The sequence below is a fragment of the Beijerinckia indica subsp. indica ATCC 9039 genome (assembly GCF_000019845.1).
GTDB classification, from domain to species: Bacteria; Pseudomonadota; Alphaproteobacteria; order Rhizobiales; family Beijerinckiaceae; genus Beijerinckia; species Beijerinckia indica.
Genome location: NC_010581.1, coordinates 3,817,623 through 3,875,293, shown reverse-complemented (window position 1 = coordinate 3,875,293; position 57,671 = coordinate 3,817,623). Strand labels below are relative to the sequence as shown.

50 protein-coding genes and 1 tRNA gene are annotated in these 57,671 nt (G+C 58.2%); 32 read left to right on the top strand and 19 right to left on the bottom strand.

Annotated elements, in window-relative coordinates; genetic code table 11:
- Nucleotides 1-44 precede the first annotated feature (44 nt).
- Nucleotides 45-1,025, top strand: coding sequence for an N-acetyl-D-Glu racemase DgcA (dgcA, locus tag BIND_RS17330; RefSeq protein ID WP_012386320.1), 981 nt, complete (start codon nucleotides 45-47; stop codon nucleotides 1,023-1,025).
- A 51-nt stretch (nucleotides 1,026-1,076) separates the two neighbouring features.
- The gene (locus BIND_RS17325; RefSeq protein WP_012386319.1) at nucleotides 1,077-2,216 is read left to right on the top strand and encodes an RMD1 family protein; all 1,140 of its coding nucleotides are present in this window, start codon (nucleotides 1,077-1,079) and stop codon (nucleotides 2,214-2,216) included.
- A gap of 100 nt (nucleotides 2,217-2,316) precedes the next feature.
- Here BIND_RS17325 and phoB read toward each other — a convergent pair whose 3' ends face one another.
- The 11 genes from phoB to BIND_RS17265 all read right to left on the bottom strand — a co-directional run bounded on the left by phoB (nucleotide 2,317) and on the right by BIND_RS17265 (nucleotide 12,698).
- Nucleotides 2,317-3,075 carry a phosphate regulon transcriptional regulator PhoB gene (gene phoB, locus BIND_RS17320; RefSeq protein ID WP_012386318.1) on the bottom strand — a complete coding sequence of 253 codons (759 nt, stop codon included), beginning with the start codon at nucleotides 3,073-3,075 and terminating at the stop codon, nucleotides 2,317-2,319.
- Entirely contained in the window at nucleotides 3,072-3,803 is a 732-nt protein-coding gene (gene phoU, locus BIND_RS17315; protein ID WP_012386317.1) for a phosphate signaling complex protein PhoU, read from the bottom strand. The genes phoB and phoU overlap by 4 nt, the downstream gene beginning before the upstream one ends.
- 69 nt (nucleotides 3,804-3,872) lie before the next feature.
- Nucleotides 3,873-4,649, bottom strand: a complete 777-nt coding sequence (gene pstB, locus BIND_RS17310) for a phosphate ABC transporter ATP-binding protein PstB (protein WP_012386316.1) — start codon at nucleotides 4,647-4,649, stop codon at nucleotides 3,873-3,875.
- Entirely contained in the window at nucleotides 4,646-5,485 is an 840-nt protein-coding gene (gene pstA, locus BIND_RS17305) for a phosphate ABC transporter permease PstA (RefSeq protein WP_012386315.1), read from the bottom strand. The genes pstB and pstA overlap by 4 nt, the downstream gene beginning before the upstream one ends.
- Nucleotides 5,486-5,577: 92 nt before the next feature.
- On the bottom strand, nucleotides 5,578-6,564 hold the full coding sequence (gene pstC / locus BIND_RS17300) for a phosphate ABC transporter permease subunit PstC (protein WP_012386314.1): 987 nt from the start codon (nucleotides 6,562-6,564) through the stop codon (nucleotides 5,578-5,580).
- A gap of 174 nt (nucleotides 6,565-6,738) precedes the next feature.
- A complete protein-coding gene (gene pstS, locus BIND_RS17295; protein ID WP_012386313.1) occupies nucleotides 6,739-7,830 on the bottom strand; it encodes a phosphate ABC transporter substrate-binding protein PstS in 1,092 nt (363 codons plus the stop codon).
- A 347-nt stretch (nucleotides 7,831-8,177) separates the two neighbouring features.
- Nucleotides 8,178-9,155 carry a site-specific tyrosine recombinase XerD gene (locus BIND_RS17290; RefSeq protein ID WP_012386312.1) on the bottom strand — a complete coding sequence of 326 codons (978 nt, stop codon included), beginning with the start codon at nucleotides 9,153-9,155 and terminating at the stop codon, nucleotides 8,178-8,180.
- 10 nt (nucleotides 9,156-9,165) lie between these two features.
- Entirely contained in the window at nucleotides 9,166-9,312 is a 147-nt protein-coding gene (locus BIND_RS17285) for a histidine kinase (RefSeq protein ID WP_012386311.1), read from the bottom strand.
- A 51-nt stretch (nucleotides 9,313-9,363) separates the two neighbouring features.
- Nucleotides 9,364-10,671, bottom strand: coding sequence for a tRNA (N(6)-L-threonylcarbamoyladenosine(37)-C(2))-methylthiotransferase MtaB (mtaB, locus tag BIND_RS17280; RefSeq protein WP_012386310.1), 1,308 nt, complete (start codon nucleotides 10,669-10,671; stop codon nucleotides 9,364-9,366).
- A complete protein-coding gene (dapF, locus tag BIND_RS17275) occupies nucleotides 10,668-11,561 on the bottom strand; it encodes a diaminopimelate epimerase (RefSeq protein WP_012386309.1) in 894 nt (297 codons plus the stop codon). The genes mtaB and dapF overlap by 4 nt, the downstream gene beginning before the upstream one ends.
- Before the next feature lie 246 nt (nucleotides 11,562-11,807).
- The gene (locus BIND_RS17265; protein ID WP_012386307.1) at nucleotides 11,808-12,698 is read right to left on the bottom strand and encodes a bestrophin family protein; all 891 of its coding nucleotides are present in this window, start codon (nucleotides 12,696-12,698) and stop codon (nucleotides 11,808-11,810) included.
- Nucleotides 12,699-13,465: 767 nt separating this feature from the next.
- Between BIND_RS17265 and pal the strand changes: the two genes are divergently transcribed.
- Both pal and arsC read left to right on the top strand, forming a co-directional pair.
- Nucleotides 13,466-13,984 carry a peptidoglycan-associated lipoprotein Pal gene (pal, locus tag BIND_RS17255; RefSeq protein WP_012386305.1) on the top strand — a complete coding sequence of 173 codons (519 nt, stop codon included), beginning with the start codon at nucleotides 13,466-13,468 and terminating at the stop codon, nucleotides 13,982-13,984.
- Nucleotides 13,984-14,334, top strand: coding sequence for an arsenate reductase (glutaredoxin) (arsC, locus tag BIND_RS17250; protein ID WP_012386304.1), 351 nt, complete (start codon nucleotides 13,984-13,986; stop codon nucleotides 14,332-14,334). The genes pal and arsC overlap by 1 nt, the downstream gene beginning before the upstream one ends.
- A gap of 33 nt (nucleotides 14,335-14,367) precedes the next feature.
- On the opposite strand, the gene hemW is transcribed toward arsC, so the two are convergent.
- Complete coding sequence (hemW, locus tag BIND_RS17245) at nucleotides 14,368-15,576, bottom strand: radical SAM family heme chaperone HemW (RefSeq protein ID WP_012386303.1); 1,209 nt, start codon at nucleotides 15,574-15,576, stop codon at nucleotides 14,368-14,370.
- Nucleotides 15,577-16,056: 480 nt separating this feature from the next.
- Between hemW and BIND_RS17240 the strand changes: the two genes are divergently transcribed.
- From BIND_RS17240 to BIND_RS17210, 7 genes are all read left to right on the top strand, one after another.
- On the top strand, nucleotides 16,057-17,715 hold the full coding sequence (locus BIND_RS17240) for an aromatic/alkene/methane monooxygenase hydroxylase/oxygenase subunit alpha (protein ID WP_012386302.1): 1,659 nt from the start codon (nucleotides 16,057-16,059) through the stop codon (nucleotides 17,713-17,715).
- A 163-nt stretch (nucleotides 17,716-17,878) separates the two neighbouring features.
- Nucleotides 17,879-18,937, top strand: coding sequence for an NADH:ubiquinone reductase (Na(+)-transporting) subunit F (locus BIND_RS17235; RefSeq protein WP_012386301.1), 1,059 nt, complete (start codon nucleotides 17,879-17,881; stop codon nucleotides 18,935-18,937).
- 63 nt (nucleotides 18,938-19,000) lie between these two features.
- Nucleotides 19,001-20,086 (top strand): aromatic/alkene monooxygenase hydroxylase subunit beta, encoded by a 1,086-nt coding sequence (locus BIND_RS17230; RefSeq protein ID WP_012386300.1) that lies wholly within the window; start codon nucleotides 19,001-19,003, stop codon nucleotides 20,084-20,086.
- 193 nt (nucleotides 20,087-20,279) lie between these two features.
- On the top strand, nucleotides 20,280-20,636 hold the full coding sequence (locus tag BIND_RS17225) for an MmoB/DmpM family protein (protein ID WP_012386299.1): 357 nt from the start codon (nucleotides 20,280-20,282) through the stop codon (nucleotides 20,634-20,636).
- 224 nt (nucleotides 20,637-20,860) lie between these two features.
- Nucleotides 20,861-22,504, top strand: a complete 1,644-nt coding sequence (gene groEL / locus BIND_RS17220; RefSeq protein ID WP_012386298.1) for a molecular chaperone GroEL — start codon at nucleotides 20,861-20,863, stop codon at nucleotides 22,502-22,504.
- Nucleotides 22,505-22,735: 231 nt separating this feature from the next.
- Nucleotides 22,736-24,826, top strand: a complete 2,091-nt coding sequence (locus tag BIND_RS17215; RefSeq protein ID WP_244395914.1) for a sigma-54-dependent Fis family transcriptional regulator — start codon at nucleotides 22,736-22,738, stop codon at nucleotides 24,824-24,826.
- 143 nt (nucleotides 24,827-24,969) lie between these two features.
- On the top strand, nucleotides 24,970-25,341 hold the full coding sequence (locus tag BIND_RS17210) for a ribbon-helix-helix domain-containing protein (protein WP_012386296.1): 372 nt from the start codon (nucleotides 24,970-24,972) through the stop codon (nucleotides 25,339-25,341).
- On the opposite strand, the gene BIND_RS17205 is transcribed toward BIND_RS17210, so the two are convergent.
- The 3 genes from BIND_RS17205 to BIND_RS17195 form a co-directional block, all read right to left on the bottom strand.
- The gene (locus tag BIND_RS17205) at nucleotides 25,313-26,638 is read right to left on the bottom strand and encodes an MFS transporter (protein ID WP_012386295.1); all 1,326 of its coding nucleotides are present in this window, start codon (nucleotides 26,636-26,638) and stop codon (nucleotides 25,313-25,315) included. The two genes, BIND_RS17210 and BIND_RS17205, sit on opposite strands and share 29 nt — an antisense overlap.
- Nucleotides 26,639-26,741: 103 nt before the next feature.
- Nucleotides 26,742-28,430 (bottom strand): alpha-keto acid decarboxylase family protein, encoded by a 1,689-nt coding sequence (locus tag BIND_RS17200; RefSeq protein ID WP_012386294.1) that lies wholly within the window; start codon nucleotides 28,428-28,430, stop codon nucleotides 26,742-26,744.
- Nucleotides 28,431-29,174: 744 nt separating this feature from the next.
- Nucleotides 29,175-30,884 (bottom strand): hypothetical protein, encoded by a 1,710-nt coding sequence (locus BIND_RS17195; RefSeq protein WP_012386293.1) that lies wholly within the window; start codon nucleotides 30,882-30,884, stop codon nucleotides 29,175-29,177.
- Nucleotides 30,885-31,560: 676 nt separating this feature from the next.
- On the opposite strand from BIND_RS17195, the gene BIND_RS17190 reads away from it, so the two are divergent.
- The 3 genes from BIND_RS17190 to BIND_RS17180 all read left to right on the top strand — a co-directional run bounded on the left by BIND_RS17190 (nucleotide 31,561) and on the right by BIND_RS17180 (nucleotide 35,725).
- Nucleotides 31,561-32,238 carry a response regulator transcription factor gene (locus tag BIND_RS17190; protein WP_012386292.1) on the top strand — a complete coding sequence of 226 codons (678 nt, stop codon included), beginning with the start codon at nucleotides 31,561-31,563 and terminating at the stop codon, nucleotides 32,236-32,238.
- A 272-nt stretch (nucleotides 32,239-32,510) separates the two neighbouring features.
- Complete coding sequence (locus BIND_RS22065) at nucleotides 32,511-33,458, top strand: hypothetical protein (protein ID WP_012386291.1); 948 nt, start codon at nucleotides 32,511-32,513, stop codon at nucleotides 33,456-33,458.
- Between the two features lie 422 nt (nucleotides 33,459-33,880).
- Nucleotides 33,881-35,725, top strand: coding sequence for a glycoside hydrolase family 15 protein (locus BIND_RS17180; protein WP_012386290.1), 1,845 nt, complete (start codon nucleotides 33,881-33,883; stop codon nucleotides 35,723-35,725).
- 79 nt (nucleotides 35,726-35,804) lie between these two features.
- Here the strand turns inward: BIND_RS17180 and BIND_RS17175 are convergent, their stop codons facing one another.
- Nucleotides 35,805-36,854, bottom strand: a complete 1,050-nt coding sequence (locus BIND_RS17175) for an endonuclease/exonuclease/phosphatase family protein (protein ID WP_012386289.1) — start codon at nucleotides 36,852-36,854, stop codon at nucleotides 35,805-35,807.
- Between BIND_RS17175 and BIND_RS17170 the strand changes: the two genes are divergently transcribed.
- The gene (locus tag BIND_RS17170; RefSeq protein ID WP_041778205.1) at nucleotides 36,853-37,059 is read left to right on the top strand and encodes a hypothetical protein; all 207 of its coding nucleotides are present in this window, start codon (nucleotides 36,853-36,855) and stop codon (nucleotides 37,057-37,059) included. The two genes, BIND_RS17175 and BIND_RS17170, sit on opposite strands and share 2 nt — an antisense overlap.
- A gap of 220 nt (nucleotides 37,060-37,279) precedes the next feature.
- Here the strand turns inward: BIND_RS17170 and BIND_RS17165 are convergent, their stop codons facing one another.
- A complete protein-coding gene (locus BIND_RS17165; RefSeq protein ID WP_012386288.1) occupies nucleotides 37,280-37,753 on the bottom strand; it encodes an outer membrane protein assembly factor BamE in 474 nt (157 codons plus the stop codon).
- An 822-nt stretch (nucleotides 37,754-38,575) separates the two neighbouring features.
- Between BIND_RS17165 and BIND_RS17160 the strand changes: the two genes are divergently transcribed.
- The 17 genes from BIND_RS17160 to BIND_RS17075 all read left to right on the top strand — a co-directional run bounded on the left by BIND_RS17160 (nucleotide 38,576) and on the right by BIND_RS17075 (nucleotide 54,102).
- Complete coding sequence (locus BIND_RS17160; RefSeq protein ID WP_012386287.1) at nucleotides 38,576-39,181, top strand: ubiquinol-cytochrome C chaperone family protein; 606 nt, start codon at nucleotides 38,576-38,578, stop codon at nucleotides 39,179-39,181.
- Nucleotides 39,182-39,377: 196 nt separating this feature from the next.
- The gene (locus BIND_RS17155) at nucleotides 39,378-39,992 is read left to right on the top strand and encodes a YceD family protein (protein WP_012386286.1); all 615 of its coding nucleotides are present in this window, start codon (nucleotides 39,378-39,380) and stop codon (nucleotides 39,990-39,992) included.
- Between the two features lie 385 nt (nucleotides 39,993-40,377).
- Entirely contained in the window at nucleotides 40,378-41,538 is a 1,161-nt protein-coding gene (gene plsX / locus BIND_RS17150) for a phosphate acyltransferase PlsX (RefSeq protein WP_012386285.1), read from the top strand.
- A 376-nt stretch (nucleotides 41,539-41,914) separates the two neighbouring features.
- On the top strand, nucleotides 41,915-42,895 hold the full coding sequence (locus BIND_RS17145) for a beta-ketoacyl-ACP synthase III (protein ID WP_012386284.1): 981 nt from the start codon (nucleotides 41,915-41,917) through the stop codon (nucleotides 42,893-42,895).
- Between the two features lie 234 nt (nucleotides 42,896-43,129).
- Nucleotides 43,130-43,507, top strand: coding sequence for an integration host factor subunit alpha (locus BIND_RS17140; RefSeq protein WP_012386283.1), 378 nt, complete (start codon nucleotides 43,130-43,132; stop codon nucleotides 43,505-43,507).
- 197 nt (nucleotides 43,508-43,704) lie between these two features.
- The gene (locus BIND_RS20885) at nucleotides 43,705-44,331 is read left to right on the top strand and encodes a MerR family transcriptional regulator (RefSeq protein WP_012386282.1); all 627 of its coding nucleotides are present in this window, start codon (nucleotides 43,705-43,707) and stop codon (nucleotides 44,329-44,331) included.
- A 47-nt stretch (nucleotides 44,332-44,378) separates the two neighbouring features.
- Nucleotides 44,379-44,456, top strand: a tRNA-Pro gene (locus BIND_RS17130).
- Between the two features lie 137 nt (nucleotides 44,457-44,593).
- A complete protein-coding gene (locus BIND_RS17125; protein ID WP_041778204.1) occupies nucleotides 44,594-44,809 on the top strand; it encodes a hypothetical protein in 216 nt (71 codons plus the stop codon).
- A gap of 91 nt (nucleotides 44,810-44,900) precedes the next feature.
- Nucleotides 44,901-45,119, top strand: coding sequence for a hypothetical protein (locus BIND_RS17120; RefSeq protein WP_012386281.1), 219 nt, complete (start codon nucleotides 44,901-44,903; stop codon nucleotides 45,117-45,119).
- 84 nt (nucleotides 45,120-45,203) lie between these two features.
- Complete coding sequence (locus tag BIND_RS17115; RefSeq protein WP_012386280.1) at nucleotides 45,204-45,446, top strand: hypothetical protein; 243 nt, start codon at nucleotides 45,204-45,206, stop codon at nucleotides 45,444-45,446.
- Nucleotides 45,447-45,507: 61 nt separating this feature from the next.
- Nucleotides 45,508-46,281, top strand: a complete 774-nt coding sequence (locus tag BIND_RS20290) for a glycoside hydrolase family 108 protein (protein WP_012386279.1) — start codon at nucleotides 45,508-45,510, stop codon at nucleotides 46,279-46,281.
- Nucleotides 46,274-46,678, top strand: coding sequence for a hypothetical protein (locus tag BIND_RS17105; protein ID WP_012386278.1), 405 nt, complete (start codon nucleotides 46,274-46,276; stop codon nucleotides 46,676-46,678). Before BIND_RS20290 ends, BIND_RS17105 begins: the two co-directional genes overlap by 8 nt.
- Nucleotides 46,678-47,094, top strand: a complete 417-nt coding sequence (locus BIND_RS17100) for a hypothetical protein (RefSeq protein ID WP_012386277.1) — start codon at nucleotides 46,678-46,680, stop codon at nucleotides 47,092-47,094. Before BIND_RS17105 ends, BIND_RS17100 begins: the two co-directional genes overlap by 1 nt.
- 142 nt (nucleotides 47,095-47,236) lie before the next feature.
- The gene (locus BIND_RS17095) at nucleotides 47,237-49,174 is read left to right on the top strand and encodes an SGNH/GDSL hydrolase family protein (RefSeq protein ID WP_012386276.1); all 1,938 of its coding nucleotides are present in this window, start codon (nucleotides 47,237-47,239) and stop codon (nucleotides 49,172-49,174) included.
- A gap of 778 nt (nucleotides 49,175-49,952) precedes the next feature.
- Nucleotides 49,953-51,251, top strand: coding sequence for a c-type cytochrome (locus BIND_RS17085; RefSeq protein WP_012386274.1), 1,299 nt, complete (start codon nucleotides 49,953-49,955; stop codon nucleotides 51,249-51,251).
- Between the two features lie 57 nt (nucleotides 51,252-51,308).
- Entirely contained in the window at nucleotides 51,309-51,782 is a 474-nt protein-coding gene (locus BIND_RS17080; protein ID WP_012386273.1) for a (2Fe-2S)-binding protein, read from the top strand.
- A complete protein-coding gene (locus BIND_RS17075; protein ID WP_012386272.1) occupies nucleotides 51,775-54,102 on the top strand; it encodes a xanthine dehydrogenase family protein molybdopterin-binding subunit in 2,328 nt (775 codons plus the stop codon). The genes BIND_RS17080 and BIND_RS17075 overlap by 8 nt, the downstream gene beginning before the upstream one ends.
- Nucleotides 54,103-54,223: 121 nt before the next feature.
- Here the strand turns inward: BIND_RS17075 and BIND_RS17070 are convergent, their stop codons facing one another.
- Nucleotides 54,224-55,075, bottom strand: coding sequence for a lytic murein transglycosylase (locus BIND_RS17070; RefSeq protein WP_012386271.1), 852 nt, complete (start codon nucleotides 55,073-55,075; stop codon nucleotides 54,224-54,226).
- Between the two features lie 368 nt (nucleotides 55,076-55,443).
- Nucleotides 55,444-57,411, bottom strand: coding sequence for an AsmA family protein (locus tag BIND_RS17065; protein WP_012386270.1), 1,968 nt, complete (start codon nucleotides 57,409-57,411; stop codon nucleotides 55,444-55,446).
- Between the last annotated feature and the right edge of the window lie 260 nt (nucleotides 57,412-57,671).

The window sequence follows — 57,671 nt, the reverse complement described above, 5'->3', positions numbered from 1 at the left end:
TTTTCTCCTTCCTTTCCCACGAGCCTTTCAAGAGACGTCCCACCATGCCGCGCCTAACCCTGGCGATCGAATCTTTCCCCCTGGCCAGTCGTTTCGTCATCTCGCGTGGGGCGAAAAGCGTGGCGGAGGTCGTTGTCGCCACGCTTGACTCTGGACATGCCAGGGGACGGGGAGAATGTGTGCCCTATGCGCGCTACGGCGAAAGCCCAGCGAGCGTCCTCGCTCAAATCGAGATGATCCGCCCCGCGATTGAAGCCGGCGCTGGGCGTGAGGTTTTGCAGGAGCTTCTGCCGCCAGGGGCCGCCCGTAATGCGCTCGATTGCGCTTTGTGGGATCTGGAAGCCAAGGAAACCGGTGTGCCCGTCTATCGTCGCGCGGGCCTTTCGGAGCCCGTGCCCGCCGTCACGGCTTATACGATCTCGGTCGGCACGCCTGAAACCATGGCGGAAGCCGCGGCCAAGGCCAGCCATCGACCCTTGCTGAAACTCAAGCTCGCAGGGGAAGGGGATCTTGCCCGCATTGCCGCCGTGCGCGCGGCGGCGCCCGAGGCGACCCTGATCGTCGATGCCAACGAGGCTTGGACCGAGACAATGCTTGGCCCCTATTTCGAGGCTTGCGCGGCGGCTGGTGTCAAACTGATCGAACAGCCCTTGCCAGCCGGCCAGGATGCGATGCTTGCAAAAATTTCAAGGCCCGTGTCCATTTGTGCGGATGAAAGCGCTCATGATCGCGATGGACTCGAGGACCTTGCGGCCCGCTATGATATGATCAATGTCAAACTGGATAAAACCGGTGGTCTGACGGAGGCCCTGTGTCTCGTCGAGGCGGCGCGCGGGTTGAAACTCGATATCATGCTTGGATGCATGGTGGCGAGTTCGCTGGCCATGGCCCCCGCCATGCTGCTTGCGTCACAAGCCCGGTTCGTCGATCTCGATGGCCCCCTGCTGCTTGCGAAGGATCGTCCCCATGGGCTCACCTATGAGGGCTCCCTTGCTTATCCGCCCGCGCCCGATCTTTGGGGATGAGTGCGATGGGAAAAAGCCATTTGATAGATTATCGATCGACGCGGAGCCATTATGCAGCCTCAAGGTGAAGTCGTCGTCACATCGGGCGATATTATCGTCTATCGCCTGTTCGAACTCGCCGACAGTATCAATCTCGATCTAGCCGAAAAACATTGGCTGGAGCATACAGGCTCCCTCGGCGCTCGGCGCAAATTGCAGGCAACGCCGGCAAAAGCCGTGGCCTATAACGTGCCTCCAGTCGTTCTGACGCTTGATCCCTTGCCCCTGAAACTGCGGACTGAGGATCAGGCGGCACGCAATGTCGAAGCGCAAGTGACGGCGCGCCTTTATGATATCGGCATCGTCACCCTCACCATGCGTTTTTCGGTCAGCCATCTTGGCTGGCACGCCTATTCCGCGCTGCTCAACGCCATTAACGCGACGGTGGGGCCGACATCGGGCAGCCTCCTTTGGCGTGACATGGTGAAGGCTTTGCGCGGCCCACTCGATGGTGCTCTCGACAAGCCGATCGATTCGCCGCTGGAAGAAGATTATATCGTCGGCTTCGTGCGCTCGTTCGACCGGCCCTTGACTGGCCAACAGATCTTGAACGAGATCGATCTGGTGCCGCTGCTGTCCGGCGAAACTCTGCCGCTTTCGGAGCGCGCGCGCCAGGATCTTCTGCGCAATCATTTCTCTTATTATCTCGATGATCTCGCCGTGCTCACCTGGGACCGCGCTTTGGTCGTCGATCCGCGCGGCGATTCGGATGTGCTCGATGTCGTCGAGGTGGCTAATGCCCAATTGCTGGAAATCAGCTATTTCAACAAATTGCTCACCGATGAATTGCCGCGCATGTATGATCTCGTCGAGACCACGCATCGGTCGAGCGGCCTTTGGTCATCCAGAAGATTGGCCGGCCTCGCGCGGCGTTTGTATACATTGTTCGCGGAAGTCACGGAAGTGAAGGAACATGTCGACAATGTTCTGACCGTGACCGAGGATGTCTATCTTGCCCGCATCTATGCCGCCTCGCTCACCCTCTTCCAGGTCAATGCGGTCGGCAATGCGGTCGATCAGAAACTGGCGATCATCCGCGATACTTACATGGCGCTCTACGATGATGCCTCCGGCGGCAGGGCCGATGCGATGGAAATCGCCGTCGTGGCTCTGATCGCGTTGGAGATCATCCTTACGCTCATTCATTGGTAATACCAACGGTCATAATGAATGACCTTTGGTAAAACGAGCTTCGCGTAAAGAGGCGTGTTTTCCCGATTGGGTGAATCGGGAAAACACGCTTTTTTCAAAATTATTTGCCGAAATGCTCGTCGAAGGAATAGCCGGCGCCGCGCACCGTGCGGATGGGGTCCTGTTCCTCGCCGATCGACAAGGCCTTGCGCAGGCGCCCGACATGGACATCGACGGTGCGCTCGTCGATCTCCGCCGCCTCGCCCCAGACGCCGTCCAGCAATTGCGCGCGGGAAAAGACGCGGCCTGGCCGGCCCATCAGATGATCGAGCAGGCGGAATTCGGTCGGTCCGAGATGGACATGCCGCTCGCCGCGATGGACACGCCAATTCTCCCGATCGAGTGAGAGATCACCGGCGGTGAGCAGGCCGGTGATACGGTCTGGTCGCGAGCGGCGCAACAGGGCGCGGACACGCGCCATCAATTCGGGCACCGAGAAAGGCTTGACGATATAATCATCGGCGCCCGTCGCGAGCCCCCGGATCTTTTCGCTTTCCTCGCCGCGCGCCGTCAGCATGATGATCGGCAGCGCCCGTGTCTTCTCGCGCGCACGGATGCGGCGGCAGATTTCAAGGCCGGAGACACCGGGCAGCATCCAGTCGAGAAGGACGAGATCAGGCAGGCTTTCATCGAGACGGGCCTCGGCCTCGTCGCCGCACTCAAGGCTCTCGACCTCGAAGCCCTCGGCCTCGAGATTATAGGTGAGCAGTGTGCTCAAAGCGGCCTCGTCCTCGACGAGGAGAATGCGCGTCGTCGCGGTCGATGTTTTGTTGCGCGCGGAATTGCTGCTCTTGCTGGAAACCTCTGCTGTCTGGTTCATGCGGACACCGTTGTCGAGAAGTCGGAAAGATCGGGCCGACCCTTGGGACGTTCGGTCGGCAATGTTTCTCCGGTAACGAGATAGACCACTGTTTCGGCGATATTGGTGGAATGATCGCCGATCCGCTCGATATTCTTCGAACAGAACAGGAGATGCGTGCAGAAGGAAATATTGCGGGGATCTTCCATCATGAAGGTGAGGAGGTCGCGAAACACCGAATCCTCGAGCGCGTCGAGTTCGGCATCGCGGGTCCAGACCGCGCGCGCCCGTTCGGCATCGCGCAGGGCATAGGCGTCGAGGACGTCCTTCAGAAGGAGGGAGGCGGTCTCATGCATGCTCTTGAGGCCGATGAGGGCGCGCGGAATCCGCATTTCCGTGGACAGTTTGATGGCGCGCTTGGCGATGTTTTTGGCGAGATCACCGACCCGTTCGAGATCGCCGGAGATCCTGATCGTGGCAATGATTTCCCTGAGATCCACCGCCAGCGGTTGCCGTTTGGCGATGGTCAGGATGGCCTGTTCCTCGATATCGCGCTGGAGCAGGTCGAGGCGCGGATCATTTTCGACCGTTCTGATGGCGAGATCCCGATCGAGATCGGTCAAGGCGTCCATGGCGTCCGCCAGCATTTTTTCCGCTATGCCGCCCATTTCGGCGATTTTGCGGCCGAGAATCTCGAGCTCCGTGTCGTAGGCCCGAACGGTATGGCTGGTGATCGTGGATTCGGACATAGGGCTCTTCCTCGAATGGTGTGCCTCGCCGTGAACGGGCTGGCGGCGCCGAAAACGGCGCGGAAAAATTCAGCCAAAACGGCCGGTGATGTAATTCTGTGTCTCCTGCCGGTCCGGCGTGGTGAACAGGCGCGAGGTCACATCGAATTCGATCAGATCGCCGAGATACATGAAGGCCGTATATTCGGAGACGCGGGCGGCCTGCTGCATATTATGGGTGACGATGATGATCGTATAGCTGGACTTCAATTCGTCGATCAGTTCCTCGATCTTGGCGGTCGAGATAGGATCGAGCGCCGAACAAGGTTCGTCGAATAAGATGACTTCTGGATGAATGGCGATGGTGCGCGCGATGCACAGCCGCTGCTGCTGGCCTCCCGACAGAGCGAGACCGCTTGAATGCAGCTTGTCCTTGACCTCATTCCAGAGCGCCCCGCCTTTCAGGGCGGCTTCCACACGGTCATCGAGTTCGCTCTTCGGCAGCTTTTCATAAAGCCTTATGCCGAAGGCAATATTCTCATAGATGGACATGGGAAAGGGCGTCGGCTTTTGAAAGACCATGCCGACGCGCGAGCGCAGGAGATTGAGATCCTGATCGGCGGTCAGGATGTTTTCGCCATCGAGCAGGACCTCGCCCTCGGCCCTTTGCCGGGGATAGAGATCATACATGCGGTTCAAGACACGCAGGAGGGTCGATTTTCCGCAGCCGGAGGGACCGATCAAGGCGGTAACCTTGTTGGCATAGAGCGGCATGCTGATGTTTTTCAGGGCGAGCGTATCGCCGTAGAAAAAATTCAGATTGCGGATCGCCAGTTTCTGCGGCGGTGTGGGGTGCGTCGACATCATTTGGCGGTCTTTCTCGTGCCGAGGACACGGGCGAAAATGGAAAGGGCCAAGACGGAAAAGGTAATCAGCAGGGCGCCCGACCAGGCGAGCCGCTGCCAATCCTTGTAGGGGCTCAGCGCGAATTGGAAAATGATGGCGGGCAGGCTCGCCACGGGGCCATTCAGATTGGTGCTGAAGAATTGATTGTTGAGGGCCGTGAACAGGAGTGGTGCGGTCTCGCCGCTGATGCGCGCGGTGGCCAGCAGTACGCCGGTGAGCAAGCCGGCGCGCGCTGCACGATAGGTGACCTTCGTGATGACATAGGACCGTGGCATGCCGAGCGCGGTCGCGGCTTCCGTGAGCGGGCGCGGCACCAAAAGCAGCATGTCTTCGGTGGTCCGCGTCACGATCGGGATAACCAGAAGGGCGAGCGCCAGGACGCCGGCGAAGCCGGAAAAATGACCCATGGGCGCGACCACGACCTGATAGATGAACAGGCCGATGACGATGGACGGTGCGCTGAGCAGAATATCATTGAGAAACCGCACCACGAGGGTGAATTTCGTGCCGCGTCCATATTCGGCCATATAGGTGCCGGCGAGAACACCGAGCGGGGTGCCGATCAGGACGCCGAGAAAGGTGAGGATCAGGCTGCCGACAATGGCATTGAGAAGTCCGCCGGCGCTGCCGGGGGAGGGTGTCATCTGTGTGAACACCTCCAGACTGAGGCCGGAGGCGCCCTCGAAGAGGAGCGCGAAAAGGATCAGGCACAGGCTGCAGAGACCGAAGGCGGTCGCGGCATAGCAGAGTCCGATCCAGACATTGTTTCGGCGCCGCCGCGCGGCGTAGAGCGTCATGATGTGTCTTTCTTCCGCCAGGCTTTGGCGAACCGCCTGTGGTTCGCCGACAATGAGAATCTGAAACGATTATCGTGCACGACAAAAGGAGCTTACTTGCCCTCGGCTCGCATCAGGAGCAGACGGGCCAGAGCCAGAACAAAGAAGGTAATGACGAACAGGATCAGACCGAGGCTGATCAAGGCCGACGTATAGAGATCGCCGACGGCTTCGGTGAATTCATTGGCGATTGACGCCGAAATCGTGGTCGCTGGCGCGAGCAGCGAGCCGGAGATCCGATGCGCGTTGCCGATGACGAAAGTGACCGCCATGGTTTCGCCGAGCGCGCGGCCGAGCGCCAGCATGGCGCCACCCGCGATGCCAGTGCGCGTATAGGGAATGATGACCTTGGTGATGACTTCCCAATGGGTGCAGCCGATGCCATAGGCCGCTTCCTTCAGGACGGCCGGGACGGTCTCGAAGACGTCGCGCGAGATCGAGGTGATGAACGGAAGGATCATAATCGCCAGGATCAGCGCGGCGGTGAGCAGGCCGATGCCATAGGGAGGGCCGGCGAAGAGGGTCGAGAGGATCGGCACGGGCGCGAACGTCGCGATCAGCGCGGGCTGCACATGCTGCTGCAGGAAGGGCGCGAGAATGAACAGGCCCCACAGGCCATAAATGATCGAGGGAATACCGGCGAGCAATTCGATGGCGATGCCGACCGGGCGCCGCAAAGGCTGCGGGCAGAGTTCCGAAAGAAAAACCGCTATGCCGATGCCGACAGGCAGCGCAAGGAGCATTGCAAAAAAGGACGTGAGCAGCGTCCCATAGATGGGCGCGAGAGCGCCATATTTGTCGGTGACGGGATTCCAGGTCTCGGTGATCAGGAAATCGAGGCCGAACGTTCTGAAGGTCGGTATGGAGCCGATCACCAGGGAGACCAGCACACTGCCGAGCATGACGAGAATCGCCACGGTCGAGGCAAAAGTCAGGGTCCGATAGAAGCGATCGCTGGATTTGAAGAGCTTGTAAACTCTTTCTCGCTGGTCCCTTCGCGCGGGAGCAAATGTCTTACTTTCCGCCAGGATTTCGACCACTCCTCATCTCCCTTGGTAGCGCCTAACATATGTCAACTTTCGTGTCAGTTTCATTGCTCGGAACCGCGAAAGCATTGGACTTTGAAGAGAATCTTCGGTCCGGCGCATTGTTGAGAATTTCAAGCATGATGCGCGCGTTTCGCCGCATCATGCTGTTTATTTCAGTCCGCTGCTTCAGTTGACGAGCGGCTTGCCGTTGGCGCCCTTGATCTCGGCCGCCCAGGTCTTCTGGATCAGGCTGACGACAGAAGCCGGCAGGGGGATATAATCCAGTTGTTCCGCCAGCGGCGCGCCATGGGCGAAGGACCAGTCAAAGAATTTCAGCGCGGCAGCGGTGGCCTGCTCGTCCGTGGGCTGCTTCGGCACCAGGATGAAGGTCGCCGCCGTGATCGGCCAGGAGGCCGCGCCAGGCTGATTGGTCAGGATCTGGTAGAAACCAGGGGAATTGGCCCAATCGGCATTGGCCGCTGCCGCCTGGAAGGAGGCGGATGTCGGCTGAACCTGCTTGCCCTCGCGATTGACGAGGCCGGTAAAGGTCAAGCTGCTCTGCTTCGCATAGGCATATTCGACATAGCCGATCGAGCCTTTGGTCTGCAGCACATTATTGGCCACACCCTCGTTGCCCTTGGCGCCAATGCCGACAGGCCATTCAATGGCGGTCGAGGCGCCAACCTTGGCCTTCCAGTCCGCGGAAACCTTGGACAGATAATCCGTGAAGTTGAAGGTGGTGCCGGAACCGTCCGACCGATGCACAACGGCGATCGCGGTGGAAGGCAGAGACAGGCCGGGATTGAGAGCCTTGATGGCGGGATCATCCCAGGTCTTGATCGTGCCGAGGAAGATCTTGGCCAGCGTTTCGCCGTCAAGAACGAGAGCGCCCGGCTTCACGCCGTCGAGATTGACCACGGGCACGATGCCGCCCATGACCTGCGGCCATTGCACCAGGCCCGCTTCGGCGAGTTCACTGGCTTGCAACGGTGCATCGGTAGCGCCGAAGGTCACCGTGCGGGCCTTGATCTGCTTGATGCCGCCGCCGGAACCGATCGACTGATAATTCATGCCGATGCCGGTTTCCTTCTGATAGGCCTCGGCCCATTTGGCATAGACCGGGAAGGGGAAGGTCGCACCCGCGCCGGTGATGATGGTTCCCGCGGCTTTAGCCGAATCGAGAACAGGGGCAAAAGCCGGAAGAAGCGAGCTGGTGAACCCGAGGACAGCCGCCGTCAGCAGAGTCCTCCTGACGATGCGGAGATGCGAAAGATTCATTTTATGCCTTTGCACCGATTGAGGGCGTAGAAAGTGGACGCAGACATGGTCATCGGGAAGCGGGCCTTGCCTATAAAATCCAACTCACAGGGGTGCCCAACTCCAGGAATCCGGCACGTGACGTCCACCGTTGAGGCATTCTCGATCAGAATCGGACTTGCCAGGATCGAAGAGCCGGAACCGGCTCGTTGGAGGGAAGCTCCCACGGGCCAGAGGCCTTGCGATCGATCCAAGAAGGTCTTTATGAAAGCGATATGACATGGAGATGACAAGATGGGCAAGCGGGAGCTCGTTTTATGACGGCCCCGTCTGATCGAGACGCGACCGATTGCCCTGTTTCCGGCACTTTATACGGCTTTTTCCGCCTTTTCCGTTTGATCCGGTTTTTCCTCCGCCAATGGATGGAGGTCGCGCACCATGGCTTTCATGCGTTCGTCAAGGACGTGCGTATAGATCTGCGTCGTCGCTATATCGGCATGGCCGAGTAATTCCTGCACGATTCTGAGATCGGCGCCATTTTGCAACAAATGGCTGGCAAAGGCATGGCGCAGGACATGCGGGCTGATCCGCGCCGTATCGATCCCGGCAGCGGCGGCGACGACTTTGAGATCGCGGGCAAAGGCTTGCCGACTGAGATAGCCGGTTTCGCTATCGGCGGGAAACAGCCAGCCGCCTTTGCTAAGGCCAAGGTGTTTCTGGTGCAGGAGATCGCGATAGAATGTAATCGCCCGCCGCGCCACGGGCGGCAGCGGCACGAGCCGCTCGCGTCCGCCCTTGCCGCGAATCGTGATCAGCGGGTCGGCGCCACGCATGGCGGAATCCGGCAGTGAAACCAGCTCGGAAACACGCAGGCCGGTGGCATAGAGCAATTCCAGAAGACAGGCGGTGCGCGCCGCCCGGACCCTTTCGCCAAGCGGTCGGGCGGGATCCTCAAGACCTTCCTTCGAGACGGTGAGGAGACGCTCCACCTCGGCCATGGTCAGGGTTTTGGGCAAGCCGCGGCTGCGGCGTGGCCCTTCGAGAATCAAGGCGGGATCGTCGGAGCGATGGGATTCGGAGGCGAGAAAACGATGAAATTGCCGGATCGCCGATAGGCGGCGGGCGCTTGAGCTCGGTTTCAAGCCCTGCGTTTCAAGGTCTCCGAGATAGTGCCGGATATCCTCGCTTGTCGCGTCGAGAAGGCTTCTGCCTCGATCGGCAAGCGCTTGCGCATAATCGGTCAGATCCCGGCCATAGGCCTCGAGCGTATTGCGCGCGGCGCCGCGTTCGGCGCCGATCATGTCGAGAAAGGCTTCGATCAGCGAATGCTGGCGCGCGACGGCCAAGGGATGAGTCCTATTTCGTATTGAGACGGGCGGCGGGAATCGTCTGACTCATTTCGCGTGATTGCGGTTCGATGAAGGTTGCCAGCGCCCAAAGGCCCGCATAGCCGAGACCGCCAAGGATGGCGAGGGTGAGAAGGAATCGAAAGAGGCTCGGCACGCATCAATCTCCAGCGACGGCTCTTTTTAACGGAAATCTCTTGCTCCCTTCTTAAAGAGGGATCGCGTTCATCGACCCACTCCTGTCAGGAACGATGGCTCCCTGGAGGACTTCGCCATCGCTGCCGGTGATCAAGGCCTCGACCAGTCGTCCAGGGGCAATATTGTGCAAGCGCACCGGTGCGAAATCTTCCGTCCGGGCCAGGCCGCCGCGCTCGCTGAGGAGACGGCGCCTGTGTCCGACATGCGTGCCGAGATGGGAGGCCAGTGCGAGGGTCCCCTTTTCCCGCAACCGCCGCGCCCGCTCTTTAACGATGGTCGGGGCGACGGCAGGCATGCGCGCCGCTGGCGTGCCGGGCCGGGCGGAGAAAGGGAAGACGTGCAGGGAAGTCAGGCCACAGGCGTCGACCAGATCGAGCGTATCGGTGAATTGCGCCTCCGTCTCGGTCGGAAATCCGGCGATGAGATCGGCGCTAAAGGCGATGTCCGGGCGCAAACGGCGCAATTCGGCACAAAATCGGATGGCATCGGTGCGTCCATGCCGGCGCTGCATGCGTTTCAGGATGAGATCCGAACCGGCCTGTAAAGAGAGATGCAGCGAAGGCATCAGTCGCTCTTCCTCGGCGAAGCAGCGCACCAGGACGGGATCGGCCTCGATGCAATCAATTGAGGAAAGGCGCAGGCGTGGGAGGCTGGGGACCTCGCGCAGGATTCGTCGAACCAGATCGCCGAGACGCGGAACGTCAGGCAGATCGGAGCCATAGGATGTGAGATCGACGCCGGTGAGAACGATTTCGAGAAAACCCCGCGCTGCGAGGTCACGCGCCATGGCTATGGCGTCGTCCAGGGGGACGGAGCGGGACGAGCCACGCCCCTGCGGAATGATGCAGAAACTGCATCGATGATCGCAGCCATTCTGCACCGCGAGAAAAGCACGGGTGTGATCCTCGGTGCCCGCCTGAGGTGAGAGGCGTGGTCGGTGCAAGGCCTCCGCGTGGGGTGCGTCCAGGGGCAGATCAGAGGCTTGGTGTTTCAACGCCAGCCATGTCGCCGCTTCCGTTTTTCGGGCATTGCCGAGCACAAGGCCGACCTCGGGCATGGCGCGAAAACGCTCCGGCTCGGTCTCGGCGGCACAGCCCGTCACCACGATCTTCGCCTCGGGCTGCTCGCGCTTGACGCGTCGGATCGCCTGACGTGTTTGGCGGGTCGCCTCGGCGGTCACCGCGCAGCTATTGACAATGACGAGATTCTCAAATCCGGCCGCTTTGGCGGCGCGGCGCATCGTCTCCGCTTCGACGAAATTGAGGCGGCAGCCGAAACTCAAGGTTTCGACACAAGCCGCGCTGGCATGGGTCTTCATGCGACGAGCGCCTGGAACAAGCTTGGATCGAGCCGTGTCGTGAATTCGAACGTTACCGGGCCGGTCATGATGACATGGTCATCCGCGGCGCGCCAGGCAATGGTCAGATCCCCGCCGGGCAGGCTGATCCGGGCTTCCCGCGCGGCAAGACCATGACGCACGGCGGCGACCAAAGTCGCGCAAGCGGCCGAGCCGCAGGCCAAGGTCGCGCCGGCTCCCCGTTCCCACACTTTCAGGACAATATGATCCGGGCTCACGACCGTCGCGATCGAAATATTGGCGCGATCGGGGAAAAGCGGGTGATGTTCAAGGACCGGCCCAACGAGCGCGAGATCGCAGGCGTCTTGATCGGCGACGAACAGGACCGCATGCGGATTGCCCATATTGACCATGGACGCTTTGCGCAAGGCGTCGGGATCAACCGGAGGCAGGACGGCAAGATCGCGCGCGAGATCGACGGCATTCGTATCGGGCACGGGATGGGCGAGCGGAATGGCGTCCCAGGCAAAGGCGGGCTTGCCCATATCGACGGAAAACCTGTCCTCAGCAAGCTTGAGGCAGGCAAGCTGGCCCGCTGCCGTTTCCAGCATGAGTTCTGCACCGATGCGATGATCCTCTCGGAGCAATGTCCAGGCGACGCAGCGTGTTCCATTACCGCAGGCGCCGGCGAGCGAACCATCGATATTATAGATCCGCATGAAGGCGGCGCTGCCGGGGCTGAGGGGATCGTGCAGCACCATGAGCTGATCGAAATGCAGGCCTTTGCCCTGGCCGATCGCGCGCGCCTCGGCGGCGCTGATCACGATCCCGGTGCCGCGCAGATCCAGGACGACAATGGCATTGCCAAGTCCGTTCATCTTGGTGACGAATCGATTTGCGAGCGCGCTCAAGGGCAAATTTTCCTGGTCACAGCATGAAATTCATCCAAAAATGGTGTCCCCTTTTTGGTTTGAAATCCCTTTTCAATCAAACTCCGGACCGACCCGGACGTGGAATGCGGCGTCCCCAACGTGACCTCGATCTTATCTAAGGTCGCGGAAAACGAATTTTTCGCCTTTTTAGAAGACTGAGCGAAACTCAAGAGCCGTTCATTGCTCGTGGCCCGGTTCATTGCTCATGGCCTATGACCGATGGTCTTACATCAAGACGCCTCTTTCCGGTACCAGCGCGGGAGGCGCGGATTCACCGAGCGTCTGGAGCAGATCAATCTCCACGGTTTTGCACATGGCGCTCATCGGCACATCATGCACTGTATTGCTGAACGGGTCCTTCAAATCATCGCCGATCTGCAGGGCCGCGATGAACATCAAGCCGACGAGCGTCGAGCCGAGCGGCGTGAGAATGCCGAGATCCGAGACGATCGCGATTGGCAGGAGCACGCAGAAGATGCGGGTAAACAATTGTGGCAGGAATCGATAGTGCATGGGCAGGGGCGTGCGTTTGATCCGCTCCATGCCGCCCTGGGCATTGGCGATATCGACGAAAGTGGATTCGATGCGCACACGCCGGAAACTATCCGTCAGGCCATTGGCATGGGCGAGATGACGGGCGGACGTATTCAGCAAAGCATTGGGAATATTCTTGGTGCCCGTGAGTTCCTCGATTTCGTCAGCTTTCAGGAACGGGGTGATTTCGGGAAGCGGGTCCTGGCCGCGCAAGACGCAGCGCAAGGCGTGGACATAAGCAATCTGCCGCAGAACGATTTCGCGCGACAAAGCCTTGCCCTTGACCGGATCGTCATCGATCAGCGTAATGGCCTGGCGGGCGAGACTGCGCGAGGCATTGATCATCAAGCCCCAGAGCGACCGCGCCTCCCACCAGCGCGCATAGGCGCTATTATCGCGAAATCCGAGCACCAAAGCGAGGGCTGTCCCGAACAGGGTCATCGGCAGCTCGATTTCGAGGAGCTTCGGCGCGAAAGTGAAATAAGCGATCGTGACGACGACATCCCAAACGAACAAGAGCAGCAGCGGCGGCATCGCCTCCTGCACCACACGGCCGAAGGAGGGGGTATCGGAAACGATCATGGGAAGGTCCAAGGCTTTGGATGGGAACAATATTCACGGATCGTGGCGGAATTCATGGCAAGTGATGCGGACATCTGGCAGGCAGGCTCCAGCCGATCTTAACCGTGACTATTTACGAGCGAAAGACGGTTCGAGATCCTCATTCACGAAATGCTCACCGGGTTCCGTTCCTCCTTGAGCTTATCCATTCGGAACATTGCGTTCCTGTAGCATATTTTTATGTTTTTGGCGCTCTGACTTGGAACGTTAGCTGATTTATTTAATGAATTTCCGTTGTCCCTCCCATTGTAAGCCTGCTTATAGAGCGAAGGCCTTACGGGAACCTGACTATTACAGAATGGCGACATTGGGAAACCATGGCTCTCCGTTTCCGAAAAGAAAATTGACCCCGAAATGGGTCCGACTTCATGGAAGTCCCCGCCAAGCTTTCGGTCTCGCCCCATTTGTGCCATTAATCCCTCGTTAACCATAAATGCTGATGCTCTCGGTGGAGCCCCGAGGAAAGGGAAGTCGTCAGGGTTGACAAACCTTCCCTTAACCATCGCCGCCTAGGGTCGGGTCGTTGCAGTTTTTCAGAATCTGCCTGGGGATCGATTGGCCCGAAGTTGGCCTCATGCCTCAGGCTTTTGGAAACATGCCTGATCTTCACGAAAATGATGTCCATCTCCGAAATCGGTGGCGGGATTTTCGAAAGGATCGCGGCCATGCGGGACTGCGAAATATCTGGCTTGACCGAAATATCTGACTTGACAATGAGGGAGTTTGGAATGGGCTTTCACCTGAGCGCGAGGGGTCTCAAGCTCGGCGCTGTGCTGGGCGTCGCCCTTGCGATGGCTGCCTGCGCCAAGAACCCGGCCGATGATCCGACGGCCCTGGCGGGCTATGGCGCCAATGGCGGGCGTGGTGGTGCCGCGTCGCCCGGCAGCCCGCAGGATTTTGCCGTCAATGTCGGCGATCGCGTCTTCTTCGAAAGCGATTCGAGCGAATTGACGCAGACCGCCCAGGCCACCCTGGATAAGCAGGCGCACTGGCTGCAGCAATATGGCCGCTATACCTTTACCATCGAGGGCCATGCCGACGAACGCGGCACGCGTGAATATAATTTCGCGCTGGGCGCCCGCCGTGCCGAGGCGGCCAAGAATTATCTCGTGGCACGAGGCATTGCGACCTCTCGCCTGCGGACCATCAGCTATGGCAAGGAACGCCCCGTCGCGACCTGTGACGATATTTCCTGCTGGTCGCAGAACCGCCGCGCGGTCACGGTGCTCGGGGCCGGCCAATCCTGATGGATTATGTGATCTTTCATAATCCGTCTTGCGGAACGTCGCGCAAGGTCCTGGCGGCCTTGCGCGAGGCCGGAATAGAGTTGGAAATCCGGCTCTATTTGAAAAGCCCGCCGTCTCCAGCCGAACTTGCTGATCTGCTTGCCCGTATGGACATGACGCCGCGCGCCCTGCTGCGCCGGAAAGAAAAAGTCTATGCCGAACTGGGGCTCGACGACAAAAGCCTCAGTGATGCCACGTTGATTGCTGCGATGAGCGCGCATCCGATCCTGATTGAACGGCCGATCGTCGTAACGCCGAAACAGGCCGTCCTTTGCCGTCCGCCGGAAAAAGTGGAGGCCTTGCTTCCCTGACGGGGTAACCATCCGCACAATTAGGCCGCCCAATCAGGCGGCGAGATCGGCGATCACGGCGTCGAGCACGGGAAAACCTTCCGCGCTCACGCGCACACGGCCATGCGGCGTATATTCCAGCATGCCCTCGGATAGAAGCGTTTGGAGCCGGCGTGGATCGAAGTCACGTCCGGCAACAGCGCGGAAATTTTCCGGCGCAATGCCTTCGGTCAGTCTGAGGCCCATCAGCAAAAATTCGTCGGCCTGTTCCTCGCGCGTCAAAGGCATGTCCTCGGTCAAGCCTTCACCCCGTTCCTCCACGGTCTTGAGCCACAGGTCTGGCTGCCGCAGGGTGGCTTGCGCGCGCCGGCCATGCGGCGTCAGCAGCCGGCCATGCGCGCCGGGTCCGACACCGGCATATTCGCCATAGCGCCAATAGAGAAGATTATGCCGGCTCTCCGCACCAGGCCGCGCGTGGTTTGAAACCTCATAGGCGGGCAGGCCCGCTTTGTTCATGACCTCCTGGGTCAGATCCCATAAGTCGCGGCCAAGATCCGCCTCGGGCAAAGTGAAGCGACCAGAAGCCGCTAATTGCGCGAAGGGCGTCTCGGGCTCGATCGTGAGTTGGTAAAGCGAAAGATGATCGCGCGCATAGTGCAAGGCGTCCCCGAGTTCGCGCCTCCAGTCCGCGAGCGTCTGGCCGGGCCGGCCGTAGATCAGATCGAAGGAATAGCGTTCGAAGAGCGAAGCCGCTGTCTTGACGGCGCGCAAGGCCTCGGCCGCCGAATGTTTACGGCCAAGGCTCTGGAGTGCGGCATCATCAAGGGCCTGGACACCGAGAGAGACGCGATTGACACCCGCCGCGCGATAGGCGGCGAAACGCTCCGCCTCGACGCTCGTTGGATTGGCTTCGAGGGTGATCTCGACCTGCGGCGCGAGCGGCCAATGGCCGGCAATCGCGTCGATCAGCGCCGCGACTGTTGAGCCTTGCATGAGCGATGGCGTGCCGCCTCCGAAAAAGATCGAACTGACCTGACGCCCGGGCGTCAGCGAGGCCCGATGCGCGAGTTCTCGCTTGAGGCCTGAGAGGAAGCGCGGCTCGTCGATCGGCTCCGCCCGCACATGGCTGTTGAAGTCGCAATAGGGACATTTCGAAAGACAGAAGGGCCAGTGCAGGTAGATCCCGAACGCAGGCTCCCCGGCGCTCGCCTTAATCGTCGTTGAGACAGGGTCCAAGGGGATGGGTCCAACAGGGCTTTCCATGCGGCCTTTCTGCATTGTTTCAGGTTACCGCCACACGCCGGGCGGCGAGAGCATCAGATCCGATCTGGATAACACTTTTTGGGATCGATCCGACGAAAAATCGAAAGCATCGGAGCGATTCACTTTGAGCGTCCGGCGTGAGCGTCGCGCAATGATGCCCTTCTGATCGAGTGTAGCGTGCTGTCGCGGATCGCAACAGTGAAACAGCCGCAGACACCGCGAGCGTTTCTGGCGAAATTGTCTAAGCATTTGAAAATTCAATTTAAGTTGATCTGGCACAGGGGTTGCCCAAAGGGATATGAGGAGCGCGACCGCCTGGTGGCATCCTTTCCTTCACAATCTTCCCCTGTCGTGGGTCCTGATAGGATCGAACACATCCGGGGAAGGTGGGGAAGGAGAGGGTGCAGGGCCACACAAGTCGCTCCCGACTGAAGACCGATCACGCATTCATTGCGCGTGACCTATGGGAGGAACTGGAGAATGGCTGTATCCCTGACAAGCATAACCCAGCAGAAAGGTATGCCGATCGCCGAAGCGACACGGCGCATTTCTGATCTCGGATGGACGCCTTCCTATGTTCAGGAAGCGATGACCTTTCCGACCGATTACAAAATTTCCAAACAGCCTAAGGACCCGATGAAACAGGTCCTGCGCTCCTATTTCCCGATGCAGGAGGAAAAGGACAATCGCGTCTATGGCGCGCTCGACGCGGCTCTGCGCGGCGATATGTTCCGCAATGTGGAGCAGCGTTGGGTCGAATGGATGAAGCTGTTTCTGGCCATCATCCCCTTCCCGGAAATTTCTGCCGCGCGGTCCATGGCCATGCTTGGCCGTCTTGCGCCGGGCGATGATCTGCGTACCGGCTTCACCATGCAAATGGTCGACGAATTCCGTCATTCCACGATTCAGATGAATCTGAAGAAGTGGTACATGGAAAACTACATCGATCCGGCTGGCTTCGACATTACCGAAAAGGCTTTCGGTAAATGCTATGCGACCACGATTGGCCGCCAGTTCGGTGAGGCCTTCATCACGGGCGATGCGATCACCGCCGCGAATGTGTATCTGCAAGTGGTGGCTGAGACGGCCTTCACGAACACTTTGTTCGTGGCCATGCCGTCCGAAGCCGCGCGCAATGGTGACTATGCCCTGCCGACCGTCTTCCTTTCCGTGCAATCGGATGAATCGCGGCACATCGGCAACGGCCATTCGCTTTTGATGTCGATCCTCAACAATCCTGATAATCATCTGCTGCTCGAGCGCGATATCCGTTATGCCTTCTGGCAGAATCACGCGATTGTCGATGCGGCGGTTGGAACGATCATCGAATATGGGACGAAGAACCGCGACAAGAAGAAGGAATCCTACGCCGAGCTCTGGCATCGCTGGATCTATGAGGATTACTATCGCACCTACATGCTCCCGCTCGAAAAATACGGGATCAAGATCCATCATGATGATGTGCATCAGGCCTGGGAAGACATCACCAAGAATGGTTATGTCCATAAGGTCGCGCAATTCTTCTCGGCCGGCTGGTGGGCCAATTTCTGGCGCATCGATCCGCTCGACGAGCGTGACTTCGACTGGTTCGAATATAAATATCCGGGCTGGTACAATGAATATGGCGCGTGGTGGGAGAACTATCGCAAATTGTCGAAGCCCGGCAGCATTCCGATCACCTTTGCTGATACCGGATATGTCTATCCGCATCGTTGTTGGTCCAATCTCGTGCCTTGCGTCATCCGTGATCAGATCAAGGTCGATGAAGTCGATGGCCAGCTCTACACTTATGGCAGCGAAGTCGACCGCTGGACGCATAAGGAAGCCTTCTCGGGCGAATACAAGGGCCGTTCGACGCCGGCCATGGGTCGCTTCAGCGGCCGCCGTCAATGGGAAGAACTCTATGATGGCTGGGATGTCGCCGATGCGATCAAGGACATGGGCTTTGTCCGCGCCGATGGCAAAACCCTGATCGCGCAGCCGCATCTTTCCCTTGACGAAAAGGATCTGTGGACGCTCGATCATGTGCGCGGCAACACGATCAAGGCGCCGCTCAAAACCTTGCGCGAGCTTTCGCCCGCCGATCGCGAGAAACATCTCGCCGAATATCGCAAGGGTGTCACCATTCGCCGCGTCTGATCGTCGGCTCGAGTGATCGCTGGCCAGAGTGACGGCCGCGACGAGGAGGCTGGGACATCCAAACCCTCCGATGTTCCAGCCTCCAACCTCATTGATGATCGCGACGGCTCTTTCGTCGTGATCCTGGCAACAGTCAAACAAGACAAAGATCAGGGAGGCTCTTGTGGTTACCAAGCCCGATACGAGCAAGCCGCAACATACAGTGCGGTTACAGCCGACCGGCACGGAATTTGGTGTTTATGAAGGTGAGACCATTCTCAATGCCGGTTTCCGGCAGGGAGTCGCCTTGATCCACGGCTGCAAGGAAGGGCAATGCTCTGCCTGCAAGGCCGTTCTGCTCGACGGCGACGCGGAAATGCTGAAATATTCCACCTTCGCTCTGCCGGATTCGGAACGGGACAGTAATCATGTCCTGTTGTGCCGGACGCTCGCCTATAGCGATCTCGAGATCGAGCTCCTCATGTTCGATGAGGAATTGCTCTCGCATTCAATCGCGGTGCGCGAATTTAATGCCAAGGTCGAACAGGTGGATGCCCTGACGCATGATATTCGGCGTCTGGTTTTGTCCCTAGACAAGCCGATGACATTTTTCGCCGGGCAATATGCCGATATCACCCTGCCCGATGGCTCGCTGACGCGGTCTTATTCGATGGGCAGCGCGCCGAGCGATCCATCGAAACTCGAATTCATCATCAAATGCTATAATGGCGGACGCTTCTCCTCGCGTCTTGATGGCGAGTTGAAGGTTGGCGCGGAGGTCATCGTCAGTGGGCCTTACGGCACCTGTTTCCGCCGCGAACACCGCGAGGATAAACCCCTGCTGCTGATCGGCGGCGGTTCCGGCCTCGCGCCGCTTCTGTCGATCCTGAACGATCAGATCGCGGAGGCGCCGGAACGCAAGATCCGCCTGTTCTACGGCGCGCGGACTCAGGCCGATCTGTTCTGGACGGAACGTTTCGAGGCGCTTGCGAAACAATTACCGGATTTCCGCTTCGTGCCGGCGCTTTCGGCGGCTGACGATGATGCGCAATGGAGTGGCGAGCGGGGGTTCATTCATGAAGTCCTGCAACGTTCACTGCAGAGTGAGGATCTGGCGGATGGCGCCGATGCCTATGCATGCGGTCCGGCACCTTTGATCGATGCCGCGATCCCGGTCCTGCAGGTTGCGGGTGTCGAACCCGAGCGGATTTATTTCGACAAATTCACGCCCGCCACGAATTGATGTCACGAATGCGCGGCTGAACCATAGGCAAGAATTTAGGCAAGAATTCAGGAAGGAAACGTCATGAACGAACATGTCACGCTCGAGCCGGAGGCCGAAGCCTATTCCGGCGCCGCCGGCGCCAAAATCTTTCCGAGCTCCGACAGCCGGAAATATAATTATTACGAGCCGAAGGGGCGTAAAGCGACCCATTACGAGGATGTGACGGTCGACGTCCAGCCCGATCCCGAGCGTTATCTTGCCCAGAACTGGATCATTTCCTTCGCCAATGGCGATCCGGGCTATAGCAAGGATTGGACGAAGATCAAGAGCTCCAACTGGCATCTGTTCCGTGCTCCCGACCAGGAATGGGAACGCACTCATTATCAGCGTCAAGCGACCATTGTCGGCGCGCTCGAAAATGTCATCCAGAACGGTCGTCGTTCCGGTGCGGCGAGCCGCATTGACAAACAATGGGTCAAGATCCTGCAGGATCATGTCGGTGCCTTCAAGCATCTCGAATATGGCCTCGGCATTTCGTTGATGCATGCGCAGCGCCTCGGCTATACTCAGATGATCAATAATGCGCTGTTGACGAACAGCTCCTACAAGTTGCGCATGTCGCAGGACATCACGCTCTATCTTGGCGAGATCGCTCTCGACATTCCAGAATTCGATCCGGCGGCGGGCAAGAAACATTGGCTGGAGGACGAACTCTGGCAGAAGACCCGCGAGGCGGTCGAATATGTCATGGGGACCAATGATTATCTCGAGCAATATTTCGCGACCAATGTGTGCATCGAGCCCCTGATCGGCGAATTGTTCCGCAGCGGCTTCGTCATGCAGGATGCCGCCGCCCAGAATGATTTCATGACGCCTTCAGTGATCGCTGCCGGCGAGGCCGATTACGAGCGCAATCTCGCTAATACGGTCGAGCTTCTGACCGTGCTCGCCAATGACGAGACCTATGGCACCGAAAATCGCGCGATTTTCCAAAGCTGGCTCACGGCCCATGGCGGCCGAGCGCTCGCCGCCGCGCGGCAATTGCAACCGATCTGGTCGCAGCCGATCAACAAGCGCGCGCAATTCGCCGATGTCCTCGAAAAGCAGCTCGCCCGGATCGACAGCATCACCAGCGCCATCGGCATCGCGCCGCTGTCCCGCGCTTAATCTGGAGCCCGGGCGTGATGATTTTCAAACGTGATCGCGTCATGCCCGGCACGACACGGAGCATGATGTTTAAGAACAGGCCTAAAAGGAGGCCAATGTCATGTTCTTCGATTTCGGAAATACATCAACATTTGACCGCAAGCGTTGCCCGCTTTTGGGGTTGATGCATGTCGCGTTTCAAGGAGAGGGAAGTATGAGCGCCAGCCATCACGATAATATTTTCAAGTCCATGGACGAGATCACCTTCGAAGGAACGATCTCGCATCAATGCGGTGTCACGATGAACGACAGTGTCGAGGCCCGTTGCATCGCCGAGGTGATGGAAACCAAGCCTGGTATCAAGGTCACTTATCTGCCGGCGATGATCCGTATTGATGGTGAGGGCAAGATCACTTTCGACATGAAAGAGATCAGCGAGGCCCTCGGGCGCGAAATGACGCCGCATTTGTTCGAGATTTCCACCTCGACTCATTATGGCGCGATGGTGATGATCGACGAAGATACTGTCGTCCTTTTTGGAGATATGGACGAAGCTGTCGAATATATGTAATCGTCGGCCTTCTCACCTGGCCATTTCGACGGATACACAGCGATAAACAGATCGGCGTGGATCGACAGAGAAAGGACAGGCGTGGTGACAAGGGGTTTCTCGTGTCACCACGATCCCTCTGGAGCGAAATCAGCGTATTCGATTGTTCCAGATGACCTTTGCCATAACGACAACAATTAATAATGACAATGATCGAAAATTCGATCAAAAATTCGGGAGGGAACATGGTCAAGCTGATGTTGCATGGGGCTGAAGCACGCGCTGCTTTGGCGCAGGGCGTAGGTAAACTCACGGCCGCCGTGGGCGGCACGCTGGGCCCGCGTGGCTTGAATGCGATCATTGATCGACCGGTCGGCGCGCCGATCATATCGCGCGACGGGGTCAGCATCGCGGAGGAGATCGAGCTTCCGTGCCGCTTTGAAAATCTTGGCGCGCAGGTCGTCCGGCAAGTCTCGAAACAGACCGAGACGGTCGCGGGTGATGGCACGACCACCGCGGTTGTTCTTGCCAATGCGCTGATCCAGGAGGGCGTCGGCCTTCTGGCCTCGGGGGGAGCCGTGGCGGTTGATCTCATCCAGGGACTCGACGAAGCCGAGGAAGCGATGATCGAGGCACTGGTTGCGGAGGCCAGGCCGCTTTCTGGCGGGCGCGAATTACGCTGCATCACCACCATTGCGGGCAATGATCGCATTGTTGGCGATTTGTCGGCGAAGGCTCTGGAAGCGGTGGGCAGTGAGGGGCTCATCACTGTCGAGGATGGTCCTGATTGGCGTGATACACTTGAGATCCTCGAAGGCTTTACCTTTGATCGCGGTTATGTCTCCCACCATATGATCACCGATGTTCCGACCATGCGGGCCGTGCTCAACGACGCCTATATTTTCTTGACGGATCAGAAGATCAGACGGTTCGAGGAGATTGCTTCCCTCGTTGACACCCTTGTTGCGAAGGATGCTTGCCTCCTTATTCTGGCCGAGGAAGTGGATGCGACGGTGCTCGTCGGTTTGCTTGCGACACAGACCAAGGGACGCGGCCGTTTCGTCGTGGTCAATCCGCCGGATTTCGGTCATTGGCGCAAAGCGATGATGGAGGATATCGGCATTCTGACCGGTGGCCGCGTGATCTCCGGTGATCTCGGCCATAGCCTGGCGCAAACGCGCCTCGAGGATCTTGGCCGTGCCGAAAAGGTCATCGTCTCCCAATTCGAAACGATGATCCTCAAGGGGCACGGATCGCCTGAGGCCGTCGTGGCGCGCCGCGCGCAGATCCAACAACAGCTGGATCAAGCGCCGCAAAATGTCGAACGCGACAAACTCGATGAGCGCATGTCGAAAATGACCTCTGGCACGGTGCGGATTCTGGCTGGCGGCGCGACGCCCGCCGAACGTCGCCGCCGCGTCCAATTGTTTGATGATGCGCTCTGTGCGGGGCGGGCTGCTCTGCGGGATGGCATTGTTTCAGGGGGCGGGACCACTTTGGTTCAGCTCGCCTCCCAGCTCGCGCCGAAAGCCAATGGCAAGACCGAACCGTCCGTCTTGAAAGGGCTTGAATTGTTCCGCTCGGCCATGCGCCGCCCGTTGGCGCAAATCGCGGAAAATGCTGGCCGTGATCCCATTTTGGTGGTGGAGACCGTCCGTCAAGCCCCCAAGGGCACGGGTTTTGACGCCCGCACCAATAAATTCGTCGATATGTTCGAGGCGGGTATCATCGACCCCGTGCGTGTCACGATCACCTCGGTGCGCAATGCAACCTCCTCGGCCAAGATGATCCTCGGCACCAATTCGCTGATCATCGACAAGCCGGAATTCGTCGATCCAACCGCGGGCCCCGCGCGCGGTGGAGGAGGGGAATTGCTCGGCCGCGCCTGAGGCCGCTCCGAGAGGAAGGACGATCGAAGAGGATCGAAATCAAAGAAAGACGAGTATTTTCGCGGGAATAGGGTGGTCAGGCCGCTCTCTCCCGCGCATGCGAAAAGCGGGGATGAAAACAAGGATTGTGGAGCCTCTTGTCAATGGCCTATTGTGGACGCTGCCTAGAATAGGGATAGTCCGCGTAAAGATCGGAAATCCTTAATAAAAACAAGGCGCATGAGGAAACAATTGTCGCAAGGAGCGTCCAACGTGGTCATTCTCGGCAAGAGTAACAAGCAGACTGGGCCGGAACAATGGGCCGGTGAGATCAGCCCCGCCTCAGAACATCTCATCATGCGTGCCTGGGAGGATTATCTGACTGCCGAGGCCGAAGAACCGCAGGTACGCGACATTGTCGCCAATTCCTGGAAGCGCTGTTCCGCGATCGGCATCGATCCTCAGCGGCCGGGTTCTTGCGCCATCCTCGAGACTGTGGAGTTCGAGCGACGTCTGCGCGGCAGCAAAGTCCTTTTGAATGCCGCCTCGGACATTCTCGAAGAAGCCAACACGCTTTTCGAGGGGACCGGCTCCATGTTGCTTTTGACGGATGTCGATGGCGTCATTCTGCGGGCTATCGGTGATACCAAGACGATCGACGCCGGGCACGATATCAATCTCGTTGTCGGTGCCGACTGGAGTGAAAACAAGGCCGGCACGAATGGCATCGGCACGACGCTCGCCTCGCATCGTCCCGTCCTCATCTATGGACCGGAACATTTCTGTTCGCTCACCAAGAACTGGACCTGCGTCGGTTCGCCGGTGCGGCATCCGCTGAGCGGCGAAATTTTGGGCCTGGTCGATATGTCGGGTCGCAAATGTACCTTTCAGCAGCAGCATCTTGCTTTTGCGGTGATGGTGGCCCGGCGGATCGAGACGGTGCTGACGGTCCATTTCGAGATCGAGCGCCGCAAGTTGCTCGAATATAGCGCGCAGATGACACGCGGCTCCTGGAGCGATGGTGTCGTCATTGTCGATCGTTTCGGCAAAGTACTTTCTACTGATGAACAGGCCCCACGTCTTCTCGCCTTGCGCGCCACGCATGGAGAACGGCTGAGTGCGTCCCTCAATGCCGAAAGGCCTCTGTTGCGACCGAAAGGCGATGGTAGGAGTTTCGATCTTTCCGTCAGTGCCGAATATGGCATCGACGCCGATAATGTCATGCCGGTTCATCACCAGGGCGAATTGATCGGCGCCGTGATCATCGCGCCGAGGACGGCGCCTGCCGTTGCCACGGCGCTCAAGCAAAGCCGGGCTTTCGATCCGATCGTGACTGGTTGCGCCACAGTGCTTGACACGATCCAGCGCGCCCGCCGGCTGGCGGCCTATCAGGCCCCGGTGCTCATCGAGGGTGAGACCGGCGTTGGCAAGGAATTGTTCGCCCGTGCCATTCATGATGCGAGCCCCTGCGCGAGCGGTCCCTTTGTGGCCTTTAATTGCGGTGCGGTCTCGCGTGATCTGATCGCCACGGAATTGTTCGGCTATGTCAAGGGCGCCTTCACGGGCGCCGCCACAACCGGGAACATCGGCCGTTTTGAACGGGCCAACCATGGCACGCTCTGCCTCGACGAAATCGGTGAATTGCCGCTCGACCTGCAACCCTTCCTGCTGCGGGTCCTGGAGGAAGGGACGGTCTATCGCGTGGGTGATGCGACGCCGCATCCGGTCAAGGTCCGCCTTATCGCCATGACCAATCGTGATCTCCGCGAGGAGGTGGAAAAGGGCCGCTTCCGCCGCGATTTGCTCTATCGGTTGAATGTCTCGACCCTGCGCGTACCACCCCTGCGCAAGCGGCAGGGTGATGCGGTGCTGCTCGCCCAGCATTTCCTTGATCAATTGAGCAAGAAACATGGGTTCGGCTTACGCCGTTTCGCGCCCGATGTGCTTGACCTGTTCAAGACCTATGGATGGCCGGGCAATATCCGTGAACTCCGCAATGCTGTGGAAAGCGCGCTTCTGCTCTGTGATACGCCGGTCATCGGCCGCGGCTGGCTGCCCGATGCGATTTTGGAGGACCATGCGGCCCAGGCTGCCCCTGCGCAGCCAGTGGCGACACAGCCCATTTTCATGCCGCCGGGACCCATGGCCTATGAGGCTACGGGCTATCCGCCGGGCATCGCCACGCCGCGCGGCAGTGATCTTCGCGCCATGGACAAGGCGCATATTTTGAGTGTGCTCGAACGCTATCAGTGGAACATCAGTTTGAGCGCGGGTGCGCTCGGCATTGCGCGCAGCACGCTTTACCGCCGCATGCAGGCCTATGGAATAGACATGCATCGTTAAGGCTTGAGGCGGGAAAGCATCAAGCCCTGCTATGTATGCGTATTCAGGACCGCCTGATGCATTGTCAAACGAAGAGAGTATCGGATGCGCGCCCCTGCGAAAGTCCGATACTTTCAAGACTGGGAAGGTTAGGGAGCCTGAATATGTGCAAGATTTCCCAAGAATTGGAGGCGGCTTCCTATATCTGCCAGACACGCTCGATTCGACTTGGCGGGCATGTCACGTCGATCCGGCTCGAAACTCTGTTCTGGCGCATCCTTGAGGAGATCGCGGCTTTGGAGGGCACGTCGCTCGGGCGTTTTCTCACCAAGTTGCATGATGACAGCCTCGAATTTCGCGACGGCATCGGCAATTTTACGGCCTATCTGCGCTGTGCCTGCATTTATCATGTCGCGACGCGCCGAGAGAGGGCTCACCAAGAAAGTCACAAGGAGCCGGTGCCGGAGACCACCCTGATGCCTCTTGCGGCGCGTGGAAATGCGCGAATCAAAACCTTCGAGCCCTATCCGGCTTGATCTGTTTTGATTGTGTGGCGCGCGCGCCTGTCTCCTTGAGAAAGAAGCTCAGGATGATCGCCAGGGCGACACCGCCGATCAAGGGCGTGAAGGCCATGCGGAATGTGTCCATGGTCATCTGACCTTCGTCGCGCCGCATGAGGGCGGAGACGACGGGCGACATCAGTCCAGTGGTCAGGAAGACAAGGAAATTCATCACGCCAGCAGCCGTGCCTTTGACCTGTGGAATATTGGCTTCCTTGATGACCGAGAAGGGGATCATCGCGGCACCCGAGGCAATGCCCAGGAGCAGAGCCACCGAGTAAGGCGGCAAGACGCCGACCGGCACGGAAATGGCGGTGAGGCAAGAGACGAGAAGAATTCCGGAGCCGATGATCAGGACCGGCTTGCGGCGGCCGATCCGATCCGAAATATAACCGAGCAAGGGACAGCCGATGACCCAGCCGATCGGCACCATTGAGACATCCGAGGCCGCGAAAGCCATGGTCGTGTGCTCGCCCTGGTGCAGCATGGGCGTGCCCCAGACCAAAGCGCCGATGGTCGTCGGCACGAACAACAGGCCGCCGATCATTCCCGCGAACCAGCTTTGCGGATTGGAGAAGACGGTTCTGAAGGGCGCCAGAAAGCTCGCCACGGACAGCGTGCCATGATGCTCGGCGCTGTCCCCCTTGTCTCGCGGCATGACGAGCCAGGTCGCCGCGGCAAGGACAAAGCCGAGCACGGCGAAGCCCAGCCAGACATGCTGCCATGCGATGTGGAATGAACCCGTCGGATCGATCAGGAATTGCACCGGCTTCGAACCGAAGGCCGCGCCCGCCATGCCGAGACATTGGGTGAAACCCACGAAAATCGCCAGCATGCTGGCTGGCAGATAACGGGCCGCCACATAGGACGAGCCAATGAACGCGAAGATCGCGCCGATCGCCTGCAGGACGAAGCCGATCATGCCGGCGCTCTCACTCCCCTGGGCAAAGACGACACTGCCGATGCCGACGACGGCGATGCCGGCCGGGATCGTTGCATGCGCGCCATAACGATCGAGCAGCACGCCTGCCAACAGCGCCATCACGGCATAGGCGATATAATAGGCGGAGATCATCGCGCCGATATGATTGCCACCCCAGGCTTGCGTCAATTGCTCCTGCATGACGCCCGGCGCGGACCGCACGGCATATTGGTAGAAATAAAAGATCGCGCACAGGAGCCAGGCGAGGAAATAGAGCGGTTGCAATGTCGCCGGCTGCGAAGGCGCCGCCGCTGCCTGGGAAGGAATTTGTTCCGCCGTCGTAATGGACATTGTCTGCCTTGTATGCGGGAAGACCGATCGGGAATTGGAAGCATCGGGCGTTGACGTCAACGTCCGATGCACAAGCCTTTTTTTAGGCTGAAAGATATTGAGCCTATTTTGCCGGCGGGCGCGCATTGGCCGTCGCCACCCGACGGCCCCAGGAAATCAATTCGCTGGTGCAATCGTCGCGATCGATCACGCATTCGATCAGGGTCGGTCCGGCTTTATTGGCGAGAGCTGCCTTGATGGCATCGGCGAGTTCGCCACCATTGGTCGCGCGGAAGCCCTTGCCCTTGCCTTCGTCGGCGTTGAAGACCTCGATAATGCCGGCATAGTCCCAATTCTTGATATTGTTATAGGGTCCGTCGTGGATCTCGACCTCGATCGTGTATCCGTGATTGTTGATGAGGAAAATGATCACCGGCAAATTGCGACGGACCATTTGCGCGACTTCCTGCGCGGTCAATTGGAAGGAGCCGTCACCGACCATGGTGACGATGCGGCGGTCCGGTTCGGCCACGGCATAACCGAAGGTCGCGGGAATCGACCAGCCGATATGGCCCCATTGCATCCCGAATTCGACGCGGGCGCCATGCGGCAGTTTCATGCGCATGGCGTTGAACCAGGAATCCCCGGTTTCCACCACAAGCGTCGTATTTTCGGTGAGCACGGTCTCGATCTGGCGCGCCATTTCAGCCCGCATCAATTTCGCTTTCGGATCGGCCGCAATGGTCGGCGCAACCGGACGCACGACGCGGTGAAATTCCACCATGGTCGCATTCTTCTTCACGCCCTTCAGGCGTTCGGTGAGGGTGGCGAGAAATTCCTTCAAGGTGATGCCGTTGAAAGCATGGTCCGTGAGTGTGATTTCGTCTTTGTCCGCGACGAGGACATTCGGTCCCTTCGGCCAGGCGGTCCAGCCAACCGTGGAATAATCATTGAAGACGGGTCCAAGGCATAAAATACCATCCGCCCAATCGACGATTTCCTTGACGCCGGCGCTGCTGACCTCACCCCAATAAGTACCGATATAATGCGGATGATCTTCGGGAAAGAAGCTTTTGGCGGCGGCCATCGTGGCGACAGCACACTCCAACGCGTCGGCGAGCTTGATGGCTTCCGCCTCGGCGCCGGCTGCGCGCAGCTTGCTGCCAATCAGCAAAACGATCTTTTCCCGCTTCGACAGAAATTCGACCGCGGCCTCGACAGCCGCGTTGACAGTCGCGCTATCACTCGGTGTCGTCGGCAGGAGCGCACTCACGGGGCCGGGAGCGGCGCAGGGAAGGCCCGAGACATTGCAGGCAATCTCGATATAGGCCGGTTTCTTTTCGCGTAAGGCCGTGCGGATCGCATGATCGATCAGCGTCGGCGCGTGATCGGGAGAAATGATCGAGACCGCAGCACAAGTGATTTTCTTGGCGAGTTCCAATTGATAAGTGTAGTCGGTTGTGCCGATTGTATGATGCAGGACGTGACCACTGCCATGATCATTTGAGTTCGGCGCGCCGGAAATCAGGATGAGCGGCAGATTTTCGGCATAGGCGCTGCCGACTGCATTGAAGGCGGAGATCGCGCCGACGCTGAAGGTCACTACGGCGGCGGAAGCGCCATTGGCACGGGCATAGCCTTCGGCGCTAAAGCCGCAATTGAGCTCGTTGCAGCAATAGACCTGTTCCGTGCCCTTCACCGTCAGCAACTGATCGAGGAGGACGAGATTATAATCACCGGCTACCGCGAAATGATGTTTCAAGCCGATCTGCGCCAGACGCTCGCCCAAATAGCTGCCAACCGTATAAGTCATTCTTACCTCGCATGAATTGGAGATTGTCGCGGGAAATAGGTGGGACCGGGAAGGGACGACGAGGCCATGTTTATGGTTCGTGTCGGGACGCTTTCCCGATACGTCGTCGAAACTCCCGGAAAATAGCATCAACAAGGATTTCCAGTGTGTCTGGCATCCAGATTCTAGAGGAGTGCGGACAGATCGAGGACGCCCATCAAACGAGTCTTGTCGATGCCCTTTGTAAACATCCAAGGCCAGAATGATCTTGAGTCATGATCGATCAGCAACGTGAATCGAAAGGGAAGCGGATAATGGAGACGGTCTGTTCCAAAACGCGCGGATCTGCAGGCCGTCACCCATTATGGGATTCGGAGAGGAACGGATGAGACCAGCAAAGGTTCTAGGCGGGAAACATTCTAACGTGGTTGTGATCCATTGAGATCATTGCCGTACATTTTTGACATCCGTCACCTGCTCAATCGCCACAGTGACACAATCACCCCGAGGATTGCGTCTCCCGGGCTTCAAAAAGTCGGATTTCTGTTTCTCGTTGATGACCGCGATCAGCGCGCCACGCTGTCTTGATACATGTCCGTCCCGGAAAGGCTATTCAACTTTTCCGGAGGTCATGTTTTCGATTGCGAAATAACGCAGGAGCGGCATGGGGACCATGCACGAAATGGTCGCTGTGCTTAAGAAGCCGCTGGTCTCTTGGAAAGAAGGCTCCTGCGGCATGGGATGCGCAGTGTCACGACAACGCTATTATTGAAATGGGAAATAGCGGAAGGTGACATAAAGCGTATTGCCTTCCGTATTCGGCCGCAGGACCTGTCCCGTACCATTATTGCCGGCAAAGGCATATTTATGGATATAGGTATATTGCAAGCCACTCATCAAGCTGCCGTATCTGCCTTTCAGCATGTGCCACCAGCCGCCCAGCGTGAAGCTGGTCAGGGTCTGCAATTGCGCGTTACAGGTCGCAAACACAATATTGCAACCGGCGAGATTGAGATTGTTCGCGCCATAGCCGTTTTCGGCATTGCCGGGGCCAAAATAGGTGCGTCCTTTGGCCGTCTCGATACCGCCATAGGCATAAAGCAAGAGATCATCGCGCGGATGACCGATGAAACCGATGGAGGCGATCAGTTCGGGAATGGGAGAGGGACTGCCGTCCGCATTGAAGGTCGCATCCGGAATGAGCGAGGGGCCATAACGTCCAATCCCCTTGCCGACGAGAATATTGCCAGTGAAATCGAGCTTGGACATGATGGGGATCGTCGTGCCGGCGCCGATGCCGCCAGCGAAGACGGTTTTCGTGCTTAAGCTGGGTGAGCCATAGGGCAGAGCCAGCGACCGGAACCAGCGGCCGAGACCAAAGACCTCATAATGGCCGAAGGATGTATTGGCTGCCCCCTTGAGAATAATATCCGGCGCCGCGTCGAAACTGTAACGCGTCAACGAGTTCAAGAGCACGCCGCCCGCATTGTTATAGACGACCCGCGTTCCGCCCGCGCTTCCGAAAGCCGGTGGCAGGACATCACCCGACGCGGTGGTCGGCGAAAAAGCATAATTGGCTTGCGATTCTTCCGCCGAGAGGCCGATCCAATATTTCTGATCGAAATCCTTGACCAATCGCATCTGCGGCACACGGGTGAAGACGATGCCGGGGATTTGATTATTGTCCACGACGGGAGGAACTTGTTCCTGCCGCGGCAACAGGGCCTTGGTATAATTGGTTGCAAGGCTCCACGCTTGTCCGGCAATAAAATGGAAACCCATTTCATTGTCGTCATAGCTCATATAAGCTTGGCGTATGCGGGCATTATAGCCGCTAATCTGATAACTATTCGCGGTGCCTGCGGCGCCGCCGAAATCCGCTTCGATATAGCCGCCGAGGGTTCTGTGATCGTCGATCTCGCCCTTGGCCAGGGCGCTGAGGCGCGTCAATTGCCCGGAGATACGATATTCACTGGTATGGGCGTTGGGATCGTTGAAATAGGGCGTGCTGCCCCATGCGGTCGCCGGGCCGCTGGTCATGTTCTTGTCGCGATAGATGTTCGACAATTCGATGAAACCGCCGAGCGTCAGGGAAACGCCGCCGATGGTCAAAATCGGAGGCAGCGAATCCACGGCGGTCTGCGTGATCGCCGCCGGGCTCGATGAGCGAAGATTGATGGCCGAGTTGTGCTTGTGGTTGTCTGGCAGCGTGATCGCGAAGGGCGTCGCGATAGGAGTGGGTTGGACAGGCGCCGTGGGCTGGGCTCCATTCTGGGTTGGCGTCCCTCCCGCTGATTGCGGGACCTGGCCGCGCGGCGCGGCGGTCTGGGGCTTGGCCTGTTTTGCCTCAAGGATCCGGACCTTGGCCTGCAAGCGCCGCATTTCTTCCTTGAGAACCCGAATGTCGTCTTGATCATCGCAGCGTCCCTCTGACGCGGACAGGAAGACAACAGAAAACGCGGCAGTGGCAGCCATGACAATCCGGGATTGCAAGCGCTCAGGTCCTTCCCATTTGATGCATTGTTCGATCAAGCCAGCGGGTTTGCGACCCTTGTTCCCGGATACGCGGATTTTCCGTCCCCACACGCTCTAGTCGTGTACGCCTCGGAAAACAGCTCGACCTATGCCATTGGCTATAAATCAAACTCACAGCACGACGAATTAAAAAATGGCTGGAATGGATCACATTCAGTAAATTTTAATGAGTGGTAGAGCGGTTAAAACTTGCCTCCGAAATGCGAGATGCCGCGATTTGATGGAGTGCAATCGAAACGAAGAGGGCTGTTTCGATCTGCGTCCCTTCGCTTCCCGTCAAAATCGGTTTTCATCAAACTCAGAGCCTTTCTCGTTCGGGCGCTGCGGAAGGGGCTTGAAAATGGGCTTGGCGCAGGCGGCTCAGCCAGCCCGAGTTGTTCCCGCGCTTCATTATGCATCTATAGGTTGTGCGTAGCTTGCCGGCACTCGGCTGTGCCCCCTGCATCATTTCAAGCGCATTATACATATCTATTTGATATTCATGTAATTTATGGAGAAAGCAAAAAGAGGATTCGCTTTTTGACGCGAAAAATACAACCAAAAGTTAATAAACCAGGTTGTATTACAACCTAAAATTGTTACGATGGCTCATCGAACTGACGATTCGGGGGCTAGCATGCTGGTAATCATTGATGAGCGGGAAATCGTGACCTCGGGATATGTGTCCCGCTTCGCGAATGAGGGGATTTCCTCGACGGGATTTCGGCCGGAGGAATTTGGCGATTGGGTCAGGAGTGCCGCCGAGACGGATTTATTCGCCGTGGAAGCGTTCCTGCTTGGCGATTGTCAGGAACGCCAGGGTCTGCCCAAAATTATCCGCGAACGCTCGCCGGCTCCACTTATCGCCCTCAACGACACCGCCTCACTCGAACAGACCTTGAGCCTTTTCGCGGCTGGCGCCGATGATGTCGTTCGCAAGCCAGTCCATGTGCGGGAGATTCTGGCACGGGTTGGCGCGATCAAGCGCCGTCATGAAGAGCGGCAGGATTCGACCCTGATCGGGGACCTGCGCGTATTTTTTGACGGCCGTGATCCTGAGGTGAAAGGATCCACGCTACAATTGCCCCGGCGAGAGAGAAGGATTCTGGAATATCTGGTCAATAATCGCGGGCGGCGGGTCAGCAAGACGCAAATCTTCAATTCGATCTATGGCATTTTCGACGAGAAGATCGAGGAGAATGTCGTCGAAAGCCATATCAGCAAATTGCGCAAGAAGCTGCGTCGGCAGCTCGGCTATGATCCCATCAATTCAGTCCGTTATCTCGGTTATTGTTTCGAAGATAGCCGGGTGTAAGGCGCGATAATCGCGTGAAATCACCAGAGCCCCATCTCATCAGGCGCCAGCCTCACCCATTTTTCGTCATTTTCTTGATCGGCTAAGCTTCGGCTTTCATTGTCTTTTTGTCGCACCAATCTAGCGCAAGCTTAGAAGCGCCATAATTTCTCGGCAAGAACCCAAAATGGCTAAGCCGCTTTCGTGGCCGGTTAAGGATGCTTTCACCACGTTTGCGTAATCTACGCCGTGCGTTTGACGCGATTGAACATGACGTTAATAACAGGTGAACGTTGAGTTATCTCGCCCCTCCGCCCATGCCCTATCCCGTTATTGTGACCAAGGATGTTGGCGGCTATGTCTCGGAATATCAGGCCCAGACGGAACTCTATCGTACGACGGCCCGCGAGGTGCGGTTGCATGAATGCCGTTCGGCCTGCACTTTGGCGCTCAGCCTGCCCAATGTCTGCGTCTATCACGACAGCGTCCTGAAGTTTCACCTCGCCTATGATCCGCGCAATCACCAAAGCAATTACGGTGTTTCGCAGCAATTGTTCAGTTCTTATCCGGCGCCCGTACAGGCTCGCCTTGGCGGCCTCACGCGCGATTATCGCGTATTGCGCGGCGCGGAATTGATCGCGCTCGGCATTCGTGATTGTGATGCGCCTCGTGGGCCACATCCCGCCGAGCCGAAGATCATGCTGGCCTCCGCCGCTCCTGCGCGCACCACGCTGTCTAATGCACCACACCAACCGGGGTCAGAGGATACGCTCTCGAGTCTTTATAATGGCGTGATGTCGGCTTTGGGTATTGGCGAGGATTCCGCGTCGCGCAACAATTACGCGCCAGTGCGGGCGCGCCCGCAACCGCTGCCGGCGCAGCCCGGATTGCTCAGTGCACAGGTTCCGGTCCCGCCCACGCGGCCGATCGAGATCGGTACGCAATTGGCGGCGGTGCGAACGGATAACGTCGAGACTGGCAATTCCAATATGGATGGTTTGCAGGGCGTGGGCTTTGAGGCGCCTTCCCCGCCACGCCGTCCCGACTTGAACGATCTTGCTTATACGGTCTCGGTCTCCTTGCCCCAGGTCATGCGCGGAGCGCAGCCCATTCTGCCGGCGGCCTTCGTCTCTTATGCTGATCTGGCGCGAGCACGCGATCGTTTCGCCAGCGCGCCTTCCCTGATCGCGATCAAGGACGTCTCGGCGCATGAACTCCTTTTCACCCCTTCAGATCTTTGAGTTCCATGCCGCTGCGGTGTCCCTTGACCTTTGAATAAGAAGCTGAACGATCACGAACGCCGGCTCGGCTCGTCCATAGAGTTCGCATCATAGGAAGGCTGTGCCGTCCGGCATGCGTCTCGCTTCGCTATTCCTTTTGAAAGGGGCAACAGCAACCGCTTTCTCAAGAAGCACCCCTTTCAGGGGCGATGCGAGAGAAGATTGCTCCGCGTTCGATTGCACAAGCGATGTTGGTTTCATTTGAAAGCCAAATACGGGAAGGGTTCAGCGGCCATTCTCAAAACCGTCAGAGCGCTCATCCCATTCGCAAGCTCCTGCAGGATCCATAATCCTGGCTTCACCCTTGAATGCCTTGGCCCTATGGTCAGGACAGCTAAACGCTGGGACAAACCAGTGGGCAGCAAAGGTGCAAGGAACGGGCGATGTCGTTGAAGATCGAAGATTATGCGTTGATCGGCGATTGTGAGACGGCGGCGCTCGTCGGGCGTGATGGTTCGATCGATTGGCTATGCTGGCCGCGTTTTGATTCCGGCGCCTGTTTCGCCCAATTGCTCGGTGGTCCGGACAATGGACGCTGGCTCATCGCGCCGGGCGATCCTTCGGCCAGGATCAGCCGGCATTATCGCGATGGCACCTTGATCCTGGAAACCCTCATTGAAACGGATGAGGGAGCGGCGATCGTCATTGATTGCATGCCGTTGAAAATTCGCGGCTCGCATGTTGTGCGCATCGTGCGTGGTCTACGCGGCACGGTAAAATTCAAGACAGAATGGATCGTTCGTTTCGAATATGGATCAATCGTGCCCTTGATCCGGCGGCATGAGGATGGCGGATTGCATGCGGTCGCGGGACCCGATCGGGTAATCTTGCGCACACCTGTCATGCTGGAACCGCAAGGGGCCGATCCGAGAGCGACCTATGGCGCTGAGTTTGACGTCGTCGCGGGCGAGAGCGTGGATTTCACTTTGAGCCATGTCTTGTCCTATGCCGATGTGCTGCGCCCAATCGATCCCGAAAAAGCTTTGGAACAGACGGATCGAACCTGGACCGCCTGGACTGGCCTTGGAAACTGGGGGAAGGGCACGCGCGGGCAGGAAGTCTGGACGCCGACGATCCAACGTTCCCTCGTGACCTTGCGGGGCCTGATTTTCCAACGCTCTGGTGCAATCATCGCGGCGCCGACAACTTCATTGCCGGAGCAATTGGGTGGGACCCGCAATTGGGATTATCGGTTTTGTTGGCTCCGCGATGCGACCTTCACTTTGCTCGCCTTGATGAATACCGGATACACGAATGAAGCCGTCAAATGGCGAAGCTGGCTGGTGCGGGCACTCGGGGGTGAACCATCGCAGGTCCGTATCCTTTACAGCGTCGGCGGTGAACGTCATCAGCCCGAATCCATCCTTCCCTGGCTCGCGGGCTATGAAGGCGCGCAACCGGTGCGCATCGGCAATGGAGCGGCTGGTCAATTGCAGCTCGATCTCTATGGCGAAGTGCTCGATGCGCTCTACCAGAGCCGGCGGCACGGTTTGGTGCAGGATGATGTTGATTGGCCGTTGCAATGCGCCTTGCTCACGCATCTGGAAACGATCTGGCGGGAGCCTGATGACGGGATTTGGGAAGTCCGCGGTGGTCGCCAACATTTCACTTATTCCAAGGTGATGTGCTGGGTGGCTTTCGACCGAGGCGTCAAGAGCATCGAACAATTCGGTCTGCCGGGGCCTCTCGATCATTGGCGCGATTTGCGTGCGATGATCCATGCGGAAATTTGCGAGAAGGCTTATGACGCGGAGATCGGTGCCTTTACCCAAAGCTATGGATCGAAACTACTCGACGCTAGTACTTTGCTTCTCGGGCTCGTCGGCTTTCTGGCCGTGGATGATCCACGCTTGCGCGGCACAGTCACAGCGATTGAACGCGATTTGCTGCGCGATGGATTGGTATGCCGGTATAACACAAACGAAACCCTTGACGGCTTACCGCCCGGAGAGGGTGTTTTTCTCGCCTGTAGCTTCTGGCTTGTCGATAATTTCATCCTGCTCGGACGGATCGATGAGGCAAAGGCTTTGTTCGAGCGGCTTCTCAGCCTTGCCAATGATCTCAGCCTCCTATCCGAGGAATATGACACGACAACGCACCGGCTCGTTGGCAATTTTCCGCAAGCCTTCTCGCATATTGCCCTGGTCAATTCTGCCTGCAATCTGGCGCATGTGGCAAAACCCCTGGAACAGCGTACCGGTTGTTCGATGCAGAGCAGGATGCTGTGATGCGTGTCTGTTGTTGAGATCAGCGAATGCCTTCAAAGGAAGTGGTTGGGAGGCAGGGTGCTGTCTTTGCCAATAGCCCTCAAACTCTGGGCGGTACCAGGGAAATATCGAGACTGATCATCTCGTGATCCGATAACGGATTGCCCGCTTCGTCGACGGCCGGCCAGATTTGTGGATTGGACACTTCAAGTCCCTTGGTGAAGAACCAGTCGATGCGGCGAAGCACCGGCGGCGGCCGTCCGTCGTCGAGCCGGCGGCGTGTCTGGCCCCTGTCATTGCCGCGCAACCATTCGAAACCGGCCTCGCGCAAGGAGGTAAACATGGGCTCGAAGATTTCCGGCGCCTCGAACCAGTCAGGATGGGACGCCATGCCGTCGATATCGGGCAGAGTGGCCGTATTGAAATCGCCGGCAATGACGACATGATCGGCCTGACCCCGTTTGGCCAACTCTTCAAGGATCAGATCGATCTGGGCGCGCCGTCCTTCCGGTTTCGTCAATGTCTCGAAATGCGTGCTGATGAAGAGAATATTCATATGCGCGCATTCGATCGAGGTCAGGATCGCATTGCGTCCGCCAATGCGCCGGTGGTGCCAGTTGAGACCGTACCAGATCGTGCCATCATCAAGCGGCAGAAGCGCATTGTCCCGCATCGGCAAGGGACTGAGGATGGCATTGCCATGCAGGCCAAGAATATTCTTTTGTCCCTTGAAACGCTCTTCTTCCTCTGGAGTGCCGAGGCCGAATTCGATGAATTCGACACCAAAAAGATAGCCCGTGCCGAGCTTTTTGGCGAGTTCGCGCGTCGTATGCAGATTGCTGGAACGGGCCATGCCATTGTCCATCTCGGAGAGGAGACAGATATCAGCGCCGCTCCGCCGCAGGAGAGCCTCTGAGGCCTCGACATGTTTACAGCGCTCAAGATTCCAGGCTGCAACGCGCAGGCTCGGCTTGATGAAAGTCTCGGCAGTGCCTGAAGGCTGGTGTAGTTCAAGCGTATGGAGCACATCGGCTTGCGCGACGAGGTCTCTCGCATGGGCGGTGGTCGCGGGACCTTCGATTCCGCTCGCGAAAAAATCGGAACCAAGGGGCATCAGCGTTTCGACAGTAGGCGTCACGAGTGCGGCCATGCTTGTTCTCCTCTTTATCGACCTCCTGAGCCAACCGATCGATCACGCTGGCCACCGCTTCCTCGATCCTCCAGTGTTCTTCTTGATGCAAAGCGCATTCGCTTCGCTCTGTCTTTTTTTGAAAACGCATCAAATTGATCCCAAAAGTGGGAGCCACTTTTGGGATCAATTTGATGCTCTAGTATCCACCCTCATTGAAGCGTGACTCGCCGCGGTTCAATGAGGACAAGTGGATAAGTTTAAAAAGTGAGGTATCGAGAATCTGTGATTCTCGATACTCGGGTCACGATTTGTGCCCCTGGTCTTTGCAAGCTCTAACATCCATTCCTGGCGCGAAACTGGATGATGCGCGGGAGCCCAGGGCCTCAAGCTTTGGCTCGAGGCTTTCAAGCGCCGGACGGTCACATTGAACCGTGTCGGATGCTCTAGCTGCTGAAGCGCATCAGGTTAAGCAACATGCCTTTGAGGAAGGTCGATTCCGCACCGCCTGTCGGCGTCGTGCGTGTGATGAAATCGATTACCTTGCCGTCTTCCATGCCATAATTGGCAACACGCGTGACTTTCTTCGATTTGTCGAAGTAGACCGCGAAGACGCGTTGATCGACGAGCTTCGGCGCTAGGAATTGGAAGCTGTGATCGGTGACCTGAGTGATGTAATACCAGGCATCGCCGCCGACGGTCGATGTTGTCGAAGGCGTTCCCAAAAGCGTGAGAATCTGTTCGGCGGAAGCACCAATGCGCACTTGCTGCTGGGTTCTGGCGTCGAGCTGATAGCCATGCACGATCTGCCCGTCAAAACCTAGGCAGCCGCCGAGACCCAAGCTGAGCGCCAAGCCAAGCGAGAGGGCAAGGACCTGTCGCGACCGATGCCGCGCAATACTCAGGTGATCGTATGGCATCCCTCAAAACTCCAGACAATCGTATCGGACCTCATGGGTCCTTGGATTTGATGCAGTGCATCGTTCTTTGACATTGGACTCTGGAGGAAGACTCCAGATCTTTGATAGTGCATCAAAACTATTCAGAAAGTGGCATCCCCTTCCGGTTGGATGCCATGCGCTATCCGACTCCGGCCGTCTTGGCGTATCGCGCTGATGGCCTGCGTCCTCGATCCCTTGCGTCCTCGATCCAAGGAGAGAGCCCGGCCAGAGCCTTCCTAGCGAGAATGCATAATAAGAATTCAACCGGGAAACATTGGACCCCATCCCCGGAATTGTCCGCCGCTTCAGTTGAAACTTTAATAATGGCGATGCCTAATCTTTAGCTTGTCGAAAAGCAAGATCGCCGTGCTTCCACCCGGCATGTTCTGGCTCACTTCGCCCGCCCCAATCTTCTTGAGTCTGTCCTGCCAGGGTAGGCCCCGGACGTGGAAAGGTCTGGCAAGTCGCCCGCGAACATGCTCTAAGCGAAACGTTCACGAGTATGAACGGGCGCTTTTGGGCAAAACAGAGGCGAAACCGCGAGAAAACGGTTGCGACCGTGTTGGTTTCTCTCATGACGCCCTAGTATCGAGAATCGCAGATTCTCGATCCGTCACTTTTTAAACTTATCCACTTGTCCTCATTGAACCGCGACGAGTCACGGTTCAATGAGGGTGGATACTGGAAAGTAAGATCTCCGGCCTCTCCACCTGGACAGGAGAGCATGATCAAAAGCATCGAATGGTGAAGCGATTGCGCTGAAACCGCTCCTGCTATTCTATTTTCGCCTTGGATTTCGAGATGTTTGCTTTTTTTCGCCGTTCCAGCAATCGCCGGTTGATCGATCGATTGCACGGGAAAATCGTCACGGCCGCCCGTGATCCCCGACTGTTCACGGATTATGGCGTGCCGGACACATTGGATGGCCGTTTCGAGATGGTGACGCTCCATGCGGCGCTGGTCGTGCGCCATTTGCGCCGCTTGCCGGCGCCGGCGCCCGATCTTGCGCAGGACCTCACTGATTGCCTGTTTCGCCATTTCGATCTCGCCTTGCGCGAGATGGGGGTCGGTGACACCAGCGTTCCCAAACGCATGCGCGTGCTCGCCGAGGCCTTTCTGGGGCGAAGCTTGGCTTATGAACAGGCCCTGGACGCGGGCAACGAGACAGAAATCGACGATACGATCGCTTCCCCCCTCGAAGCCGCGCTGGAACGGAATATCTATGCGAAGAGTGGCGCGGCGGACGAAGGAGCGCCTGTTCTGGAAGATCGGGGCGAAGCGGTGCGAAAGGATGAGGTTGAGCGCCTTGCCCGTTATGTGCGCCGGAATGATGCCGCTCTGGCTTCCATGCAGCTCGAAAATGTGCTGCGGGGAGACATTGCCTTTGCCTCCGCCCAGGCGGATTAAGCCGCTATCTGTCCGTCTGACCTTTGGGAGTCAAACCCAAACAGCGACTAAAGCTTTTGGATAGGTTTTATCCGATTATAAGGACTTACGGTATCACTCATCCGTTTAATCTCACGAGTGGACCTGAGAGCATTGGATCCGACCGATCCGAAAAGGGGCGGTTTTCCGATCCGCCAACCGAGATCAGGAGGCGTGCATGAAATCCCGAGCCCCGCGTGACAAACACAATAAAATGTCCACGGTTCACTCACCAGCCAAGGTTCATGCACCGGCCAAGCGTGAAGCGGCCGATCAGCCTTTCTGTTTTTCGAGACCTTTTTCCATTGAAACCTTGCCGGCTACTGGCGCCGAGGTCGAAATCGAAGCCGACGAGCGCGAACGCACGGCCCTCGCGCAGTTGGACGATCTGCCGGCTATTGGACAGCTCGTCGCGCGGTTCAAGGTGACCAAGCAAGCCAGCGGGCTCATCAATGTCCGCGGCCATCTGCAGGCGACGGTCACGCAGATTTGCGTCGTCAGCCTTGATCCATTCGACAGTGACATTGAAGCGGATGTCGATGTGGATTTCGAGGAGGAGGGTGTCGGGCCGAAGGCTCATCAGGAGGATGCCGATCGGGATCCTCCTGATTCGCTTGTCGATGGGCGAATTGATCTCGGCGCGCTCGCCGCCGAATTTTTGTCGCTTTCCCTTGATCCTTATCCAAAAAAGCCGGGTGCCCATTTCGAGGAGATCGTCGCTGACGATGGGAATGGGGCGATCTCGCCCTTTTCGGTTCTGGGCAAGCTTTCCAGGAATGAGGACAGGGAATAAGCGTCCAGGTGCAAGGGGCTGATGGCACAGGTCTTCTGGACTGGATTTCGTGCAGGATAAGGCTGCGGGAAAGCGTGCCTCAAGCCTCATACATCGAACGCCGTCTTGGAAAGACACTTTAGCATAACAGATTGAGGCCACGACGAGACAAATGTATCGGGAATGGGTTCCACCACGCGCCGCTTCGCGCTAAAGCGTTCTCGCTTCCTTGTCGATTTGTCGGATGTCCCTCACATACTGACGAGAGTGAAGCGGACACCGGCCTTTCGTTCTCGATTTTGTCATGGCGTTGCATCGATCCCGGGCCTGAGGTCTGTTTTGGGATCGATAGGATGTTTGGCTGTTCATCCCAGCCTTTCGCTCAATACCGGAGTTTTGCCCTGTCATGCTGAAACCCGTTCGGATCGCGCTCGACGCCATGGGAGGGGATGTCGGGCCGCAGGCCATCATTCCCGGTGCCGCGCGCGCGCTCCAGCGCCTCGGCGATGTCCGTTTCCGGTTCTATGGGGATCGGGCGCAGGTGGAACCGCTCTTGCGCCAACATCCCGCTCTTGCCGACGTGTCGAGCGTTCATCATACCGATGTTACCGTCCGCATGGACGATAAGCCGAGTCAGGCTCTCCGGGCCGGCCGGCGGGTCTCCTCGATGTGGCAGGCGATCGAAGCGGTCAAGACTGGCGAGGCCGATGTGGTGCTCTCAGCCGGCAATACCGGCGCTTTGATGGCCATGGCCAAGGTGTGCCTGCGCATGCTGCCGGGTATCGATCGTCCAGCGATCGCCGGGATTTGGCCAACCTTGCGGGGCCGTTCCATCGTCCTCGATATTGGCGCGACGATTGGCGCCGACGCCCCTCATCTCGTCGATCTTGCGATCATGGGGGCAGCCATGGCGCGGATCGTCTTGAAAGTCGAACGGCCGAGGATCGGGCTCCTCAATGTCGGGGTCGAGGAAATCAAGGGCCTGGAGGAAGTCAAAACGGCTTCACGCCTGTTGCGGCAATTGACGCTTCCCTCCCTCGTCTATCATGGTTTCGTCGAAGGCGACGATATTGGGCGCGGCACGGTCGACGTCGTGGTGACGGAAGGATTTACGGGCAATATCGCCCTGAAGACCGCGGAGGGCACGGCCAAGCAGATCGCCCAATATATCCGCGAGGAAATGGGCCGCAGTTTTTGGTCCAAGATCGGTTATCTTCTCGCCCGCCGCGCGTTCGACGCCTTGAAGCAGAAGCTGGATCCACGCCAGATCAACGGCGGTGTCTTTCTTGGCCTTGACGGGATCGTCATCAAGAGCCATGGCGGCTCGGACACAATCGGCACCGCCAATGCGATCGAGATCAGTTACGCCATGGCGCGTTATGAGATTTTGAGCAAGATTCGCGAATCGCTCGACCTTACGAGAGAGGCGCGCGCGGCTTTGCTAGTGGAGGGGACGGGGTCCCTTGAAAGAATGGCGGCCCCGCATCGGGCACGGCAAGATGAGCTAGGTGAAAACAAGGTGGTGGGTGCAGACCAGTCGATGACAGCCAAGGCGACAGGGACGTGAGCCCTGTGTGTGGGGATGGTCGCGGGGTGGGAATTGGCGGGAGTCGAGCGACTCCTCACGATAAAGCGAGAGAGATCGGGCGTTTGGTCTCGTAAAGCCATTTTGTTCCAACCCTTGCCACATGAAAATTTGCAGCATCACGTGTTCATTCGGATTCGGGAGCGATGCTGCAAATTTTCATGATTGCATCAATTTTATCCAAACAGGGGCGCCTCTGTTTGGTTTGATGCTGCAGAGGTCTTCGTGCCGTGCTCTCGGGTCTCGACACGCATCGAGTTGCTCCCGAAAGGGCTGTCCATTAACGGGTTTGATGCTGTAGGACCCTTGCGTAAGGTCCGCGCCTTTGGTCCAGGGATTTCCAGACGTGATACAGAATATGCCAGGGCAATTGCGCTCGGTCGTGGTCGGGCTCGGCGCTTATCTTCCCAAGCGCATCGTCAGCAATGACGATATCGCCAAAATGCTCGAGACCTCAGACGACTGGATCGTGCAGCGCACCGGTATCCGGCAGCGCCATGTTGCCGGCGAAGGGGAACAGACCTCCGTGCTCGGCCTGCGAGCCGCGCAAGCGGCGCTGGCCGACGCGGGGCTCAGCGGCGCGGATATCGATCTCATCATCGTCGCCACATCGACGCCGGATTATACATTCCCGGCGGTCGCGACGCAGATCCAGGCCGCCCTGGGCATGACACATGGCGCGGCCTTCGATGTGCAAGCCGTCTGCTCCGGTTTCGTCTATGCGGTGACGACAGCCGATAAATTTCTCATTTCCGGTTCGCATAAACGGGCCTTGGTCATCGGGGCCGAAACCTTTTCCAAACTGCTCGACTGGTCGGATCGCAGCACCTGCGTCCTGTTCGGTGACGGCGCCGGCGCCATTGTGCTTGAAGCCCGGCCGGGCACAGGAAGGATCAGCGATCGCGGTGTCCTGACCTCGCAATTGCGCTCGGACGGGCGACATCTCACCAAGCTCTATGTCGATGGCGGGCCCTCGACAACTGGCACCACGGGCCATTTGCGCATGGCCGGCAGGGAAGTGTTTCGCCATGCGGTCGGCATGGTGAGCGATGTTGTCAATGCCGCCTTCGAGGCCACGGGCATTACCGGTGCCGATCTCGATTGGTTCGTGCCGCATCAAGCCAACCGGCGAATCATTGAGGCTTCCGCCGAAAAACTCGGCATTGCTCCGCATAAGGTTGTGGTGACCGTTGATCTGCACGGCAATACTTCGGCCGCGTCGATCCCCCTGGCGCTCGCCAAGGCGCGTGATGATGGGCGCATCAAACAGGGCGATCTCGTCATGATCGAGGCCATGGGCGGCGGTTTCACTTGGGCTTCCGCTTTAATTCGTTGGTAATCTACTTGTCTTGACTGCTATAAAACTATATAGATATGTTAGATCAAATGGATGCGTTAAGCGGACAGTGTTGCGATCAAGCTTGCGCGTGTAAATTCGCGCCTTCCATCAAGGCTTGCCTCGGCCAGAACCATGTTGAAGGCAAGTGTTGCCTGCCCGATCTTGGGAGATATTGAGCCTATTTTCTTCGTATTATTTTCGGAAGCCTATTTTATAAATGTCGAGATTTCAGGAATGGTAAAATCAGCAAGCTCCCAAGCGGAAAGACCGGTCGCCGTCTCCGACGATACGACGGATGGCGAGAGCCAGACCCTGACACGTGTCAATCTCGCCGAGGCTGTCTATCGTAGCGTCGGCCTCTCGCGCAAGGAATCGGCTGCTTTGGTGCAAATGGTTCTGAGCGAACTTTCGGATACTTTGGTCAAGGGGGAAACAGTCAAGCTTTCCTCCTTCGGTTCTTTCATCATTCGTTCCAAGGCGGAACGAATCGGCCGTAATCCGAAAACAGGGATCGAAGTGCCGATCACCCAGCGGCGGGTTCTCGTTTTCAAACCTTCGAACGTGCTCAAGGCCAAGGTCAACGGGCACACCGTTGTCGAAGAGGATGATTGAAACCAAGGTCGTGAGAGGGAGGCTTGATTTCTTTCTCAAATCTTCGCTTTTTGAACGCGAGAGCGAAGATTTGAGAGTGTTCTGGCCGACCTTCTGCCTCTTAGTCTCAGGCCTTGGCGCCGGTTTCGACGACGTGTCACAGTCTTGCCTTGCGTAGTTCCGATAATCCCAACCAAGGACATGATTCGGACCCCGGAATGGAGAAAAAGGGCGACGCCTTTCGAACGATCAGTGAGGCTGCGGATGAGCTTGACTTGCCGCCGCATGTCCTGCGTTTTTGGGAGACACGCTTCCCGCAAATTAAGCCTCTGAAGCGTGGTGGTGGCCGTCGCTATTACCGGCCTGTCGATATCGAGCTTTTGCAGACCATTCGAATCTTCCTTTACGATCAAGGCTATACGATCAAGGGGGTGCAGCGTCTGCTGCACGAACAAGGACCGCGTGGCTGTATCGCCGCTGCGGGACGTCTCGGATCCAATGGGCAAGCGGCCGGGGACCTTGGACAGCCCGCGCAAGATTGTGCGTCACCGGGAACGAAAACCATTTTTGATGAAGCGGTTCGAGACGATGTTATGCGCGCGGCGCCGGCATCAAGCGAGACGCTGCTGGATGAGGCGCTCCCTGAAAGGGAAGGTGAGGAGTATCCCTTCCTCGTTCCAGCCTCGCTGAATAACAGCGATCCTCACGTTTCCCCTCAAGCCAGTTCTCGAATCGGTGTCCCTGGCACTGCTTTGGCGCCGGATGATATTCTGGCCTTGCAAGCCCTTCTCGAAGAAATTCGTGCTTGCGAAGAAATTCTCGCCATCGCGATCGTTTCTAACTGATGGGATGCATTGCGTCGGAACAAGCCTTTCATTATAAGGCGGGCAGTCGGAGTGTAGCGCAGCCCGGTTAGCGCACTAGTCTGGGGGACTAGGGGTCGTGGGTTCGAATCCCGCCACTCCGACCATTTATCACTTTGATTGTGAAAGTGATTTTGCCTTTTCCGATCTTCATCAAATCGGAATAAGACGGCCCTAAATAACCGGAAAATGCGGGATTCGGTGCAGAAAGTCCCGAACTGATTCCCGAACTCCATCCTGGCCAATGGCCCCGCCTCGATTGGCTTTCGCCTCGCCGGATGTGGATCTCGTCTCGTTCGACAATTCCCTCCCTTTATCCGCTTGGACCACTCAGGGCTCGATGCCGAAACGGGCACTTGCCGGTGCCGACGAATGGTCTGCAAACGCTCCTCTGAAGACAATGCTCGGCATAGCCTGGATTCGGGTGGTTCTGGCCAATCGTCTCACTAGCGAGCGGTGACCGTCTTACACAAACGCGAGAGCACTATGATCCGAATCAGAGAGTGCTGGCGAACAAGTACTACCGATGGTGGTGGAAACATCAGCATCAAATGATCTATGATGCTGGAGATGGGCAGGGATTCCGCGCGGACCTTTCACAAAAGGGAACGGGCAATCGAAGGGCATCGCTGGATCTCGCCTCCTCGATCATCACGCATCCGGAAATCATCGCTGACACGATGAATAATTGCCTGTCCTCCGGGACGGTGTCATGCGGCCAGGTCGACTATTCCGTCCTGGCGCTCAAGATCACGCCGCCGAACTCATAAGGTTTTCTGAAATGCGCACGCTTTGTGTGCTCATCCCTTGCTTGCTGAAAGGCCGGCGAGGGCTTCTCAAGACACGGGAAAATCATGGCAAATCTCACGGAGATTCAGACAGCGCCCGGCAGCCAGGCGAGTGCCATCGCCAATGTCCAGACGCTCGTCAGGAAACGTGCCTCGAGCGCTGGCATGGGGGCGGATCTTCAGCTGGTTTGTGACGCGATCAATGCCAATAGCGCCAATCTGACGGTGGTCGTGACCGCACATGATTCTGCTGCTCCGACACTCGCTTGGGCGGCTCCGGCGACGGATCTGCCGCCCGGCTCTGCCTGATCCTCTCCACTCTATCGCAATCACAGGGCGCCTTCGGGCGCCCTTTTTCATGGAGATGACAATGGGTCAATTTAAACTGTGTCTGCCGGTCACGTTGCGATGGGAAGGCGGCAAAAGCAACGATCCGCGTGATCCTGGTGGGGCGACACAGGATGGCATCACACAAGCCACCTATAACGCCTCGCGTGATCGTCACAATCTGCCCCATCAATCGGTTTTCAAAATGACCGCGGCGGAGCGCGATGCGATCTATCGCGAAGATTATTGGAACAAGATGCTCTGCGACGCGATGGCGCCAGGCGTCAATCTTGTGACCTTTGATGCCGGCGTCAATTCCGGCATCCAGCGGGCCTTGAACTGGAAAGCGGCGGCCGCGAGCTCTGATCGTGTCCAGACGATCAAGGGCATTTGTGCGCGGAGGCTCTCCTTTGTTGAGGGTCTGAAAACCTTTCCCATTTTTGGGAAGGGTTGGCGCAATCGCATCGCGGGGATCGAGGCGACGGCCATGACCATGGCGGCTGGCACCGTTGCAAAGACGGTCCTGAGCGTCGAGGCACGCAGCGCGCGATCGAAAGCAGCGACAGCCAAGGCCCTGGCTAAAACTGTGCCCGCCGGTGCCGGAGGCGTCGAAGCGACGCATCAGATCGCTGGCGGCGGCCATCTCTGGTTGACCTTGCTGCTGATCGCACTGACGGGCGCCGCGATCGCCATCCTGATCATCCGCCACAAGATCCAGGCTAGCCGTGCGCAAGCGCTCGAAGGCGCGGCCATCACGCTTTCGATGCCGGCGGCGACAGTCATTCCGACCGACAAAAAGGAGAGTGTGGGTGTTTAATTTTCTGTTGCTGATGGCGCTCGGCATCGCGGGCGTCGTCTATATGGGACCCAAGATCAAGGCCTATCAGGCGTCGATCGGCGTCCTTGATGCGCTCGAAAAGCCGGGCCTGACGATTATCACCAAGATTCGCCTACGCCTGATCGGCATCAAGACGATCATTATTGGCTATGTCGCGGTTTTGGTCGGGTCCTTGCCCGATTTCATCGGCGGAATTGTGGACTTCGTTCCGCAAATCCATCCCTTTATCGAACAGATGGATCTCTCCGTCTGGTTCTCACCGCATACAGCCGCCAGCATCAATAATCTCTTTTACATCGCAATGATCGGCACGCGAGTCCTCGGCATGCTCGTGATCGCCAAAGGTCTGCCAGGCGAAAAAGAGGGGATGAGCTAATGCTTGCTTCCCTCATTATCGGATTTCTGAAAGGGCTTATCGGCCCGATCACGCAGGCGATTTCCGATATCAAGATCCAGGCGCTCAAAAGCCAAGTCGAGGGGTTTCAGAATGCTGTCCAGGCAGATACCGAGCTTGGCAAAGCTTTTCTGAATGCGCAGATCGAAACAAACAAGATCAAGCTTGCACAACAGGCCTCGCCCGGCATGCGCCGGATCACGATCGGCGCGGGCACGATTGTATTGATCTATTTCGGTGCGATCGTCGGCGATTCCATCGGCCACTTTGGGTGGAACATCGCGAAATTGCCGCCGCCCTGGGATGGTTATGCCTGGATCATCCTGCAATCGTTCGTTGTGTTGACACCAGCACAGCCGTTGATCAGTGCCGCCGCCGCCTGGCTCTCGCGGCGGTGACATCATCGCAATCATCGCTTCTCCTCATGAGTGAACTGATCGGTGGGAGGGGCAGCGTGACGCTTGAGGATCATGTCTTCAAGCCATGGCGTAACGAAAAGCGGGGAACATTCCCCGCTTTTATTTTTTTGAAAGGCTTAATATGACTGATTATCTTCCTGCTCCTTCGACAACTGATTACATTACATATACGGGCGTTGGCATGGTGCCCGCCTCCACTGTCACAGTTTACAATGGCAGTACCGAGGCAGGCACGGCGACCGTTGCGGCGGATGGCACATGGTCCTTTACATTCTCGGTAACACCGGCCAGCGGGTCGGAAATTTATTACACAGGTGAGTCCACAAGCTCGTCCATCACTGTCCCGTCCTTTGCGACGCTTGTCCCGCTTTCACTCTCCCCGCTCACGGTGCAAGCGGGTGGCACATTCAGCGGCACAATCACAGGTCAAACAGCTGGCTCGACGATTGCCGCCCTCTCGACGGATGGGACGGCTCTGACGGTCAGCGGCGACAATGTGACCGGGACATTCTCTGCCAATGGCGTCATGACAATCAGCCTGACCGAGATGCTCGCGGGGGCCACGAATACACCCCATCTCTCGACCACAGAGATGACTGTCTCGAATAATACGTCTCAGGACCCGGCATTCAGCCTCGCGCGGACCGTCCTTGTCGCGAATGGCGGCACGAGCCTCAGTGCCAATGGGTTCTCATTTAAGGCGGTCACGATTTCCAATGTTTCCGGTGTTTATGCCGATGCCTATTACATGCGCGGCTATATGACCCCGCTCATGTCTCTCATGGGCTGGAACTATGAGAACTCGCGCGTCTGGGCCATCGGTGGCAATACGCTTGCTCAGGTCCTCTCCAACTACAGCGCAACGGGTGTCACGCCGGCCAATACGCGGTGGGGCACGCTCGGATCGGGTGGCTGGTCGCCGGATATCTTCTTCGCTGAAGGCGGCTCGAACGACCTTGGCAACACATTGACACAGATGCAATCCGATGCCACGGCGGTCGATAATTATCTGCTCGGCCTCAGTCCCGTCCCTCGCATCCTGAACGAGTCCATCTGGCCGCGGACCAGCTTTCCGACCGGCACCGATCTGACCTTCGTCCGGTCCGAGCGGCTCCAATTCAATCAGTGGCGTGAACAGAAAAGCGCCTCGTTTCCAAAGTTAAAAGCGTATAACCTTGACGCACTCATGCAGGACCCGGCAAATCCTGGTCAGGCGAACCCACCCTATACCTATGACGGCGTGCATCCGAATTCCAAGGGCGCGATCCGCGTCGCGAACGATATGTTCTCGAAACTGTCGTCGCTCAACATGTTGCCGGCCCCAGTGCTTCTCCCGCTGACCCTTGATGCGGCGGCCGATCCGACCAATCTGCTGCAGCACGAAGGTGCAACCAATTCGGCGCGACAGCTTCTCGCCGGTACATCGGGTGGTTTGACCAATTTCGCGACAGGGAGCGTCATATGCTCCGGCTTCAACGCGTCCGCCGACGCAAGTTGGGGAACGACGGACACCCAGGCGCTTCCGGCTTTCTCGATGGAGGCGGATGACAACGCGACGAAACTGAAGCGGATGGTCATTACCTATCCGACCAGGACTTCGCCGGGAACACTCGGAAATGGCAGTGCCGACGCGGGCAAAATCTGGGTCGTCGTCGGGACAGGCGGGACGCTGATCTCCTCCGCACGCGCCTCAAACTATGATGGGGCAGGGGCGAGCATCGTGGCTGGTAATCGCTACCGGGCTGGTGTCCGGCTCCAGATTATCAACGGCGTCAACCTGTTCCCGGCTGCGTTCTACTTCAGGTGGAAAGTCGATGGGGTGACGGTGATTCAGACCTCGTGGGCCTGTTCCAGCCTTTATGACGCCAATGACGCCTTCCCTGACGGCACCTATGACATATTGTCGCCGATCTTCACGGTGCCGGCCTTCCAATCCTCGATCGAGTTGACCAGTCTGCAAGTTTATCTCGCCAGCGTCCCCGGAGCCCCGGTCGGTGGCACGGTCAAGCTCAGCAAATGGTATGTGCGGCCCTATCAGTTCCTTGCCTCTTGGCCGTAAGGGAATTTCAAGCGGCATAATGTCGCCAATGAGGACGAAGACCCTCTCGCTTTGGCGAGAGGGTCTTAAGGCGCTCTCCGCCGCGATCAGGTGAGCGAGCCTGCAAAAATCCCGAAAAATTGCTGAACACAATCTTAGTCTGCACACAAGATATTAATCTTACTTATTTATTAGAATAAAGGCCGTGGCGTGATGTGTCAAAATCACGCCACGGCTCTTGCTGGGTGCCTCGTCGGGGCGCGTCGCGGAGAGAGCATCAAATCAAAGAACAGACATGACTTTTGGGATGAATTCGCATCCGATTCTGATTTAAAGAGCGATGCTCTCGTGTTTTGCTCGCTCATCCAGCGCGAGCGAGATCATGGGCACCCCATGGCATCAAATTCGCTTCCGTCCCATGCCCATGTGGACCTCACCCGAGGTCGGGATGATTGGGCTAAGCCCCGCTCCAGAAAGACCAGTTTCTCTCCCCTGGAGAATATCATACATCACTTAATGGACATGATGTTGGATGCAGGCGGGACGAGAGACGTTTCCACGTTTATCCGTTGCCGCTATAAGATGAAAAGATCAGTTCTGCTTCTAAACAGTGATCCTATGTTCTGAATTATATTGATACGGGCCTTTGGCTTGAGCAATTTTCGGAAAAAGGTGCCCAAACTACCGGGGAAACGCACTAAAAGGGTTTTGGGAAGGCGACCGCTTTTCCAATGCGCATGCGTGTCAAGAGATTAGTCGCTCCCAGTCTCGACAGATCTCGCGGTTAAGGGGTAGCTTCTTGTTCAAGCGTCTTCTCATCGGGGCCATCGCCGCCGCTGTTCTCGGCTTTGGCGGATTTATCGCTTTCGCCTGGCGGCCAGCCATCGCTCCGATCACGCCGCCCGCCCCCTCTTCCTTCGATCCGGCTCTCGTGGCGCGCGGTGAAGTTTTGGCAGGTGCTGGTTATTGCTCCGCTTGTCATACGCCGAAGGGGGGTAAGCCCTTTTCCGGCGGGCGACCGATGTTCACCGATTTCGGCACCATCTATGCCACCAATATCACGCCTGATCCCAAGACCGGCATTGGCGATTGGTCCGAGGAAGCCTTCCGCCGCGCTGTCTGGGAAGGCGTTGCGCGCGACGGCTCGCATATTCTGCCCGCTTTTCCCTTCGATCATCTGACCAAGCTGAGCGAGCAAGACGTCAAGGCGCTCTATGCCTATTTCATGACCCGCGAACCGGTCGAGGCGACCGCGCCGGAAAACACCATTCCCTTCCCCATGAATATCCGGCTGTTCCAGGCTGGCTGGAAATTGCTGTTCTTCCGCCCTGGCCGATTCGAACCCCGGCCCGACAAGAGCGAAGAATGGAATAGAGGCGCCTATCTCGCCGAAGGCATCAGCCATTGCGGCGCCTGTCACACGCCACGCAATCTGCTCGGCGCCGAAAAGCCTTCCGCCACTTATGCCGGCGCCTTCATCGACAATTGGGTGGCGCCGCCGCTCGACAAGAGCAATCCTTCTCCCGTGCCCTGGAGCCGCGACGAGCTTTATACCTATCTGCGCACTGGCCTCAGCCGCTATCATGGCACCGCCTCGGGGCCCATGTCGCCTGTCGTCCATGATGGGTTGAAACTTGTCTCCGATGCCGATGTCCGCGCTATCGCCACTTATTTCGCGGATATCGATCAGGCTGCCGCACGCGCCTCGGAGGAAACGGCCGCTGTCAGCCGGGCGCTTGCGGCCAGCAAGCAGGGCGTCGGCCTGAGCGACGATTCCGCCGCCAAGCTCTACACGGCCGCTTGCGCCTCCTGCCATTACAATGGGGGCGAGATCAATCCGCTGCGTCCCGATCTCGCCTTGAATAGCGCTGTCAATCTCGATGATCCGACCAATCTGATCCGCATCATCCTCTTTGGCGTTGACGTGAAGGAAGGCGCCTCCGACCTCGTGATGCCGGCCTTTGCGTCCGGGTTCAGCGATGCCGATGTTGCGCATATCGCCGCTTATCTCCGCGCGACCAGAACCAGCCACGCACCCTGGCCGGAGTTGGAACAGAAGGTCGCGTCGATCCGCGCGCAAGGCAAGACACAGGAATGAACGCGTGATGGAAGCTCCTTGTCTCGCTTTCGATGCGACATCCAATGGAAAACGCTCATGACCAGTTTCACGATCAATGACCGTGCCGTCACGGTGGATGTCGAGGAGGACACGCCGCTCCTCTGGGTTATCCGCGAAACGATCGGCCTGACCGGCACCAAATTCGGCTGTGGCATTGGCATGTGCGGCGTCTGCACCGTGCATGTTGGGGGGCGCCCGACGCGCTCCTGCATCACGCCCATCAGTGCGGTCGAGGGTGCGGCGATCACCACCATCGAGGGGATCGCCGCGACCGATGCGCATGTGGTGCAAAAGGCCTGGACCGACCTGCAAGTGCCGCAATGCGGCTATTGTCAATCTGGCCAGATCATGCAGGCCGTTGCCTTGATCAAGGATTTTCCCTCGCCCACGGACGAGGATATCGATGCCGTGATGACCGGCAATCTCTGTCGTTGCATGACCTATGTGCGCATTCGCGCGGCCATCAAGCAGGCGGCCGCCGCGCTGCGGGGAGAAGTCACCAATGGCTAGACTGGGCTCTATGCAAAATGCCGCGATGATCCAGTCGCGGCGCAGCTTCCTCGTTACTATGGCGGGCGCGAGCCTTGCTTTCGGCTTTACGCGCGGAGCCGGCGCGGCCATAGACCCCGCCACCGCTGATGGGGTGCCACCCAACGCTGTCGGCACCCTGTTCGAGCCTTCGCTCTGGTATTCCATCGACAGTACCGGCACGGTTACGGTCAATATCATCCGCGCGGAAATGGGCCAGCATGTGGGGACCGCGCTCGCCCGCATCCTCGCCGATGAACTCGAAGCCGATTGGAAGACTGTCCGGATCACCCATGTCGATACGGATCCGAAATGGGGCTTGATGGTTACCGGCGGGAGCTGGTCGGTCTCCCAAACTTGGCCGATCTTCAGCCGCGCCGGTGCCGCCGGGCGTCTCGCGCTGATCGAGGCGGGCGCCGCGCTTTTGAAGGTCGCGCCGAGCGCCTGCGTTGCGCGGGACGGCAAGGTCTATGCCGGCACCCAATCGATCGCCTATGGCGATATTATTGCGCAGGGTCCTCACTTCCGCCAATTCTCGCCTGAGGATCTCGACAAACTGACGCTCAAGCCCGTGTCCGAACGCCGGCTGATCGGCAAACCGGTCACGGCGCTCGATATTCCGGCCAAGACCAATGGCGAGGCCGTCTATGGCATCGATGCGAAAGTGCCAGGCATGGTGCACGCCCGGCCCAAAATTCCGCCGACCCGCTATGGCTCCAAGGTCGTTTCGGTCGATGACAGTGCCGCGCGCAAGGTCAAGGGCTATTTGCAGAGCCTCGTCATCGACGACCCCTCAGAGACCGTGCCCGGCTGGGTCCTGGTGATCGCGGAATCGACTTTTGCCGCGATGCGCGCCGCTGATCTCGTCAAGGTTACGTGGAGCGCCGGTCCCACGGCCCATATCTCCGAAAAGGAGATTCAAGATCACGCAGTCGAACAGATCGCCAGGCGAGATAATGGCGTTCTCCTTGAACTTGGCGGCGCCAAGGGCGTGGACGTCGCCAAGCCCGCTTTCGAGGCGGCGGCTTCGACCCTGGAACAGACCTACACGACCGCAACCGTCCTGCATTTCCAGCTTGAACCGTTGAACGCTTTGGCTTTCGAAAAGGACGGCATTTTCGAAATCCATACGGGCAATCAATGGCAGAGCCTGATCCTGCCAGTGCTGGCCAAGGCCCTGCAACGGCCGCAGGAGAGCATTGTTCTGCGTTCCTATATGCTCGGCGGTGGTTTCGGCCGCAGACTTAATGGTGATTATGCCGTGCCGGCGGCCTTGGCGGCCAAGGCGCTGGGTCGCCCGGTCAAAGTGGTGCTGACTCGCCAAGACGATGCTTTGTTCGACTCAGTGCGCTCGCCTTCTGTCCAGACTGTGCGTATGGCATTCGACGCGGCGAACAAAGTGACCGGCATGGAGCATCATGCGGCGGCCGGCTGGCCGACCGAGGTCATGGCGCCCGCTTTCATGCCCAAGGGACAGGAGGGCAAACCCTTCGATCCTTTCGCCATAGCGGGGGCGGATCATTGGTATGATGTCGGCCCGCAACTCGTGCGTGCTCTCTCCAATGATCTCGCCAATGCGACCTTCCGGCCTGGCTGGCTGCGCTCGGTCGGTCCGGGCTGGATCAATTGGGCGCTCGAAAGTTTCATGGACGAGGCCGCTCTCCATGTGAAGATGGACCCGTTGGCGTTCCGGCTGAATTTGCTCAATGGCAAGGGACAGAACGACAATGCGGGCTCGGCTCCTGTGTCCGTGGGGGGCGCCTCGCGACAGGCGGAGGTGATCCGCCGCGCGGCGCAGCGCGCCGGCTGGGGGCAGGCGCTGCCGGCCGATACCGCTTTGGGCCTTGCGACGAGTTTCGGCCAGGAACGTGAAATGCCGACCTGGATGGCCTGCGCGGCGCGTGTCCATGTCGATCGCAAGACCGGCCAGGTGCGGGTGGAAAAGCTGACGATCGTGACCGATGCGGGCACGATCGTCGATCCGGATGGCGCACGCGCCCAGACGGAGGGCGCGACGCTCTGGGGCCTTAGCATGGCCTTGCACGAGGGGACGCTTTTTGAAAAGGGCCAGGTCCGCGACACCAATCTCGACACTTACACGCCTTTGCGGATCGATGAGACGCCGGAACTCGACATCAGCTTCGTCGAGAGTACGGAAATGCCGGTTGGCCTTGGCGAGCCGGCGACGACCGTGATCGCGCCCGCCATCGGCAATGCCATTTTCGCCGCCGTGGGCGTCCGGTTACGGCATTTGCCGATCACTTCGGAGGCCGTGCTGTCTGGCCTCAAGACTTTGGGGTGAATGGAATTGATGGCGGTAGTATCCACCCTCATTGAAGCGCGACTCGTCGCGGTTCAATGAGAGTGGATACGGTTTAAAAAATGACGTATCGAGAATCTGTGGTTCTCGATACTAGGAGTACTCAATCGCCGCCATTGAGGCGTGTCGCGAAATAGGCGATGGTCCGAGAATAGACATCGGCCTTGTTCCATTCCTTGATAACTGGAAAATTGGGTTGGCCAGGCGCCCAGCCAGCGCCGCGTTTCCAACCGTAGCTGGACAGGAAATTGGCGGTCGAGGCCAATACATCCGGGACATCATGGATCAGGTCGCGGCGGCCGTTGCCGGAGAAATCCACCGCGAATTTATAATAGGATGAAGGCATGAATTGCGTTTGTCCGATCTCGCCCGCCCAGGCTCCGCGCATGGCGGAAGGGGGAAGATCGCCGCGTTGAACGACACGCAAGGCGTCGATCAATTCGCTTTGGAACATCGGTGAGCGCCGGCAGTCGAAGGCAAGGGTCGCCAAGGCGCGGAAGGTTGGCGTATTGCCGTTCACCGCGCCGAAATCGGTCTCAAGTCCCCAGATCGCGACAATGATTGGCGCGGGCACGCCGAACTGCTGCTCAATTCGGTTGAATACGCCGGCATATTGTTTGATCAAAGCGGCGCCCTTGTGCAAGCGGTAGCTGCTCACCATGCGGCCGGAAAACTGCTCGAAACTTTGCCGGAACACATGCTGCCCGTGATCCTTGGACACGATGCTCGGATCATAAGAAACATTATCGAGCGCGCTGGCTATCGTGGAGGAGGAAATGCCCTGGGCCGAGGCCTCGTGCTTCATATCGTCCAGAAAAGCCTCAAAGCCCCGTGGATCGCGACAGGTTGCGGCATGGGCGGGCGAAAGACCAAGCATCAGGCTCGCGGCGAGAGCGACACCGGAGATCGTGCTTGGAACCGCACCTGATAGCGGGAAGCCGGGTCTGGACTCCATCCCCCTAGCGTGATCGCGTCGATGATCGCTGAACGGGTCTTGGCCGTGGGAAGGATCTTGGCGGAGCAAGCGCGCCATGACAATGGCGGGTAAGCGTGTAATCCCGGTAACGAGGTCGGTGGCCGGCATGGGCTCATTCCTTGGGCAATGGGAACGACGGAATCGACACAAGTCTTTTACAGGGAAGAATCCGTGTATCTGATGAAAACGAAGTAAAATATTATGAAATAGACTGCCTGCTGATCAGTCGGATCGATTGTATGTCTTTCTTGAAGAGCTGTGCCTTCAAAAGGTTAGCGAAAATCCAAGAAGAGTCCAATTGTCATTGATCGCAACCATCATCATGTGGATGGAACAACCATTTCATGTCACGGCTGCGTTTCCGCTTGTGATGACGGCCCGTGTGGAGTGGCCTTCGATTTCTCATCAAAGAGGGGCGCGGCCGCGTTCGAATGGCGGATCAGGCTCCGCACGTCCGGGACCAAGGAGGGATCATCCCAGGAGCCGACCAGATCGAAACGGAATTGCGGGCGGTCTCCGCCGGATTTGGCGGCATTGGCCGGCAAGGGTGCCGTGGACAAGCCCATAACGGGCGTGGCCACGGCATGGAGATTGATGGATCTTTCGCCAATATCCGTCTCACCACCGAATCCGAGACGCAGGCTCGGGCTCTGCAGGAGCCCATCCTCAATCACGGCGACCCCCTTGGTGATGTTGAGACCCAACGTGCCTTCGTCATAGAGGGTGCGGCCACCACGAATAGCGGCGACCAAAGCGAGCGGACGGTTTTCCAAATTCTTCAAGGCTTGATCGAGCGCGAGGCCCTCGATTTCTCCTTGCAGAATATTGACCTGGACATGCCCCTCGATGGTGCGCATCAGCGCGGCCATGTCGGTACCGCCGCCTTCGAGATTGGCGGTGCCGGTCACCAGGCCACCGAGGCGGCGCTGCCCATAGGCATCGAGCGAGAATGCGGCGAGGTCGAGACCGGAGAGCGTGGCATTAGCCCGGAAATCGAGCCGGTCGGGATCGAGTTTCAGCGAGGCCCGGCCTTTGAAAGCGCCTTGATAGGCCTTGGCGGCGGGAACCGCCAATTCAAGGCGTCCGTCGCGGGTCATGATGGAAACGGCGGCATCCTGCAATTCGAATGGGGCGAAGCGCAGGCGCGAGGCGGAAATGCGGAGATCGAGATCCGACCAATCTTCGGGCGTGAAATTGAACGGATCCGAGCTCCATTGGCCATCCGAGCCGCGAATGCCGGGCAAGCGTTCGAGCCAGGGCGTCAAGGACAAAAGGTTTGTCGCCAGCGTCCCCGAGAGAATGGGCTTGCCGCTGAGGCCTTGCATGGCCAAAGCACCTTCGAAGCGATTGCCGTCGATCTCGAGATGGAGATTGCTGAACGCGGCATTGTCATTCTCGATTACGGTGTTGGCACTGACGACAATATCGTTGAAGGGGCCTGGGAGCGGCAAGGAACGATCACCCAGAGCAAGGAGGTCACGCAAAGCCGGGGTTGTGGCCTCCATCTGCCCATTGAAGTGGAATTGCGGTTCGCTGCCGAGCCGGCCTCGTGTTGACAAAGAGAGGGAAGGGGCTTCCAGCCGCAAGGTAATGTCGGAAGGGCCGCCACGCAGTAGTTCGACGGGTTTGGCGATCCAGGCGGAGAGATCGATCGATTGATCGTGATATTCGACTGAACCGATCAATTGTGCGGCGGCTCCCAATTGCCGCCAATCAAGCGTGACATTGATAGCCTTGATGAGATGCTCTTCCGGACTCGTCCGGCTTTTCAGCAAGGCCTGTCCATTGATGAGATTGAGGACGCCGAGATTGATCGCATCAGTGCGCGCCGCTTGCGCCGTGGCGGGCCGTGCATCGGCGGCGCGGCCGATGGCGCTGTCCGAAGGCATGGGCCGGCCATCGAGATCAATGACCATATGGGCATCGAAAAGGCTGGCGGAAGCGATTTCGAGGCGTCCCAGGAGCAGCGGCAGAACCTGGAAATAACCCTTCAGCATGGGGGTTTCGATACGCAGGGCCCCGGACGGATCGGCGAAACTGACCGCTTCGATATTGACATGCGGCTCCGGCAGGACGACGAGCACCGCTCGTCCATGCGATTGGACTGCGAGACCGGTGGTGGCTCGGATCTGTGCCTCGATTTCGCCACGCAGAGCTGAGGCGGAGAACAGCCAGGGAGCAACGAGCGACACAATTATGCCGAGCGCCATGAGAATCCCCAAGCCAATGGCCGAGCGCGATGCCCATTTATGGTGGCGCCATTCCAAGCGGGTCAGGGAAGCGAGGCTCTGCATTGCGGATCGACCCATGCTCATGCTGTTTGGCGGTCCCTTATTCGATCAGCGAGAAGAAGGAGAGGGGAGGATAAATCCTCGATCCGAAACTCTCGGAAGGACGCCTGAAACTGTTTGCACCGGTCAGGCGGGGAGTGGGGAAGATGCTTTGGGGCCGGATCCGTGTGGCCTCGAGCTTGGTCTATCGGGATTGATCGCGCGGGAATAATGTGTCGAACATGCGTGGCTTCGGCGGTTTGCGGATCAAAAGGCCCGGCCGGATGGCTTATCCTTCTCATCCA

Bases quoted from the DNA above. Each gene is read 5' to 3' on its own strand.
- dgcA (WP_012386320.1), top strand. From the start codon at position 45: ATGCCGCGCCTAACCCTGGCGATCGAATCTTTCCCCCTGGCCAGTCGT.
- BIND_RS17325 (WP_012386319.1), top strand. From the start codon at position 1,077: ATGCAGCCTCAAGGTGAAGTCGTCGTCACATCGGGCGATATTATCGTC.
- phoB (WP_012386318.1), bottom strand. From the start codon at position 3,075: ATGAACCAGACAGCAGAGGTTTCCAGCAAGAGCAGCAATTCCGCGCGC.
- phoU (WP_012386317.1), bottom strand. From the start codon at position 3,803: ATGTCCGAATCCACGATCACCAGCCATACCGTTCGGGCCTACGACACG.
- pstB (WP_012386316.1), bottom strand. From the start codon at position 4,649: ATGATGTCGACGCACCCCACACCGCCGCAGAAACTGGCGATCCGCAAT.
- pstA (WP_012386315.1), bottom strand. From the start codon at position 5,485: ATGACGCTCTACGCCGCGCGGCGGCGCCGAAACAATGTCTGGATCGGA.
- pstS (WP_012386313.1), bottom strand. From the start codon at position 7,830: ATGAATCTTTCGCATCTCCGCATCGTCAGGAGGACTCTGCTGACGGCG.
- mtaB (WP_012386310.1), bottom strand. From the start codon at position 10,671: ATGAAGACCCATGCCAGCGCGGCTTGTGTCGAAACCTTGAGTTTCGGC.
- BIND_RS17265 (WP_012386307.1), bottom strand. From the start codon at position 12,698: ATGATCGTTTCCGATACCCCCTCCTTCGGCCGTGTGGTGCAGGAGGCG.
- pal (WP_012386305.1), top strand. From the start codon at position 13,466: ATGGGCTTTCACCTGAGCGCGAGGGGTCTCAAGCTCGGCGCTGTGCTG.
- arsC (WP_012386304.1), top strand. From the start codon at position 13,984: ATGGATTATGTGATCTTTCATAATCCGTCTTGCGGAACGTCGCGCAAG.
- hemW (WP_012386303.1), bottom strand. From the start codon at position 15,576: ATGGAAAGCCCTGTTGGACCCATCCCCTTGGACCCTGTCTCAACGACG.
- BIND_RS17240 (WP_012386302.1), top strand. From the start codon at position 16,057: ATGGCTGTATCCCTGACAAGCATAACCCAGCAGAAAGGTATGCCGATC.
- BIND_RS17230 (WP_012386300.1), top strand. From the start codon at position 19,001: ATGAACGAACATGTCACGCTCGAGCCGGAGGCCGAAGCCTATTCCGGC.
- BIND_RS17225 (WP_012386299.1), top strand. From the start codon at position 20,280: ATGAGCGCCAGCCATCACGATAATATTTTCAAGTCCATGGACGAGATC.
- groEL (WP_012386298.1), top strand. From the start codon at position 20,861: ATGGTCAAGCTGATGTTGCATGGGGCTGAAGCACGCGCTGCTTTGGCG.
- BIND_RS17210 (WP_012386296.1), top strand. From the start codon at position 24,970: ATGTGCAAGATTTCCCAAGAATTGGAGGCGGCTTCCTATATCTGCCAG.
- BIND_RS17205 (WP_012386295.1), bottom strand. From the start codon at position 26,638: ATGTCCATTACGACGGCGGAACAAATTCCTTCCCAGGCAGCGGCGGCG.
- BIND_RS17200 (WP_012386294.1), bottom strand. From the start codon at position 28,430: ATGACTTATACGGTTGGCAGCTATTTGGGCGAGCGTCTGGCGCAGATC.
- BIND_RS17195 (WP_012386293.1), bottom strand. From the start codon at position 30,884: ATGGCTGCCACTGCCGCGTTTTCTGTTGTCTTCCTGTCCGCGTCAGAG.
- BIND_RS17190 (WP_012386292.1), top strand. From the start codon at position 31,561: ATGCTGGTAATCATTGATGAGCGGGAAATCGTGACCTCGGGATATGTG.
- BIND_RS17180 (WP_012386290.1), top strand. From the start codon at position 33,881: ATGTCGTTGAAGATCGAAGATTATGCGTTGATCGGCGATTGTGAGACG.
- BIND_RS17170 (WP_041778205.1), top strand. From the start codon at position 36,853: ATGCTTGTTCTCCTCTTTATCGACCTCCTGAGCCAACCGATCGATCAC.
- BIND_RS17175 (WP_012386289.1), bottom strand. From the start codon at position 36,854: ATGGCCGCACTCGTGACGCCTACTGTCGAAACGCTGATGCCCCTTGGT.
- BIND_RS17165 (WP_012386288.1), bottom strand. From the start codon at position 37,753: ATGCCATACGATCACCTGAGTATTGCGCGGCATCGGTCGCGACAGGTC.
- BIND_RS17160 (WP_012386287.1), top strand. From the start codon at position 38,576: ATGTTTGCTTTTTTTCGCCGTTCCAGCAATCGCCGGTTGATCGATCGA.
- BIND_RS17155 (WP_012386286.1), top strand. From the start codon at position 39,378: ATGAAATCCCGAGCCCCGCGTGACAAACACAATAAAATGTCCACGGTT.
- plsX (WP_012386285.1), top strand. From the start codon at position 40,378: ATGCTGAAACCCGTTCGGATCGCGCTCGACGCCATGGGAGGGGATGTC.
- BIND_RS17145 (WP_012386284.1), top strand. From the start codon at position 41,915: ATGCCAGGGCAATTGCGCTCGGTCGTGGTCGGGCTCGGCGCTTATCTT.
- BIND_RS17140 (WP_012386283.1), top strand. From the start codon at position 43,130: ATGGTAAAATCAGCAAGCTCCCAAGCGGAAAGACCGGTCGCCGTCTCC.
- BIND_RS20885 (WP_012386282.1), top strand. From the start codon at position 43,705: ATGGAGAAAAAGGGCGACGCCTTTCGAACGATCAGTGAGGCTGCGGAT.
- BIND_RS17125 (WP_041778204.1), top strand. From the start codon at position 44,594: ATGGCCCCGCCTCGATTGGCTTTCGCCTCGCCGGATGTGGATCTCGTC.
- BIND_RS17120 (WP_012386281.1), top strand. From the start codon at position 44,901: ATGATCTATGATGCTGGAGATGGGCAGGGATTCCGCGCGGACCTTTCA.
- BIND_RS17115 (WP_012386280.1), top strand. From the start codon at position 45,204: ATGGCAAATCTCACGGAGATTCAGACAGCGCCCGGCAGCCAGGCGAGT.
- BIND_RS20290 (WP_012386279.1), top strand. From the start codon at position 45,508: ATGGGTCAATTTAAACTGTGTCTGCCGGTCACGTTGCGATGGGAAGGC.
- BIND_RS17100 (WP_012386277.1), top strand. From the start codon at position 46,678: ATGCTTGCTTCCCTCATTATCGGATTTCTGAAAGGGCTTATCGGCCCG.
- BIND_RS17095 (WP_012386276.1), top strand. From the start codon at position 47,237: ATGACTGATTATCTTCCTGCTCCTTCGACAACTGATTACATTACATAT.
- BIND_RS17080 (WP_012386273.1), top strand. From the start codon at position 51,309: ATGACCAGTTTCACGATCAATGACCGTGCCGTCACGGTGGATGTCGAG.
- BIND_RS17075 (WP_012386272.1), top strand. From the start codon at position 51,775: ATGGCTAGACTGGGCTCTATGCAAAATGCCGCGATGATCCAGTCGCGG.
- BIND_RS17070 (WP_012386271.1), bottom strand. From the start codon at position 55,075: ATGGAGTCCAGACCCGGCTTCCCGCTATCAGGTGCGGTTCCAAGCACG.
- BIND_RS17065 (WP_012386270.1), bottom strand. From the start codon at position 57,411: ATGAGCATGGGTCGATCCGCAATGCAGAGCCTCGCTTCCCTGACCCGC.